56 protein-coding genes (2 of these 56 only partly in view) are annotated in these 56,030 nt (G+C 59.6%); 41 read left to right on the forward strand and 15 right to left on the reverse strand.

The window, feature by feature from the left end:
* From I5L79_RS02265 to I5L79_RS02310, 10 genes are all read left to right on the forward strand, one after another.
* Positions 1-1,142 carry the 3' portion of a phage major capsid protein gene (locus I5L79_RS02265; RefSeq protein WP_196953389.1) on the forward strand. 181 nt of this gene lie to the left of the window's left edge, so 1,142 of the gene's 1,323 nt are visible here — the last part of the coding sequence; its start codon lies beyond the left edge, outside the window; it ends in the stop codon at positions 1,140-1,142.
* 54 nt (positions 1,143-1,196) lie between these two features.
* Complete coding sequence (locus I5L79_RS02270; protein ID WP_196953390.1) at positions 1,197-1,454, forward strand: hypothetical protein; 258 nt, start codon at positions 1,197-1,199, stop codon at positions 1,452-1,454.
* A complete protein-coding gene (locus I5L79_RS02275; RefSeq protein WP_196953391.1) occupies positions 1,454-2,059 on the forward strand; it encodes a head-tail connector protein in 606 nt (201 codons plus the stop codon). Before I5L79_RS02270 ends, I5L79_RS02275 begins: the two co-directional genes overlap by 1 nt.
* Positions 2,056-2,388: a phage head closure protein gene (locus tag I5L79_RS02280; protein WP_196953392.1), complete on the forward strand. Its 333-nt coding sequence runs from the start codon at positions 2,056-2,058 to the stop codon at positions 2,386-2,388. Before I5L79_RS02275 ends, I5L79_RS02280 begins: the two co-directional genes overlap by 4 nt.
* Positions 2,378-2,989, forward strand: coding sequence for an HK97-gp10 family putative phage morphogenesis protein (locus I5L79_RS02285; protein WP_196953393.1), 612 nt, complete (start codon positions 2,378-2,380; stop codon positions 2,987-2,989). The genes I5L79_RS02280 and I5L79_RS02285 overlap by 11 nt, the downstream gene beginning before the upstream one ends.
* A complete protein-coding gene (locus I5L79_RS02290; RefSeq protein WP_196953394.1) occupies positions 2,989-3,357 on the forward strand; it encodes a DUF3168 domain-containing protein in 369 nt (122 codons plus the stop codon). Before I5L79_RS02285 ends, I5L79_RS02290 begins: the two co-directional genes overlap by 1 nt.
* Positions 3,358-3,368: 11 nt before the next feature.
* Positions 3,369-3,815, forward strand: coding sequence for a hypothetical protein (locus I5L79_RS02295; protein ID WP_196953395.1), 447 nt, complete (start codon positions 3,369-3,371; stop codon positions 3,813-3,815).
* Positions 3,816-3,817: 2 nt separating this feature from the next.
* Positions 3,818-4,201: a hypothetical protein gene (locus I5L79_RS02300; RefSeq protein WP_196953396.1), complete on the forward strand. Its 384-nt coding sequence runs from the start codon at positions 3,818-3,820 to the stop codon at positions 4,199-4,201.
* A 29-nt stretch (positions 4,202-4,230) separates the two neighbouring features.
* Entirely contained in the window at positions 4,231-4,518 is a 288-nt protein-coding gene (locus I5L79_RS02305) for a hypothetical protein (RefSeq protein ID WP_231402685.1), read from the forward strand.
* A 74-nt stretch (positions 4,519-4,592) separates the two neighbouring features.
* Positions 4,593-6,941, forward strand: a complete 2,349-nt coding sequence (locus I5L79_RS02310; RefSeq protein WP_262894839.1) for a tape measure protein — start codon at positions 4,593-4,595, stop codon at positions 6,939-6,941.
* Between the two features lie 5 nt (positions 6,942-6,946).
* Here I5L79_RS02310 and I5L79_RS02315 read toward each other — a convergent pair whose 3' ends face one another.
* Entirely contained in the window at positions 6,947-7,447 is a 501-nt protein-coding gene (locus tag I5L79_RS02315; protein ID WP_196953399.1) for a hypothetical protein, read from the reverse strand.
* Between the two features lie 87 nt (positions 7,448-7,534).
* Here I5L79_RS02315 and I5L79_RS02320 point away from each other — a divergent pair, with 87 nt between their 5' ends.
* The 14 genes from I5L79_RS02320 (at position 7,535) to I5L79_RS02385 (ending at position 18,924) form a co-directional block, all read left to right on the forward strand.
* On the forward strand, positions 7,535-10,351 hold the full coding sequence (locus tag I5L79_RS02320; protein ID WP_196953400.1) for a hypothetical protein: 2,817 nt from the start codon (positions 7,535-7,537) through the stop codon (positions 10,349-10,351).
* A complete protein-coding gene (locus I5L79_RS02325; protein WP_196953401.1) occupies positions 10,341-11,498 on the forward strand; it encodes a hypothetical protein in 1,158 nt (385 codons plus the stop codon). Before I5L79_RS02320 ends, I5L79_RS02325 begins: the two co-directional genes overlap by 11 nt.
* The gene (locus tag I5L79_RS02330) at positions 11,498-13,351 is read left to right on the forward strand and encodes a hypothetical protein (protein ID WP_196953402.1); all 1,854 of its coding nucleotides are present in this window, start codon (positions 11,498-11,500) and stop codon (positions 13,349-13,351) included. Before I5L79_RS02325 ends, I5L79_RS02330 begins: the two co-directional genes overlap by 1 nt.
* Complete coding sequence (locus I5L79_RS02335; protein ID WP_196953403.1) at positions 13,348-14,622, forward strand: hypothetical protein; 1,275 nt, start codon at positions 13,348-13,350, stop codon at positions 14,620-14,622. Before I5L79_RS02330 ends, I5L79_RS02335 begins: the two co-directional genes overlap by 4 nt.
* A 127-nt stretch (positions 14,623-14,749) precedes the next feature.
* Positions 14,750-15,124 carry a hypothetical protein gene (locus tag I5L79_RS02340; RefSeq protein WP_196953404.1) on the forward strand — a complete coding sequence of 125 codons (375 nt, stop codon included), beginning with the start codon at positions 14,750-14,752 and terminating at the stop codon, positions 15,122-15,124.
* Entirely contained in the window at positions 15,121-15,465 is a 345-nt protein-coding gene (locus I5L79_RS02345) for a hypothetical protein (RefSeq protein WP_196953405.1), read from the forward strand. Before I5L79_RS02340 ends, I5L79_RS02345 begins: the two co-directional genes overlap by 4 nt.
* Positions 15,462-15,728: a hypothetical protein gene (locus I5L79_RS02350; protein WP_196953406.1), complete on the forward strand. Its 267-nt coding sequence runs from the start codon at positions 15,462-15,464 to the stop codon at positions 15,726-15,728. The genes I5L79_RS02345 and I5L79_RS02350 overlap by 4 nt, the downstream gene beginning before the upstream one ends.
* Entirely contained in the window at positions 15,725-16,360 is a 636-nt protein-coding gene (locus I5L79_RS02355) for a hypothetical protein (RefSeq protein WP_196953407.1), read from the forward strand. The genes I5L79_RS02350 and I5L79_RS02355 overlap by 4 nt, the downstream gene beginning before the upstream one ends.
* A 4-nt stretch (positions 16,361-16,364) precedes the next feature.
* Positions 16,365-16,838 (forward strand): M15 family metallopeptidase, encoded by a 474-nt coding sequence (locus tag I5L79_RS02360; protein WP_196953408.1) that lies wholly within the window; start codon positions 16,365-16,367, stop codon positions 16,836-16,838.
* A gap of 29 nt (positions 16,839-16,867) precedes the next feature.
* The gene (locus I5L79_RS02365) at positions 16,868-17,059 is read left to right on the forward strand and encodes a hypothetical protein (RefSeq protein ID WP_196953409.1); all 192 of its coding nucleotides are present in this window, start codon (positions 16,868-16,870) and stop codon (positions 17,057-17,059) included.
* Positions 17,060-17,479, forward strand: a complete 420-nt coding sequence (locus I5L79_RS02370) for a hypothetical protein (RefSeq protein ID WP_196953410.1) — start codon at positions 17,060-17,062, stop codon at positions 17,477-17,479.
* Entirely contained in the window at positions 17,476-17,910 is a 435-nt protein-coding gene (locus tag I5L79_RS02375; protein ID WP_196953411.1) for a hypothetical protein, read from the forward strand. Before I5L79_RS02370 ends, I5L79_RS02375 begins: the two co-directional genes overlap by 4 nt.
* 46 nt (positions 17,911-17,956) lie before the next feature.
* Positions 17,957-18,109 (forward strand): hypothetical protein, encoded by a 153-nt coding sequence (locus tag I5L79_RS02380; protein ID WP_196953412.1) that lies wholly within the window; start codon positions 17,957-17,959, stop codon positions 18,107-18,109.
* Between the two features lie 155 nt (positions 18,110-18,264).
* Positions 18,265-18,924, forward strand: a complete 660-nt coding sequence (locus I5L79_RS02385) for a hypothetical protein (RefSeq protein WP_196953413.1) — start codon at positions 18,265-18,267, stop codon at positions 18,922-18,924.
* Positions 18,925-19,236: 312 nt separating this feature from the next.
* Here I5L79_RS02385 and I5L79_RS02390 read toward each other — a convergent pair whose 3' ends face one another.
* Positions 19,237-19,389 carry a response regulator gene (locus I5L79_RS02390; protein WP_196953414.1) on the reverse strand — a complete coding sequence of 51 codons (153 nt, stop codon included), beginning with the start codon at positions 19,387-19,389 and terminating at the stop codon, positions 19,237-19,239.
* Entirely contained in the window at positions 19,389-20,642 is a 1,254-nt protein-coding gene (locus I5L79_RS02395; protein WP_196953415.1) for a phage integrase SAM-like domain-containing protein, read from the reverse strand. The genes I5L79_RS02390 and I5L79_RS02395 overlap by 1 nt, the downstream gene beginning before the upstream one ends.
* A 301-nt stretch (positions 20,643-20,943) precedes the next feature.
* Between I5L79_RS02395 and I5L79_RS02400 the strand changes: the two genes are divergently transcribed.
* The 3 genes from I5L79_RS02400 (at position 20,944) to I5L79_RS02410 (ending at position 23,820) form a co-directional block, all read left to right on the forward strand.
* Complete coding sequence (locus I5L79_RS02400) at positions 20,944-21,441, forward strand: hypothetical protein (RefSeq protein ID WP_196953416.1); 498 nt, start codon at positions 20,944-20,946, stop codon at positions 21,439-21,441.
* Between the two features lie 229 nt (positions 21,442-21,670).
* Positions 21,671-22,669 carry an XdhC family protein gene (locus I5L79_RS02405; RefSeq protein WP_196953417.1) on the forward strand — a complete coding sequence of 333 codons (999 nt, stop codon included), beginning with the start codon at positions 21,671-21,673 and terminating at the stop codon, positions 22,667-22,669.
* Between the two features lie 371 nt (positions 22,670-23,040).
* Positions 23,041-23,820 carry an MBL fold metallo-hydrolase gene (locus I5L79_RS02410; RefSeq protein ID WP_196953418.1) on the forward strand — a complete coding sequence of 260 codons (780 nt, stop codon included), beginning with the start codon at positions 23,041-23,043 and terminating at the stop codon, positions 23,818-23,820.
* 159 nt (positions 23,821-23,979) lie between these two features.
* Here I5L79_RS02410 and I5L79_RS02415 read toward each other — a convergent pair whose 3' ends face one another.
* Positions 23,980-24,615, reverse strand: coding sequence for a DKNYY domain-containing protein (locus I5L79_RS02415; RefSeq protein WP_196953419.1), 636 nt, complete (start codon positions 24,613-24,615; stop codon positions 23,980-23,982).
* Positions 24,616-24,691: 76 nt separating this feature from the next.
* Complete coding sequence (locus I5L79_RS02420; RefSeq protein WP_196953420.1) at positions 24,692-26,569, reverse strand: ABC transporter ATP-binding protein; 1,878 nt, start codon at positions 26,567-26,569, stop codon at positions 24,692-24,694.
* 170 nt (positions 26,570-26,739) lie between these two features.
* Between I5L79_RS02420 and I5L79_RS02425 the strand changes: the two genes are divergently transcribed.
* The 6 genes from I5L79_RS02425 (at position 26,740) to I5L79_RS02450 (ending at position 38,407) form a co-directional block, all read left to right on the forward strand.
* A complete protein-coding gene (locus I5L79_RS02425; protein ID WP_196953421.1) occupies positions 26,740-27,324 on the forward strand; it encodes a hypothetical protein in 585 nt (194 codons plus the stop codon).
* Positions 27,325-27,576: 252 nt separating this feature from the next.
* Positions 27,577-28,773, forward strand: coding sequence for an MFS transporter (locus I5L79_RS02430; RefSeq protein ID WP_196953422.1), 1,197 nt, complete (start codon positions 27,577-27,579; stop codon positions 28,771-28,773).
* A gap of 163 nt (positions 28,774-28,936) precedes the next feature.
* Positions 28,937-30,961 carry a DUF3858 domain-containing protein gene (locus I5L79_RS23585; protein ID WP_196953423.1) on the forward strand — a complete coding sequence of 675 codons (2,025 nt, stop codon included), beginning with the start codon at positions 28,937-28,939 and terminating at the stop codon, positions 30,959-30,961.
* Between the two features lie 35 nt (positions 30,962-30,996).
* A complete protein-coding gene (locus I5L79_RS02440) occupies positions 30,997-33,009 on the forward strand; it encodes a DUF3857 domain-containing protein (RefSeq protein WP_196953424.1) in 2,013 nt (670 codons plus the stop codon).
* A 1-nt stretch (position 33,010) separates the two neighbouring features.
* Positions 33,011-34,945: a DUF3857 domain-containing protein gene (locus I5L79_RS02445; protein WP_196953425.1), complete on the forward strand. Its 1,935-nt coding sequence runs from the start codon at positions 33,011-33,013 to the stop codon at positions 34,943-34,945.
* A 177-nt stretch (positions 34,946-35,122) separates the two neighbouring features.
* A complete protein-coding gene (locus tag I5L79_RS02450; RefSeq protein ID WP_196953426.1) occupies positions 35,123-38,407 on the forward strand; it encodes a reprolysin-like metallopeptidase in 3,285 nt (1,094 codons plus the stop codon).
* A 15-nt stretch (positions 38,408-38,422) separates the two neighbouring features.
* On the opposite strand, the gene I5L79_RS02455 is transcribed toward I5L79_RS02450, so the two are convergent.
* Entirely contained in the window at positions 38,423-40,561 is a 2,139-nt protein-coding gene (locus I5L79_RS02455; protein ID WP_196953427.1) for a helix-hairpin-helix domain-containing protein, read from the reverse strand.
* A gap of 570 nt (positions 40,562-41,131) precedes the next feature.
* On the opposite strand from I5L79_RS02455, the gene I5L79_RS02460 reads away from it, so the two are divergent.
* From I5L79_RS02460 to I5L79_RS02470, 3 genes are all read left to right on the forward strand, one after another.
* Entirely contained in the window at positions 41,132-41,299 is a 168-nt protein-coding gene (locus tag I5L79_RS02460) for a hypothetical protein (RefSeq protein WP_196953428.1), read from the forward strand.
* A 179-nt stretch (positions 41,300-41,478) separates the two neighbouring features.
* The gene (locus I5L79_RS02465) at positions 41,479-42,450 is read left to right on the forward strand and encodes a peptidase associated/transthyretin-like domain-containing protein (protein WP_196953429.1); all 972 of its coding nucleotides are present in this window, start codon (positions 41,479-41,481) and stop codon (positions 42,448-42,450) included.
* Between the two features lie 17 nt (positions 42,451-42,467).
* Positions 42,468-42,989, forward strand: coding sequence for a hypothetical protein (locus tag I5L79_RS02470; protein ID WP_196953430.1), 522 nt, complete (start codon positions 42,468-42,470; stop codon positions 42,987-42,989).
* Between the two features lie 115 nt (positions 42,990-43,104).
* Here I5L79_RS02470 and I5L79_RS02475 read toward each other — a convergent pair whose 3' ends face one another.
* Entirely contained in the window at positions 43,105-43,986 is an 882-nt protein-coding gene (locus I5L79_RS02475; protein ID WP_196953431.1) for a PorV/PorQ family protein, read from the reverse strand.
* Between the two features lie 188 nt (positions 43,987-44,174).
* Here I5L79_RS02475 and yidD point away from each other — a divergent pair, with 188 nt between their 5' ends.
* From yidD to fbaA, 3 genes are all read left to right on the forward strand, one after another.
* Positions 44,175-44,396, forward strand: coding sequence for a membrane protein insertion efficiency factor YidD (gene yidD / locus I5L79_RS02480; RefSeq protein ID WP_196953432.1), 222 nt, complete (start codon positions 44,175-44,177; stop codon positions 44,394-44,396).
* Between the two features lie 179 nt (positions 44,397-44,575).
* Positions 44,576-45,475: an SdiA-regulated/phytase-like domain-containing protein gene (locus tag I5L79_RS02485; protein ID WP_196953433.1), complete on the forward strand. Its 900-nt coding sequence runs from the start codon at positions 44,576-44,578 to the stop codon at positions 45,473-45,475.
* A 171-nt stretch (positions 45,476-45,646) separates the two neighbouring features.
* Entirely contained in the window at positions 45,647-46,732 is a 1,086-nt protein-coding gene (fbaA, locus tag I5L79_RS02490; protein ID WP_196953434.1) for a class II fructose-bisphosphate aldolase, read from the forward strand.
* 183 nt (positions 46,733-46,915) lie between these two features.
* Here the strand turns inward: fbaA and lgt are convergent, their stop codons facing one another.
* The 8 genes from lgt to I5L79_RS02530 all read right to left on the reverse strand — a co-directional run bounded on the left by lgt (position 46,916) and on the right by I5L79_RS02530 (position 54,776).
* On the reverse strand, positions 46,916-47,869 hold the full coding sequence (gene lgt, locus I5L79_RS02495) for a prolipoprotein diacylglyceryl transferase (protein WP_196953435.1): 954 nt from the start codon (positions 47,867-47,869) through the stop codon (positions 46,916-46,918).
* Between the two features lie 141 nt (positions 47,870-48,010).
* Positions 48,011-48,292 carry a hypothetical protein gene (locus I5L79_RS02500; RefSeq protein WP_196953436.1) on the reverse strand — a complete coding sequence of 94 codons (282 nt, stop codon included), beginning with the start codon at positions 48,290-48,292 and terminating at the stop codon, positions 48,011-48,013.
* Positions 48,285-48,917, reverse strand: a complete 633-nt coding sequence (locus tag I5L79_RS02505; RefSeq protein ID WP_317191348.1) for an RNA polymerase sigma factor — start codon at positions 48,915-48,917, stop codon at positions 48,285-48,287. The genes I5L79_RS02500 and I5L79_RS02505 overlap by 8 nt, the downstream gene beginning before the upstream one ends.
* Before the next feature lie 207 nt (positions 48,918-49,124).
* Entirely contained in the window at positions 49,125-51,059 is a 1,935-nt protein-coding gene (gene nadE, locus I5L79_RS02510) for an NAD(+) synthase (RefSeq protein ID WP_196953437.1), read from the reverse strand.
* An 80-nt stretch (positions 51,060-51,139) separates the two neighbouring features.
* The gene (locus tag I5L79_RS02515; protein WP_196953438.1) at positions 51,140-52,309 is read right to left on the reverse strand and encodes a metallophosphoesterase; all 1,170 of its coding nucleotides are present in this window, start codon (positions 52,307-52,309) and stop codon (positions 51,140-51,142) included.
* Between the two features lie 34 nt (positions 52,310-52,343).
* Positions 52,344-53,093, reverse strand: a complete 750-nt coding sequence (rnc, locus tag I5L79_RS02520) for a ribonuclease III (protein ID WP_196953439.1) — start codon at positions 53,091-53,093, stop codon at positions 52,344-52,346.
* On the reverse strand, positions 53,093-54,343 hold the full coding sequence (gene fabF / locus I5L79_RS02525; protein WP_196953440.1) for a beta-ketoacyl-ACP synthase II: 1,251 nt from the start codon (positions 54,341-54,343) through the stop codon (positions 53,093-53,095). The genes rnc and fabF overlap by 1 nt, the downstream gene beginning before the upstream one ends.
* 196 nt (positions 54,344-54,539) lie before the next feature.
* Positions 54,540-54,776 (reverse strand): acyl carrier protein, encoded by a 237-nt coding sequence (locus I5L79_RS02530; protein ID WP_019948606.1) that lies wholly within the window; start codon positions 54,774-54,776, stop codon positions 54,540-54,542.
* 155 nt (positions 54,777-54,931) lie between these two features.
* Between I5L79_RS02530 and I5L79_RS02535 the strand changes: the two genes are divergently transcribed.
* Both I5L79_RS02535 and pyk read left to right on the forward strand, forming a co-directional pair.
* The gene (locus I5L79_RS02535) at positions 54,932-55,354 is read left to right on the forward strand and encodes an IPExxxVDY family protein (RefSeq protein ID WP_196953441.1); all 423 of its coding nucleotides are present in this window, start codon (positions 54,932-54,934) and stop codon (positions 55,352-55,354) included.
* Between the two features lie 152 nt (positions 55,355-55,506).
* Positions 55,507-56,030 carry the 5' portion of a pyruvate kinase gene (gene pyk / locus I5L79_RS02540; protein WP_196953442.1) on the forward strand. The gene runs 913 nt beyond the window's last position, so 524 of the gene's 1,437 nt are visible here — the first part of the coding sequence; the start codon lies at positions 55,507-55,509; its stop codon lies off the right edge, out of view.

Genomic DNA, 56,030 nt, shown 5'->3' on the forward strand with positions numbered 1-56,030 from the left:
AAGCCAACGACCGCGAACTGGCCGGCCGTACTGAGCCTGTTAGCCGTAACAACCACAACACCACCGAGGCCCGCGATATTGCGAAGTACTCGTTGATGAAAGCCGTTCGTGCAGCTCCTGGCTATCCTGGTGGCAAGCCACTGGAAGGCATTGAAAAGGAAATGCACCAGCAGGCAGAGGCAGACGCCCGTTCCGCTGGCTCTCCACTGAAAGGCGTAGGCGTTCCACAGATGCTTTTGGAAAGCCGCGACAATGGCGTAACAGAGGTAACGCCCTTTACGCAGCCTGAAGATGGAGCGGCCGTGGTAGATCGCACCCTGCGCCCTGTGATTGACCTGAGCCGGCCCCGCACGGTTCTGCGAGAGCTTGGTGCCCAGTTCCTCACGGGCACTGTTGGCAACGTAGGCGTCCCTTCCTTGACGCAAGGAGCTGTTTCGACCTGGAAAGCAGAAAACACCACGCTCGATAAGTCAAACCAGAAATTCAGCTCGGCTGAAATGACGCCCCACCGGCTTGGCACGTTCGCCGTGCGCACGCTGCAATTCCTCAATCAGACCAGCCGCGCTTATGAAAATATGCTGCGCACGGACATTGAAAACAGCATCATGGAAGCTTTGGAAATCGCTTCTATCAATGGCAGTGGCTCTAACAATCAGCCCTTGGGTATTCTCAATACGCCTGGTGTCCTGTCGCTGGCTATGGGAACCAACGGCGGCGCTCCTACACGCGAAATGCTGATTGCCCTGGAGGCACTGGTGGAAGACCAGAACATCCGTATGGATTCGCCCGGCTACCTGATCAACGTGCAGACGAAAGCCAAGCTGAAAAACACCAAGGTTGATGCTGGCTCGGGTATTTTCCTGATGAACAGCAATAACGAGCTAAACGGGCAAAGAGTGGCTACTACCACCCTTGTGCCCAAGAACCTCACAAAGGGCACCGCTTCGGGCGTGGCCTCTGCTGCCATCTTCGGCAACTGGCGCGACCTGTTGATCCCCCAGTGGGGTGGGCTGGATATCACGGTAGACCCCTACACCCTGGCGACTGAAGGCGAAGTGCGCATCATCATCCAGTCGTTCTTCGACGTGCTGGTGCAGCGGCCCAAGGCCTTCGCCGCCGTGAAGGACATCCTGACGACCTAGTAATTGAACCGCCCGGGTAACACCGGGCGGCTTTCACCCTCTAGCCTTACGATCATGTCTGAGAAGAAAACCAAGAAGCCCGCGCTCAAAGCCGAGAAGCCCGAAACCGCCGCCGCGCCTGTAGCTGCAGAACGCGCAACCGTTCCGGCGCCCACGGCAGACAAACCTGCGCCACCCAAGGCCAAGGAAACCAAGGTGAAGTTCCTGCGCTCCCACCCTTCTTTCGGCTATTTCGCCGGGGATGAAGCCACGATCAGCACCGAGGCTTACGAGGCTATCGAGCAACGCGACCTGTTCTTTAAGAAGCTGTAATGTTCTTCCCTCTCACCCGTCAGCTAACCCGCCCGACTGCCCTGCCCTTAACCCTGGCAGAAGCCGCCGCGCAGCTGCGCATTCCCCTGGATGAAACCAGTCAGGATGCCAGTATGATGACGGAAGTAGCCTACGTGCAAGACTTGCTCAGGGCCTGCGCGGAATGGTGGGAGGCGGGAACCGATACAGCCTTAATGAGAGCCGAGTACGTGACGGTGTACGCCGGGTTTGGTAGTGAGCTGCGGGGATTAAAAACCCCCGTGGGTGAGCTGCTGAGTTTGACCTACGCCACCGATGCCGACGTGAACACCGCAGGCCTGACAACCGACTACCAGCTGAGCGAAGGAAGGCCCGGGGTGGCGCTCTACACGCTCTCCACGGACTTTCCCGACCTACGTAGAGGGTATGCCGAGCCCGTACGGGTGCGCTACACCGCTGGGTATGCCACGCCAGAGGATGTACCAGCGCTGATAAAGCAGGCCATCCGGCTGACGCTGGCTCACTGGTATGAGAACCGGCAGAACGTGGTCGTAGGCTTGAACATTGCCGAGGTGCCGCAAACGGCGGTGTCTATTCTCAAACAGTTTCGTGACCCGGTGCTATGAACATCGGCAAGATGGACCGTTTGGTAGAAGTGCAAACCAGCACCAGTACCCCCGATTCCTTCGGGCAGTCGGTGCCCGTCTGGACCACACTAGGTAAGCGCTGGATGCAGCGGGAAGAAGCAGGCGGTGCGGAGTCGGTGCAAGCCGGCGAGTTGGTGGCTATCAACAAGGTGTACTACCTGACGCGCTGGGAGCCAGCACTAACCGCCCGCGTTCGGCTGATTGACAACGGCCAAACCTACGACATCAGCCACGTTGCCGAAATCGGCCGCCGCGCTGGCCTCAAACTCACTGCTCTCACCCGTAACGACGCCGCTGATGCCCGCTAATAACTTCCGTTTCGAGGGCTTCAAGGAGGTACAACAAATATTAGATGCCTTGCCTAAGAAGCTTGGCCCCAAAGTTATATCTGGGATAATGCGCAGCGCAGCCAAGCCATTGATTGAGAGGGGCCGGGAGTTGGCCCCTAAGGATGATGGCGACCTGCGTGCGTCTCTTGGAGTGCTGGCTGGTCGCGGTGCTGGTCGTGGGTCTTCAGTGTATGTAGGGCCACGCCGGAGTGAAAAATACAAAGGATACGCGGCCCACTTGATTGAGTATGGCACCGCCCCCCGCAAAACGGAGTCAGGCAAGAGCACGGGCTCTACACCCGCAAGGCCCTTTTGGCGCCCCGCTTTTGACCAAACAAAAGATGAAATCATTGAGCGAATCAGAAAAAATCTACGCCTAGTACTCGACTCTGACTTTCGCAATGTGGATTTCGACACAGGCAAACTCCTGCCTGAGGCATCGGATATACCTGGCGGCCCTAATGGCGGCGGGAATACCGGCAAGGGAAAGCGCCAACGCGGGCCGCTTCAGACCGGACGTAAAGGCGGAACTTATTACATCGGCCCTAGTGGCCGCAAAATCTACATAAAGCGCTCCTAATGGCCCCCGGTGAACTGCTCTACGCCGCCCTGCAAGCCAACCCGCAAACGGCGGCGTTGCTAGGTGGGCGTATCCGGCCGAACCAGTTGGAAGCCGGGGCCGCCCTGCCAGCGGTAGTCTATCAACTAGTCAACCAACAGCCCAGCGCCCGCACCCGCCGCGCCTGCACCCTCTCGGACGAGGCTCGCCTGCAGCTTACTGTCTACGCGGCTGGCTACGCTCAGATGAGTACAGTAGCCCTGGCCGTGCGCAAGGCTTTGGCAGACACCTCCTTTTCCTTCGACAGTGAAGGCGACCAGTACGATGAAGCCGGTCAGATCGGCGGGCGCCGGCAGGATTACACCATTCGCATTCCCTCACCTCTTTAAGTTCTTTCTCCATGATTGCGGAATCCACCTTTGAAAACCTCGGCGTAAGCATCGGGGGGAAACTGGTCTACTGCGCCGACAGCATCGGCCTGGACCTGAGCACCGACGAAATCGAAGCCAGCTGCAAGCGCAGCGGCAAGGATAAAAACTACCTCCCCGGCTCCCGCTCGGCCACGGCTAAAGCGGATGGGGTAATGACCACCGCTACCAACGACGCCAGCGGCGATGGGGCAACGGACGCCACCGACAACGTGACCAGCGAGAACATCATCGACTCCTGGCAGGCCGGCACCATCTTCGACTTCACCTTTGGCTCCGACAAGGAGGGTGAGGCCAAGTACGCCTGCAAAGGCTTCTTTACGTCGGTTTCGCTCTCGGCCAGCGTGGGGGATGTGGGCAAATACTCGACCAGCATCCGCCTGAACCTGCCTCTGGTGAAAACCATCAACCCTGCTTAGTCGTGACCATCCAAACGCAACCGCAAACCGGCGACGTGACGCTGGAGCTAGGGGGAAGACCCCGCACGGTAGGCTTTACAATGGGCGCCCTGCTGGAATACGTTGGCTTGTCCGGCGTAGACCTGCAGGATGCCATTGAGCGCCTGACCAGCGGCAACCCCGATGCCATTACCCCTTTAGTTTACTGTGGCCTGAAAGCCCGCCGCAAGGTCAATGCTTTGCCGGCTGACTTCGACCTGGAAACGGCGCGGGAATGGATAGCCGAAGTGCTGTTCACCCGCCCCGATCAACTAACTCCTTTGATGGAGGCCTTGACCGCCTCTTTTCAGGAGTTGGGAAACCGGATGGGGGTGGGTCAGGCGAGCCCGGCCCCCGAACCAGCGTAGCCGACCTCTACGACTTCGCCCTGGGGGAATTGCAGCTTTTGCCCAAGGAGTTCTTCCGCCTGACGTGGGGGCAATACAACTGCAGAGTACGGGGCTGGATGCGGCTGGATGAGGACAAGTGGGAACATACCCGCCTGCTCTACAGCATCCTCTACAACGTCAACGCCGACGAGAAAGACCGCAAGACTCCCGCGCAGCTACTCCCCCTGCGCAAAGACCGCCGCGCTGCCCTGCTCAGCGCGCCCGACCCGGTGGCTGCTGAGGCGGCCCGCCGTGCGCTGATTGAACGCATTAAGAAACGAGACAACCTAAACTGATTATGGCTGCTTCCGGTATTTTGGCCTCCATGAGTGTCGTATTGGGCGCTGAAATATCCCAGTTTCAGCGTGCAATGGCCACGGCTCGGAAAGAGCTGGGTGGGTTGGTGAAGTTTGGGGAGGGGTTGAAAGACGTTGGGAAAACCCTAAGCACCAGCCTGAGCGCCCCGCTGGCTGCTTTGGCTGGTGTTTCGGTGAAGTTGGCCGGCGACATGGAGAAAGCCAACGTCAACTTCGAGGTAATGCTTGGCTCGGCAGAGAAGGCCCGCGAAGTATTAGGCGGGCTCAAGCAATTTGCCGACACGACCCCGTTTGAGTTTCCCGAAGTACAGGAGGCGGCTAAGAAGCTACTGGCTTTCAACACTCCTGCCTCTGAGCTGAAGTCTACTTTGCGCTCCCTTGGCGACATTGCCGCCGGGGTGGATGCGCCCATAGGGGAGATAGCCGAAATCTATGGCAAAGCGAGGGTGCAAGGGCGGCTGTTTCAAGAAGACATCAACCAACTAACCGGCCGGGGCATTCCGATTATTCAGGAGCTGGCCAAGCAATTCAAGGTTAGTGATGGAGAGGTGAAGAAGCTGGTGGAAACCGGCAAAGTAGGCTTCCCCAACATCCAAAAGGCCTTTGCTGATCTTACGAGTGAGGGCGGGAAGTTCTCCGGGTTGATGGAGAAGCAAAGCAAAACCCTGCCTGGCCTGCTGAGCACCGCGCTCGATGCTGTAAAGGGGTTTGCTACGGACATCGGCACCGAAATCGTACAGCAATTCAACCTAAAGGAGGCGCTTGCCAGCTTTGGGGAGTTTATCGCTGGCCTGCGGCAGCAATTCTCGGCCTTGAGTCCAGCAACCAAGCAGGTTATTCTAGCTGTGGGTGCCTTCGCTATTGCCCTTGGGCCGGTATTGGTGGCCATTGGTGCCGTTCTTACAGCTTTGCCAACGCTCACCCTGGCTTTTGGTGTGTTAACCGGCCCGGTAGGTATTGCTATTGGGGTTTTGGCGGGCGCGGCGGCCCTTATCATTGCTAATTGGGATTCGCTCGTAGCCTACTTCGGCCCCTCGGGTGAAGGTGGGCGGCTATTTGGGGAGCTGGCAGCATCGGTCAGCGAGTCGGTTGCCGAAATCATGAACGCGCTGAACTCGCTGTCGGTTGGAGACACCTTTGGCGACCTCATATCAGCAGCTGACATCTTCAGAACCCTGTTTCGGGAAATAGCCGTAGGCATTCGGGCTATTTCTGATGTGATTGGGGGCGTAATTGGCGGTATTACCCGACTGCTCCAAGGTGATCTGCCAGCCGCTGCCGAGCAAGCCAAGCGGGCGCTAAGCGGACTTGTTGCGCCCCTGGCGAATCTATTGGGCTTTACAGAGGCCCCGCCGCAAGGCACAGGGCTATCCAGCTACTTTGCCGATCTGACGAACAAGGCGCTGGGTGTAGCTGGGGGAATTCGGGAGGCTGTTGGCGAACTCAACACCTTCACGCCAGCCGTTGCTGCTATCAGCGATGATATGCAGTCGGCGCTGAACAAAGTGCGTCAGAGCCTTCTGGAAAACGTGAATCTCTCCAAGGCCCTTGGGCAGATGTACGATTACATTTCCGGGCGGGGCGCTGCCTTGGAATCGGGTATCAAGTCGCTTATTTCAGCTGGCTTTGCTCCAGCTTCGGCAGTCGTACAAGGGTACGTAAAGCAGCTGCGCGACCTGGCTGTGGCTACTGACGCAATGGCCAGTCGCGCTAGTGCGGGCGTGTCAGCCCCGAAGGTAGAAGAACAGAAGGTAGCGTTTGGTGGGCTGGACTTTGGCAGCCTGCCAACCCAGCTACCAACAGTTGATATAACCCCCTTCACCGCTCCTTTGCAAGAAGCAACCTCGCAAATGGCGCAATTTCAGGCGACTGGCGAGGCTTTTACTGCTGGGCTGAATGAAGTACTGGTTACCGGACTGCAAAATATTGCCGTTGGCATTGGGGAGGCCATTGGCCAGATGGCGATTGGCGCCGGAGGGATGGAGTTGGTAGGCGCGGCTCTGCTTAGTGGGATAGGCTCTATGGCCATTGACCTGGGTAAGCTTGCCATTGCTACAGGTGTAGCCGCTCTCGGCATCAAGGAGGCGCTCAGTAGTCTTAACCCAGCCCTGGCAATAGCTGGTGGTATAGCTCTGGTTGCTCTGGGTACGGCCGTGCGTGGCGCCGCTGGCCGAATCACTGGCGGCGGTTCGGGTGGCGCGCCATCGCCTTCGTTTGCCTCTTCGCCAATGCCAAAAAGTTACACCCCACCCACTAGCCAATCAAGAAATACCGCCCCCGCGCCGCCTACTGACATTACCCATACCATCAATGTGCTGCTAACCGCAAAAGGCAGTGACCTTTCTCAGGTAATGGAGTTGCACGTAAATAGACAGGGGCGCATAGTTGGCCGCAAAGTATAGCAAGTTTACAGCTCGGCCTTTGCCTTTTCGGCTGCCTTCTTATTATCCTCCTCTTGTTGCTTTTGCATTGTGCGGCTGATAATAACTGCCTGTGCTGTATGCAAGGCTGTATCTTCTTTAAATGACATATAAACCTGCTGGCCCAGCCAAAAATACTCTGGTATATATCTGTTATTCTGAATACCAGGGCCATAAGACGCTTTCAACGCATCAAGCAGATAGCTTGCGCTATTAGTGGTGAGGACCACTGCCATTAAACGACCCTTGTAGAACCCATAAGATATATCTACTTGGGCGTTGCCTATCGACGGACTGTCGCTGGTTCGTTTGTAATACCGTATGCGGTCTTGAGAGGTGGTTAAATAAACCAAGTCTTTGATGGCGGTGGTATCTGCCCAGAACCGCGCATCTCTAAAACCATTCTTTTCGTCAAGCGCCTTTACATTCTGCGCCCGCACGGTATAACACACCAGAATCAACACCAAGGATAGCAGTAGCTTTTTCATAACGTCAAGTATACTAAACTTTTTGTTTGTCCTAGTGATACCCCGCGCCTGCCTTCCGCCCGCCCTCCCCTGGGGGTAGCTTCGTGCATGGCTCTGATTCTGGTAAAGCGCACGGTAGTTCCTGGGGAGGACCGCAAGAAAGCGGTTGTCACCGAATGGAGCTACAACACCCGCACCGGAGAGGACGAAACCAGAACCAGCACCTACAACGCCCCGTTCCCGGCGCCCTTCACTCCCTCCGCTACCAAGCTGCTGGGCTTCTACTGCGAGGATACCACGCGAGTAGACGTATACCCAGCCTACGCGCTAGACGGGACCAGCCGGCGGGAACGAACCCCCAACGCCACTGAGTGCCCGGCCCCCAACAGCCCCGCCACGGTTGACCTGTTGCCCGCTCCAGCCAATCACTTCACCGCCCCCGCTGGCGCTATCCTACTAGCCCGTAGCTACCGGGCGGTACCTCGCGAAATAGGCTTACTCTCGCAGTATGATGTGTACTACCTCCCTTCCTCGCACACAGTAGAGGTAAAGGAAGATTTAGGCTTCTACACCGTAGCCGACAACCCGCCCAGGTTCACTCGCACGGCTGCTGAGATACTTGACCGTTGGTGCCTGGCTTCGGGTCAGGCTCCTTACACCGAGCGCAGAGTCTATTACGCGGGTGTGCCCGATTACATTGCAACGATCGATTACGACAACGTAGCGACCTGCCAGCGACTCTGTGGAATCACGGTAGCAGGCACGGCCACGTTCAATACCAGTACCGGCTATGGGGCTATAACCGCTACTACTACGGGTGCTGTGGGGCCGGTGCTCTACCGGCTGGATGGAACGCCCGACGCCGGCCAAACCAGTCCTTTGTTTGAGGAACTGCCGCAAGGGCTCTACCCCCTGACCGCCACCGAAACCCGGGAAGGCGGGTGTACAGCTACTACGCTGGTGCGAGTCGTGGCGAGTTATGCTGACCGCTACCGACTTGCCTTTAAGGACTTCTGGAATCGGGATATCGTTGTTCGCTTTCCTTACCTGGGCTATACGGGCGAGGCGGAAGATATTATAGGCTCCGATGTTCCCCTGGTGCTCGACTGGCAAGCCGGGGCAATGGAAACCGCCTTTGTGCCCGGTATTCGGGGTTCGGAGTGTGCGCTAGACATTCTGCTGACCTACGACAACCAGCTGCTCGACGTGTTCAGCGGGCACGAACGACTGGTTGGGGTTGTCGTTGAACGCGACGAGCAAGAGCTTTGGAGGGGCTGGATACTGCCTGAGCAGTACACCGTTCCCCATCTGTCGGCTCCTAAACCGCTTCAACTACAGGCCACGGATGCCCTGGCTACTCTTTCGGGCAAGCCCTTTGCCCGGCCCGATGGCTCCCCCTACCGGGGTATGTGGTCGCTGCTGCAGGTCGTGCAAACCTGCCTGGGTAAAACCGATTTAATCTTACCTCTACGAGTACTCGATAACCTCTACCCGGTCGGTGGTGGGCCTGACCTTGGGAGTGTCTTAGAACAGGTCTTTGTCGATACCTACGCCAGCTACACCACCGACAAGGGGGAGGCATGGGATTGTGCAGAAGTATTAAACGCCATCCTGGAAAGTCGGGGGTGCCGACTGTATCAGTGGGCGGGTTATTGGTATTGGGAGCGGTTCGCTGATCTATCCACGGAAGAGCAGACCTATTTCGTCTTCAGTGCGGAAGGCCAGAGTCTACCAACGGCCACTGTGGAGCCTTTGGTGTCGGTGGAAATCCCCACGGAAGGGCACCCGCATTGGGTAGAAGCCTCTCAAACCGCCTCCGAAAGAGGGGCGGTGAAGCAGGTAACCGTCAAAGCCGAGCCGGGGGAGGTCGCTAACCTGCTGGCGCCTTTCCTACCAGCGGATACAGCTACCACCCTACCGGGTTGGAGCGGTGCAGCTTCCTACACCCTGCACTATGCAGGCAAGGGCAAAACCCCGGAGATTGAGCTAAAGAGCGGCATTCCGGGGGTGTTCTCCGGTCTACTGAGCTACCTGGAAACCCCGGTTACCGTTCCTATTCCCCTCTACAAAGACCAACGCCAGGCACTCATTATCTCCGGCAAGATCACCCCCGTAACGGGCGAGTACGACACCGAAGACACGACGACCCAACCGTTTATGCGGATGGTGCTGGTCGTGAATGGCAAAGAGTACGAACCGCAGTTAGCGGATGCGGATGGGTTCACCACGATTGTCCGCCTTCCCCAGCCCGGCGAAACCTACGAACTGCAAGGCTTCTTCCCGCGTCGGGACGCCCCCCTTCCGCAAGCTACTTCGGGTGCTTCGCTGCGCTTCTACCAGCCAGAAGTGCCCGGAGATGGGCTGCCGATGGATGTACGCATTACAGACCTGAAACTACACTGGCAGCTGGATAACCTCTTCGGGCAAATCTTCTCAGAGGAAGACTACGCCGATAAAGCCATTGCCAGCAACAAGCTCGATGTTACCCGGCTCGATGAAAGCCTGACGCTGTTTCATACGGATACGCCAAGGGTACGCCGGAAAGGCACCCTACTAGGAGCCGATAGCAAGCCGACCAATCTTTGGTTTGAGCCGGCCTATCCGGAGCGGCAATACCAGCTGATTGACTGGCAGGCCTCCTACCGCGCTATCTGCCAGCGCCGGCCCCAACAGGTGCTGTCGGGTGTGCTCTTAGGCGACCTCTGGCCGGGGGCGCTCTTAACCGACCCTAGCGAAGACACTCCGGGGGTGTATCCGCTTCCCGCTTGTGCTTACGACGTGCGCAATGTAGAGTGGACGATTACCGCCGTGCAGCTGCTGGGCTTGTCAGTTGGTGCGGTTGAACCGGGCCGGCTACTCTACCAAGCTGGCGACCCTCGCCCCATAGCAGGCGGCTACTTACTTCTACAAGGCAATGGATCGTAAACCAACAGACCTGACGCTTTCCCTGGCGCTGCAACTCAACGACCTGCTTGTGGTGCATCGGCCGGGCGCGCTTGCGCCGGAAGACCGGGACGTCGTAACCTCTTTGCAGGCGCTACGCTCGTTTGTTGGCGTGACCGACACCTATTTGGTGCGCACCTGGAGCCAGCTGGATAACACGCGACAGGATGCCGCCCTGAAACCGGGCACCCTGTACCGTGTCTCCAACCGCCCGGGCGGGCCGGACGTGCTAGCCTTTGGCGGTAGCACGATTTCGCTGCTGCCGGACGCCTACACGGTCAGCGGAGACGAGGAAGAGGGCGAAACCCTGACGCCGGTATCCTACGACCTGGCAACGGACAGCGTAGCGGCCAGAGGTGGAGCGGTAGAAGTCGGAACCCGCACCATCACCGCTACCAAAACCGGGCTGGGCATAACCGCCGGGCAGGAGCTTACTATCAACAACGACGCCAATGGAGCAGCCATCGAGGCCATTGTAGCGCCTGAGCTTCCACCCTTGCCCGCCCTATCAACACCGGATGCGCTCAAGCGGGAGCCGGGTGCTGATCTGGCTACTGAGCTTAACTGGACCGTCACCAAAAAAGACAATCTGATCGCTACCGTAACCGTGGCCGGCGAAAGCCAGGACGTGGGCGACGGAACAACCAACCTGAGCGGGACGGTGCATGTGTTTGCCAACCCTATAAGCGAATCAAACCCTACAGGCGTGACCACTTTCAAGAACGTGGCCACTGATGCCGAAGGACTGGTTAAAGAGGCGGAGGTGAAGGTATTGATTCAATCCAAGCGCTTCTGGGGAGCCCTCTCTTCAGACCCAGCAACCATTTCGGCCGGCGCCCTGAGCACGGCTTTGAAAGCCATGACAGGCACTGAGGCAACAGCAAAGGGCTGGGGGCAGGAGTTCGGGGAAACCCGGCAGCAGGCCCGCACCATCACCCTGGCCAGCCAATACCCGGTCTTCGCCTACAAGGCAACCGCTGGAACCCCTACGGTGAAGGTTGGCGGCCTGCTGAACTCGGCTTTCCAAACCCGGGCCTTCACTTTCATCAACTCCGAAGGGGAGCCCGAAGGCTTCCTGCTGGTCTACGGCACCCTCAATTCCGGCACCGTCTCAATCGAACTACTGTAATGGCGAACCTACTCGGAACAAACCTTAGTGACGCGGCCGTACCGTTGACCGACAACGGCAAGACGACCCACTATGCCCGCTGGGGTGACCACGACAAACCCGTAGCAGACGTAGCCGCCCGCGCTGCGCTGCAAACCAGTCCTGACGGGAAGCTCAACACCTACAACCCCTACAGCTCCGGCCAGCTTGGAGTTGGCATGACCATCACCTACCCGGACGGAACCCAGGAGCGGTTGCGGGTTGATATGGACTGGTGGGCAACAGCCACGGAAGCGCAGAAGGTAGCCGCCCTGCAAACCACGCTTACCGCCTACGACCCGGAACACCCGGAAAAGTGTTGGTGGGAAGCGGTGGCGGGTAGTCCGGTACTCGTTACCGCCCCGGATGGAACCCGCTACCAGGTACACACCCTGGCAGAAGCGCGGGGGATAACAGGCGCTGGTGGGTTTGATGGGATTATTCAGTTAAGGGCGGGGTTAAGCGTTTCGGCTAACCTTACCTTTGCGGACGTTTTTATCAACGGTGGGCGGTTCGAGGTGGAAATCTTGACCGGCGTCGTGCTTACCTGTGCGCAGGTGGACTTTTTCGAATCCAGCGGCGCGGGAATTATCGCGTTGGAGCGGACAGCGCACGCTAGCGTCTTTCGGCGGCTGCTTATCCCCGAGAGTGCTCTCGTCTACTGCACGGATTGCCAGATCAATCCGTCGCTTATTTATGGTGAACTGGAAGTCGGAGCTGGAAGCTTCTTTGTGTTTGTCGATGGGGTAGCCCCTGTTGGGACGGGAACCGTGCGCCTGCTTCCCGGATGCCGGGTAACGGATGCCGATGTACTGCTACTGGAAGATGGAGGTATTACGGTAGACGACCAGCGGGGGAGTTCTTCGGGCGGTGGGGACGGAACCGATACGCAGGCCCGCGCCGACATTGTGGACTTGCAGCAGGATGTTTCCGATCTGGAGCAGGGCAAGCAGGACGCGCTAGGCTTCACCCCAATCAACAAGGCAGGCGACACGGTAACAGGAGACCTGCTAAGCACCGGCCCCCGCATCGATAACGATAGCCGCCTGGCTACGATAGGGGAATTACGAGACCTGGTGAACGGCCTGAGTTTCAAAGATGAAGCGCGGGTACTGCTGACAGCTATTCCCGGCGGGGGTACTCTCGCAACGGCTGGACTGCCTATCGTGCAGGGTGTACAGTTATTAGAAGGCGACCGGGTAATTCTGGCATTAGCTTCGGCTGCTTCAGGCCTTTATGTAGCGAAAGCCGCTGGCTGGACGCGCACGACGGATGCTGACACTAAGGCGGAAATTATGCGCGCCACGCTCTTCGTGAGTGAGGGCGACTATGCAGTAGACGGAAATGGCAACCCCCGCCGCTGGACAGCCACGCTGGCCGCCTCCGGTACGCTGGGTAGTTCGGTTTTTACGTTCGTGGAAAGCACCGGGGCTAGTTCCTACGCCGCCGGGGCGGGGCTTGCCCAAACAGGCACTACGTTCTCAGTAGACCCCTCCACAATTCCGCAGACATCCTCCTACCGCTTGGTGTCGGATGCGCAGATAGCAGGGTGGAATGCCAAGATCAACCCGCCCGTAGTCAGTACCGGCACGGTGCTCTACTTCGATAAAGACCGCAACTACGGCACGGATGCCAGCCCGCAAACAGCGGTTGCCTACACCGCCGACACCACCACAGCAGTAGAAGACACGCTCACCAAACTTGTCCACATGGGCCCCGCCAAGCCCACCCTTCCCGGTACCCAGGCGCCGAGCAGTGAGAGCTACAAGAACAACGAAATCAACCGCATCTTCTTCTGGTGGACGGGCTCAGCCCTTAAATACTACATCCGATGAGCCCGCGCCTGCAAATGATTCTACAGGGCGGGCGGGTGTCCAGCGTGGCCGTGAAGGTGCTGCGCACGGCATCCGGCAACTACACCGGCACCGTGAACAGCAACACGCCCGTGACGGTGCTGGTTGAGTCCACCGGGCAGGAGGTTACCGTCCCCTCTGCGGGCCCCTTTACGGTGAGCTTCTCGGCCGCTGGCTTGTACAATGTGTACTTCTATACCTCCGCCTTCGACGCAGTCACCTTCATCGACCTGAACAACGCCGGGGTTGTCTGCACGATTGGCTCGGAAGATGGCGTATTCGACACCAGCAAGTTCCAGAACCTGACGTACGTCAACGTAGGTGGGAGTTACGTGCATACGGCCAAGGGCCTGTTTGCCGATGCCTTCCGCATTCCCAACACGCTCTTAACAAGTGGCACGCTGAACCTGGCGGACGTCAACGCGGCCCGCATCTACCTGGATAATGGCAAGTTCAGCGCCCTGAGCTTGCCCACCGATAGAAGCCGCCTGACCACGATAGAAGCCTCTGGCGGGCTGCTCAGCGGCACGTTTACGACGGGCTCCATGCCAGCGCTGAAGGTGCTGAACCTGGGCGCCTTCACCAACGCAGCCGGTAGGCTGACCACCATCAACATCACCGGCTGCCCCTTGCTGGAAACGCTGGGCCACGCCAACAACCGCACGCAGGTTGTCACGGCTACGGCAGCTGACCTGACCAAATTAAAGGACTGGTCAGCCCGTTTCGCGGCCTTTGGCGGGGTCAACTTCGCGGCCTTCCGGCAGAATGTGGAGTGGGCAACGGTCCTTATCACGATGGACTGGCGTGAGTGCGGCCTGAGCGGGGCGGAAATGGAAAGCCTGTTTGATACGCTCTTAGCTACCGCCGCCAGCCGGCCGGCCGGCGCGAAGACCCTGCGCCTGGATGGCTTCACGGCCGGCCAGCTGAATGAGGCCCTGGTGCAGACGCAGGAAAGAACCAAAGTCGCTCAGCTGCTGAGCACGCTGGGTATTACCACCACCTACAACAAGGTGCGCGTGAACCTGACCCGCACTAATGCCTCGACCGTCCGCCTGACCTATACGGGCTCCAGGGACATTACCATTTGGGGCGTGGGCGACACCATCACGCTCAGCGCCTCCACCAACACCACCGGCCTGGCCAATGGCGCCTACACCGTGCAGGCCAGTTCGCCGGGCGGCAAAATCTGGGACATAGCCCAGACGGGCGCCACTATTTCCGGGGGTGCTACCGGAACCTTCGACAAAGTCTGACCTGACCAAACACCATGCAGCCATGCCCTACTCATCTTCCACCGCCGTTCGTGAATGGCTTCCGCTGCCCAGCTACTGGCCGGGATGGCAGGAGACGTTAGGCGGCCTTGCTCTCCTGCCACCGCCAATGCTCGTGCTATCCGTTACGGCCCTTCCCCTGTTTACCGCCTCCGTGCTGCTCTTAGACGCCGCCCCGGCCATTCCCAACGTAGCCGTCGGCGCGGGGCTGGCGGCTGTCGTGGCAGTAGTAGGATGGTTGATTAACCGCACGATTACGGGGTTTGACACGGCCACCAAGGAAACCAAGGAGGCAGTACACGCCCTCACCCTGCTGGTGACCGAAATGCGGCTGGAGCGCAAGGATGATCGAGTGCTGACCAACTACCTGAAGGAGCGGCAGGACAAGCTGGAGCACGAAAACGAAGTACTGCGGGGGAGTGTGGCGGCCTTTGACCGGCACTTGGCTATCCAATTGGAACTGAAAAAGCAGGCTGGCAAATGAACCTAATCCCCAAATGGTGGCGGGACATTACCGAAAACCCGCCCGGCCATACCGTCGCCAAAGACCTGTTCCGGGCGCAAGCCTTTTACGCTGGGCTGCTGCTGTGCTTTGCGAAGGCCGTGGCGGAATGCATGGGCAAAGACCTGAGCGCCGAACCTGCCTTGTTCCTGCTGGCCTACGCGCTGGGAGCCTCTGGCCTGAAGGCTTACGAGAAGTTCCAGGACCGCAAGACCGCCGATAGCGCCGGCAACCCGCTGGCCGTGCCGAATCCGCCCGGCTACACGCCCCCAATTATGGATCAAGTTGCCAACCCCAACGCGCAAGGCGCACCTGTGGAATGAACATGACTATCATGGAAGGCAAGTATTTGAAAAGCATTCCAATGGAGGTGTTGCGCCCGTTTGAAAAACAAGCCTATCGCAATCATGACCAAACATTGGAACGCCTGAACCAGCGCGGCGGGCTAACCCCCAAAGAGACGCTGGCCATTATTCGCGGGTGTTCATTCTACCGCCTAAATGTAACAGAAGACCAGGCCGAGGCCGAACTATCCAAGTTCATCAAGGCCGCCCAATCAAATGTGCCAAGCACACCCGAAGCATGACCGAATCAACCAAACGCGGCCTGTGGTTCATCTTCATCGTGTTCTTCCTCGGCGGGCTGCTGGCTATGGCCGTATCCTGCCACCCCGCCCGCCAGCTCACCCAGGAAAGCCCCGAACCACAGCACCAGGTACTACACACACCCGATGTAGGCCGGCGGCCGGCAAGCTATCCTCCTTTTGCCCCGGAGCTATCCTCGTTTTCTCCGGAGCTATCCTCATTCCCAGTCCCAGCTCTCCCTGCCAACCCCACCCGCCGCGAGTCGCGCGACTACAAGCGCCAACTAGCCGCCTGGCAGAAAGCACAGATAGCCTACGCTAAGGCATCCGCCGGGCCGAAGAAGGTCGTTGCCAAGGGCACTGGAGCACAAGCAGTGGCAGCAGCTCCGCAGGCAGTAGTAACGACTGACCAAACGACGACCGACAACACCAAAGCCGGCCAACGGGGCGGGGCCGCTGCTACCGCACCCAACGCTACAGCAACCGCTACCACGATCAAGCCTCCAACACCCTGGCTGAAATACGCCCTGTGGCTGGCCGGTGCGGGCGCGGGCTACTGGCTGCTGTTTGGCGGGGGATGGGCTGTTGTAGCCGCCCGATTGCGCCGCAAGAAACCTACTCAAACTACTGCCTGAAGCCATGACTGATACCCAGCTCTGCCTTGCCACTTATGGCGACCCGACGAAGAAAGCCTTTGTCGATAAATGGATGGTGCGCCACGAACTGCCGGCTGCCGTGAAGCCCTACTTCCCGAAGTATGGCAACATCCGCCCTACGGCCGTCTACATGAACCGCTATGCAACGGAAGCCCTTGACGCGGTGCTGCTGGACTTGCTGGCCACCGGACTTATCAAGGAGCTAAAGACCTACGATGGGTGCTTTAACGTGCGCCTGAAGCGGGGCGTGAATGAATACAGCATCCACAGCTGGGGGCTGGCTCTCGACTTTAACGCCATGCTCAACCCGTTGGGCGTGAAGATGGGCAGCCGCAAGGGCATGTTCACCGATGCCTTCCTGGCTGTGTGGCGCAAGCATAAATGGGTGTGTGGGGCTGATTGGAAGTACGCCGATGGGATGCACTTCCAATTCACCAGCTCCTACCCAAAGAAGTAACTCCCTAACTGTCTAACTCCCCAACTGCCATGAAAATCCCAACCGTCCTTGCCCTAGTGATTGCCACCGTGGCTATCCTGGTCGACGCCAAAATCTACACGCCCGGCTCCTTTGGCTGGCTCTCTCACATCACGTTCTGGCCGGCGCTGGCTGTATTCGCCTACGCGGTCTATGATGCTGTGCGCAGCGAAAGCCTGAACGAGAAAGCCCGCCGCAAGTAGATGCTCTGGCTGCTGCTCTTAACCCTGGGCGTGGTAGTCGACGCCCGCGCCCAGGGTTTATTGAACCTGCTCACCCGGCGCTACGTCCCGTCGACGGAGCAAGCCCGCGTGAACGTCCCCCTGCACTACCTCTATCCCTGGTTGTATGTGTTGCTGCTGGTGTCGGTAGGACTCGAATACCGGGATGGGCTGGTGTGGCACGTCGACCGCTGGGTAATAGCGGCCCTACTCCGCATAGCCCTGTTTGACCCGGTGCTGAACTGGAGCAAAGGCGACCCGGTGTTTGCCGTGGGCTCGTCGGCTCTGGTCGACAAGCTACTTCGCCGACTAACTCCCGCCTCAGAAGGAAGGGTAGCCAGCGCCTTCCTCCGCGTAGCTGCCGCCGCTGGCGTGGTGGCCTTCCTAATCTTCCTGCTATGACCCTCGACACCTTCCTCGCTACCTACGAACCCCAGCTGCGGGAGCTGCTCCCGTTCTGGCCGGTTAAGGTCTGGAAAACAGAGCACTACGGCCCGCTTACTAAGTACACGCTAGGCCCCTTGGAAGATGGCAGATGGGCGATGCTCCATCAACTCCGACAGGCAGACGATGGAGCCCCTCACGATCATCCTTGCCGGTTCGATACCTATGTTTTGGCAGGCGGCTACCGGGAGTCTATCTACCGGCCAGGCCACCCCACCCACCCGCATGAGGACGTAGACCGGCGGCCGGGCGCGGCCTTTACCATCCTGCCCGATACCATTCACCGGATTACGGGGCTACTAGCAGAAGAAAGCTGGAGCTTGTGTTTAGCGGGGCCGGTGGTCAAGGATTGGAAGCATTACCCTGAGTTGCTGAATGTGGATAAATAATTGACTGTTAGCTAGTTAAATAGGTCGTTTCTGCGTATATTCACGTATGAACGCCGAAGACCTAGCTTACTTTGAGCTGTATGGTGAGTACCCGGTTTACAGCCGCCGGGGCCTGCTGCAGTACCGCTTTACTGAGTACTCCTACACAATGGCCCGGCTGGCATCCTTTCACCGCAAACGCCCCTACCGGGCCCTATAAATGGAAGCCCCTCGTGATTTTTGGAAACCCTTCGCCCTGGTGGGCGGCCTGCTTCTAGCTGGGGCTTTAGCAGCTGGTGTTGTTATTGGTCTTTGCTTATGAGCCCGGAACGCTTAGAAGACATCCGCGAGTACCGGGAAGGCTGCCGGTCTGGTATGGACTTGCCAGATGTGGGGTATGCCCACGAGGCCATTGACGAACTACTAGACGAAGTAATGCGGCATCAGGCCCCAACGCTGAACCTAGACGAAATCTTAATGACAGCCCCGGCTGGGCATGGCTACCGGCTAGACTTGATTGCTGAGCCTCAGTACGCCGTTGTGCCGACAGCGTACTACAACAACATGACGGGCTTCTACGGCTTCAAGGTCGGGTTCCCGATTCGCCTGTGGTGCGAGTATGTGCTGCCCCACGCTGCCGCCTTGATAGCCGGGCCGGTAACGCTGTTCGGGCACACGCTGCAAGTCACGGGCTGGTCGGCTATGATTTCCCCGGTAACGCCTATTCGCAGTACAGACCAGCTGGTGTGGGTTGCTTTTGAAGCCCCTGAACATGCCGCCTGTAGCAAGTGTGCTAATAATCTGACGTGTGCCCCAGGAGCGCGAGAAGTTCTAGCCGCGCAACCCATGACAGCTGAAGAAATTGCGGTAGTCACCACGCGTAGGGAGCAAATGGTAGCGTCACTACAAAGTGTTACGCCAGCGTTTGTAGAGCAGCGAATAAAGGACAATACAGACATGGGTGGTAGGCCCCTTGCCCCCGGCCCTTTTACTGGACTTCCTCGCAACTGCGACTTGGAGGAACACGACTACTAGCCGCCCGCGTATACACGTAGGCGGCTGGGCTGTTTTGCAGGGAGTTGCGTATATTTGAGTGCTTAGGAGTAATCATCCGCTTTACGCGGGCTCAGTCGGCAACCGGAGCCGACTAGGGAGAATCGGGTAGCCCGAATACCGTGGCCCGAAAACGAAAGAAACCCGCTGGCGCCAACCAGCGGGTTTTTCTATCTTGCTCTCCATGCACCCCGGCTACTACCAACGCGACAACCCCGACCCCTGGTGGTGGAAACCCCTGGGTATTGCTGTGCTGTGTCTGGTCCTGTATGGGGTGCTTACCTGGTTGAAGGGCTAGGCCGCAGAAGCCAGGCCACAGTCACAGTACACCGCTTCCGGGTGCTGCTGGCGAAACAGATCGTAGGCCTGCCGGGTAGAGTCAGCAAGGAGCGTTACCAGGAAGCCGGCGCCTCGTTTGTCTTCGTAGTAGATAAGGTATTCGTACATCAGTTGTAGGATATTTCGGCGCCAAGAACGTGCATCCTGCGTAGCAATTCCTGCGAGGTGGCTTCGGAATAGTGCTTGTCGGCTACCTTTTCCGTGTGCCGGGCCAGCTCTGCTGCCGTTTCCTTGCCGAGTGATTCCCGCGCCCACTGCGCAAAGGAGCTGCGGCCGTCTTTGTATTTGAGGTCTTTTAGCGACAGGTCAAGCCGCTGGGCTATTTCCTTTAGGTTGCCGTTCAGCGTGTTGGGCATTAGCGTAGGCAATGGCACCGTCAGGCTATCCAGAAAGGCGGCGGCCGGCACCAGCAAGGGCGTCCAGGTTTCAACGGTCTTGCGCTGGGTCTTCTGCCGCACCAACCGGATACCCCGGGCCATGCGACCGGTAACGGGATCGGGAGCCAGTACAAAGAACTTGTCGGGCTCCTGGGCAACGCGGCAATAATCCACGTAGGACAGCCCCGTATAGCAGCTGACCAGGAACATAATGGCGGCCGGATGCAGGCGCGGAATCAGCCCCGCCCAGCCAGCCCGTAGCCGCTCAATTTCCGCTAGGCTCAAATGACGCTTCTCGGCTTCATAGGTCGCACACAGAAAATTGTAATCCCGAATAGCGGAGGTGGTAGTCCAGCCTTCGTGCGCGGCTTCATCCAGCGCCTGTTGCAGGCAACCAATGTAAGCCCGGATGGTAGACACCTTGTATTTCTCGGCAATCATCCACCGCTCCAGCCGGCGCACCCATTCCACCGTGACAGCTGACAGCAGCAAGGCTTTGGCGTGTTTCGCTCCCAGGTACGTATCCAGCAAGGTGCGGACGCTGTGAATAACACCGAACGTGTTAACCTGCATCCCCTTGGACTGCTTCATCTGTTCCAGCAGCTCAAAGGCATGTAACAGACGGCGGGCGTTGATGGGCCGGCCCCGTAGTAAGTCCCGAATATCAGCCGGGGAAGGGTTTTCGCCCTGCGTCCGCAGTACGTCATACGCCTTGTCTGCCTGAACCAGCAGACTCGCCAGGCGCTTGTTGTAGCGATCAAGTAACTGCTGTTCCTCCTTTGATAAACCAGGTTCTACCTGCAGGCGCTTGTTTTCCTTGCACCAGGCGGACTGCGTTGCTTTTACGCCCGTCGCAAATTCCGCCCGGTCGAATCCGTCAATCTCGATACGCAGTGAGATGGGCGCAAGGCCGGATACAGGATTCTCCCGGTTTGCTCGTCGCCACAGATACAGGTCCATACGGTATTCGTAGCTGAGCAGCATAGCGATAGGTGTAACAGGTGGGGAAGGCGTAACGCTTGGATCGGGGTACCAAGTATACGCAAAAGCCTGCACATGTACTAAGTTTATTAGTACCTACTATCTAACTGCATTAGTAAACAAAAGAATATATTTGTGCTGCCGAAATGGTAACCAAATTGGTAACCAAGCCCACAGGCCCAGCCAGGGCCATATGAGGCCGCGCTACGGGCTGGAAACCTTGTTTACAGGGTTCTAGGAGGGCTGAAATACAACTCGTAAATTTGCACCCCGATTTCAAATTTACGCCCGCCCCCACCCCCGCTTGGAACTCACCCGCCCCACTCAACTCCGTAACCACCTCCGAGGATTCCTGATTTACGCCGCCGGCGACACGGCCGCGGCCCTGCTCCTGCACCAGTTTTCCTGGCTTCGTCTGCTAGGCATGGCCCTCGTGGGTGGCATCCTGTATTCGACCGAAGTACCCGCCTATTTTCGCTGGCTCGACCGGCAGCAACCGGCCGCCGAGGCTACCACCCGCGTGAAGCGCTGGCAACGGGCCGCCCTGTCGCTGCTTTACTTCAACCCGCTCTGGATTGCCCGGCATTATGCGTTCCTCGGGTTATTTGGGGGCGCGGCCGAGCCGCTTTCCCTGGCGCTATTGCCGGTGGCTGGCCGCTCGTTTCTGCTGAACGCGCCGGTGTCGTTGGCGGCCAACTACTACATTCAAAACCGCGTGACGGCCCAGCGGCGCTTTATGGTTAGCGCCCTGTTTTCGGGGGTTATGGCCGTTTCCTACGCCCTGGCCGCCGTGTGGCTGTAAAGAAGTCTAACGCAACAACTGTCATTCCGAGCGGAGCGAGGAATCTGGGGTAATCGTCGCATTTGTTCAATGGTAGATCCAGATTCCTCGCTTCGCTCGGAATGACAGCGTAAACATTGGCCCAAACGACGAGACGCAAGTAGGCGTCTCTACATCGTTCAACGACTTCCGCAACCCGATACAGCGCCTGACTTACCGTCCTTCGCCTTCCTAAAACCCAGCTCTGCCCATGCTCTCTGCCCTTCCCGACTACGGCCCTGGTGCCCAGGCTCCGGTGCCGCGTGAAGCGGCTGTTTGGGAGCACGCGGCTGAGGCGCTGAAGCAGCAGGAGCCGGTGACGCTGCTGTGCGTGCTGCACAGCCAGGGCAGCAGCCCGGGACGGCAGGGGTTTAAGATGAGCGTGACGCGCACGGGTATGGCCGGCTCGATTGGGGGCGGCATGATGGAGCACAAGCTGGTGGAGCTAGCCCGCGCCCACTTCCTGCAGCCCGGCACCGGGCCCGAAATCCGCCGCCAGGTTCACCGCCGTGACGAGCCTGCAGACCGCTCCGGCATGATCTGCTCAGGCGAACAAACTGTGCTGCTACTGCCCCTGCAGGCAACTCATGCGCCCGTGTTGGCCGAAATCCTGCTGCGCCTGCGCACCGCCCGGCGCGGGCAGCTGCAGCTTAGCCAAGCTGGCCTCCACCTAACTGATACATTAGCGCCGGCTGCGTTTCAGCTTGGCACCGAGTGGCACTACACCGAGCCGCTGGGATACCGCCAGCACGTGACCATCGTGGGGGGCGGGCACGTGAGCCTGGCCCTGACCCGCGTGCTGGCTACGCTGGACTTCGGTATCACGGTGCTGGAAGAGCGGGCCGAGCTGAACACCTTCGTAGGCAACCCCTACGCCCACCAACGCCGCGCCGTGCGCTACGAGGCGCTGGCTCCGGAAATACCGGAGGGTCCGGAGCAGTTCGTGGTGCTGATGACCTTCGGCTACCGCACCGACTACGTGGCCCTGAAGCAGTTGCTGCCCCACCAGCTGGGCTACCTGGGCGTGCTGGGCAGCCAGGCCAAAATTGCCGATATGTGGGCCTCACTCCGCGCAGAAGGTGTTGGCGAAGCCACGCTGGCCCGCATCCACGCGCCCGTTGGGGTGCCCATCCACAGCCGCACGCCCGAGGAAATTGCCATCAGCATTGCGGCGGAGTTGATTGGCGTACGGAACAAAGCCCTGGGATAAGCCAGGGTGCGTGGTGGATCAGGCTATGCGGACAGTAAGCCCACAGGCCGGCCTGCTCTATCTGGCGTCCGCGGAGCCGAAACATCTCTACCGCTTCGTTTGAACGTCATTCCGAGCGAAGCCGAGGACCCTCGCGTGCTGACGTTGTAGTGGTAATCCAACGAAGCGGTAGAGATGCTTCGTTGCGCTCTGCATGACGTTCTAACTTCGATACGCCTACTTCTGCCCAAGTTCTTGCCAGAGCCGGTACTATCCTGAACTTGTGACGCGCGAAGAGGTTATTGCTACGGTTTGCGGGTAGTGGCTCCGCTTACAGGCCCGCTGCTCGCTAAACCCGGCATCAACTTTTAACCCACAGTACCAAAAACCAGATGAAGTCCACCCTCCTGCTCACGGCCGCACTGGCGGTTTTCGCCCTTCAGACCCAAGCTCAGACTCCTGCCCCGCCGCGCGTAGCAGCCGACCAGATTACGACCAAAAAAGGCCCGCTTATCGTGCAGCCCATTACCCACGGCAGCGTGGTGCTGACCTGGAACGGCAAGACCATCTACGTGGACCCCTACGGCGGCGCCGAGGCTTTTGCCGGGCTGGCGGCCCCCGATGTTATCCTGATTACCGACATCCACGGCGACCACCTGGACCCCAAGACGCTGGCGGGCCTTTCCGTAGGCAAGGCCCTGATGGTGGTGCCCAAAGCCGTGGCCGATCAACTCCCGGCTGAGTATAAAGCCCAGGCCCGCATCCTCAGCAACGGCCAGAAGCTCGACACCCTGGGCATGAGCGTTTCGGCTATTCCGATGTACAACCTGCCCGAAGCTGCCGACGCCATGCACACCAAAGGCCGCGGCAATGGCTACGTGCTGAACCTGGGCGGCAAAAACGTATACCTCTCCGGCGACACCGAGGACATTCCCGAAATGCGCGCCCTCAAGAACATCGACGTGGCGTTTGTGTGCATGAACCTGCCCTACACCATGGACGTGAACCAGGCCGCCCAGGGCGTGCTGGCCTTCAAGCCGAGTATTGTATACCCCTACCACTACCGCGGCCAGAACGGCTTGAGCGACGTGGACGCCTTCAAGAAAACAGTAAACGCAGCCAACAAGAAAATCGACGTGCGCCTGCGCAACTGGTACCCGGCGGCCCAGTAACGCCTCGAAACCACATGAAACGTCCTGCCAGTTTAGCATCTGGCAGGACGTTTTTGTTTTAAAAGCCAAGTTCTGGAATAAGATGAATCAGTTTTATTGTCTATAGTACTTCAATAGTAGTTTGCTCTTATCTATACCTAAACAGTGACATATCAGCATTTATTCTACAATTTCAAATTCATACACTTTACTATTGAAAGTCATTTTAACAGCTCGTCCTTTACCGTCAAATTTTAATTTTGTCTTACTTGGAACAAAACCATTAATAATTTCTGAATCATCGTAGAAAAATCTTTCATCCACTGCATATTTATAATGACCAGCAAGCACTTTAAAAGTCTTTATATCGGCAGTGTCAATTTTCAAAATCTGCATACCACCGCTTAAAGGCCTATAATAATAAACATATTTTTTGTCTTTTGCATACCAACCATCAAGTGGTTCGAAACTCAGAGGATCAACTTCTTGAGAAAAATACCCATTGAAGTATTCATGATCAGCTAAGTGTCCATCAACTTCCTGTTGTCCAACAGTTCTTTCATACAAGTGTCCTGTTGCACTTTTATAGAACTGGCCTTTAATATGAACAAGCTTCAGACTATCTTTAAGTTCTAATTGAACTAAACAACCACAATTATCAGAATGCTTTGTTAAGAACTTTTCATTCGCAACAAAACTTAAATCTTTAGTTTTATCAGGAACAATGTTTTTCAATTTAGTATCATCACTTATTTGATTGCAGCTTATTGAAAACAAGAGCGCTACAAAAACAATAAGTCTGGTTTTTAATTTCATTTTCAAATTAGGTTATCTAGCAAAGCAACACGCAGCTGCTCTATGCAAGATAGCCCAAGCCTCTCGCCAAAACAACCTACCGATACCCGGCAGCCTGCAGCTGAAACAGCTCGGCGTAGCGGCCACCACGGGCCAGCAACTCCTCGTGGGAGCCGATTTCCACGAACTGCCCGTTTTCGATGACCAGGATACGGTCGGCCATGCGCACGGTGCTGAAGCGGTGGCTGATGAGCACGGCGGTTTTGCCCTGGGTCAGATCCTTGAAGCGCTGGAACACCTCGTACTCGGCGCGGGCGTCGAGGGCGGCGGTGGGCTCGTCGAGAATCAGGAGCTGGGCGTCGCGCATGTAGGCGCGGCCGAGGGCTATTTTCTGCCACTCGCCCCCGCTTAGGTCCACGCCCTTGGCAAAGCGCCGCCCGATGATCTGGTTGTAGCCCTCGGGCAGCTTGCGCACCACGGAGTCGGCTAAGCTCTGGGCGGCGGCCTGCTCGATGCGGGGCTGGTTGTCTTTCTGCTCGATGCGGCCCACGGCCAGGTTCTGGCCCGCCGACAGCTGGAAGCGCACGAAATCCTGGAAAATCACCCCGATTTCCTGGCGCAATTCGGCCGGGTCGTAGTCGCGCAGATCGTGGCCGTCGAGCAGGATGCGGCCCTCGGTGGGGTCGTAGAGGCGGGACAGGAGCTTTACCAGGGTGGTTTTGCCGGCCCCGTTTTCGCCCACCAGCGCCAGCTTTTCGCCGGCCTGCAGCGTGAACGAGAGGTTGCGCACGGCCCACTTCTCGGCGTTGCGGTACTTGAAGCCTACGTTGTCGAAAGTGAAGCCCTGGCGGATGGGCCGGGGGAAGGGAAGCACGGGCCGTGAGTCGTCGCGGCGGATGCGGGGCTGCAGGTGGAAAAAGTCGAAGAAATCCTGCAGATACAGCGCGCCTTCCGCCACCGTGCTGAACCGGCTCAGAATGCCTTCGAGCAAGCCGCGCATGCGGGCAAACGAGCCGGCCAGAAACGTGAGCTGCCCGATGCTGACGCGCCCGTATACGGCCTCCTTGACGATATAGAGGTAGGCCGCGTAGTAGCCCGCCGCGCCCACCGCCGCGAAGAACGTCCCCCACCCGGCCCGCCGGATGACCAGGCTTTTGTTTTGGCGGTAAAACTCGTCGGACAGGGTGCGGAATCGGTCGATGAGAAACCCCGACAGCCCGAAGATCTTGACTTCCTTGGCCGTTTCGTCGGAGGCGCCAGTCTGGCGCAGGTAGTCCAGCTCGCGCCGCTCAGGCGTCCAGCCGTGCACTAGGGAGTAGCTGCGCTCATTGAAGTGCGACTCGCCCAGGAAGGCTGGCACCACGGCTACCAGCAGCAGCAGCAGCAGCCAGGGGTTGAAGGCGGCCAGCCCCACGGCCAGAAACAGCATGGTGATGAGGTCCTGGGCCTGAGACAACACCTGGGCCATGAGCACCGTGCGCGAGAGGGTCTGACGGCGGGCCCGCTCCAGCTTGTCGTAAAAGGTGCTGTCTTCGAACTGGTCGAGGTCCAGCTTGGCGGCGTGCTCCATCAGCCGCACCGAGGAGCGGTTGGCAAACAGGTCGCCCAGCAAAGAATCCAGCAAAGCCACACCCCGCCCCAGCGCATCCGACAGAATGGCCAGCCCAAACTCCAGCGCCAGCAGGCTTAGCACCGGCGTGAGGGTACGCTCGGCGGCGGACAGGCGACTGAGCTGCACCACCGAATCCAGAATCAGCTGGGCCACATAGAGCATGGCCACCGGCAGGGCGGCCCGCAGCAGCCGTAGGGCGGCATTGGCCAGCGTGAGGCCGGGGCTGGTTTCCCAGATCAGGCGCAGAAAGGCCGGCAGGTTGCGCAGGGCCGACACCCGCTCCCGCACCGAAAGCGCGGGCTTGCCATCGGGCCGGGGCTTTTTGGCGGAAATAGTGTTGAGGAAGTCAGAAAACCAGGACATAGGCTGAGCCTACGGCACACTTCGCGCCGCAGTTGGCGGGCGGCCGTTTTGGCAGGAGAAGAGAGAACGTGTCGAGGAATTATAGGTACTGTTCTAACAAAACGTAACATAGAATACAGAGGTGTATATTGCCTTTGCACGCTACGTTAGGGCGAGTTGGCAACATAGTTATGCGCCTATTACTTCTAGTGACGCTGCTCATGGGCGGCTGTATTCCGTTGCGAGGCGCGTTGACGTCAAAAGCGTCTCCATCGGTGAAAGTCAGTTTACCCTTGCTAATAGAGGGAGATACGCTCAATATAGGGAAACTGCGTACAGGCGACACCCTTTTATGCCACTACCCCATGGGGTATTCGAATGCCGAGAGTATCAACTACTGCATTCAACTGGTCTGGGCCAGAGATACCCTACACACTACTCAGTTTGTGTACCAGGAGGAGGCTTTCCCCGGACAGCGAGTGAAAGAAGCAAAAGCGTTTTTTCATGCCGAGCGGGGCCGCTGGCAAGTCTTGGCCACTAGCCACCATTCCATCCAACGCCAGCCGGCGCTCTTAGACAGTGTAGTAAAACGCGTATACAGCACTAGAGCAGTTGGTATTGTAACCCCGTCCGATTTCTATTATCTACAGTGGCCGGGAGGCTTTTCTCTCATCAACGACGTTTCTAATGGATTAGCTCTGCATCGGGCGCTGCAACAAATCTTAGGGTTGCCTCTGCAGCCCAAGTATCTTACCTCAAAACCCAAGCACCCCTAGACCTGGTACTAAACAGGCTACCCTGCCCGCATGAGGCCCCACTTCAGTAGGGAAGCCGCCTGCCTCCGCCCCAGTCACGCCCGCGGCTAGGGGGCTGTTTTCTCTTGCCTTAGAACATACTTGGGAATTCATCTGAGATAATAGCGTCAGGCTTCGGCTCCGTTCAGCATGACGCCTTTATAGTGTAACGGACGATTAAAAGGCCCCGGGCCGGTGCGGGCAGTGCGGGCAGGCCGGCTTACCTTTGCCCCAATGCCCACTCCTGCTTCCGCTCCCAAGGTCTACACGGCCGGCTTCTGGCTGATGTGCCTGTCGTCGTTTTTCTTTTTCATGAGCTTTAACATGCTCCTGCCCGAGCTGCCGGACTACCTCACGCGCATGGGCGGCGGCGACTACAAGGGCTACATCATTGCCCTGTTTACCGTCACGGCGGGCCTTTCGCGGCCGTTCAGCGGGAAGCTGGCCGATACCGTGGGGCGCATTCCGGTGATGGTGTTTGGCTCTTTGGTGTGCTTTGTGTGCGGCTTTTTCTACCCCTGGGCTACTACCGTAACCGGGTTTCTGCTGCTGCGGCTGGTACACGGGTTCAGTACCGGGTTCAAACCCACGGGCACAGCCGCCTTCATTGCCGATATCATTCCGCTTTCCCGGCGCGGCGAAGCTATGGGGCTACTGGGCGTGGCCGGCTCCCTGGGCATGGCGGCCGGCCCGGCCCTGGGCCCCTACATCACGGCCACTTTCTCGCTCAACACTTTGTTTTACTGCTCCTCGGGCATGGCGCTGCTGAGTCTGGCGGTGCAGGGCACCATGACGGAAACGCTGCCCGTGGCCCAACGGCAGCCCTTCAGTTGGAGCTTGCTGCGCCTGGAGTGGCACGAGGTGCTGGAGCCCCGCGTGTTCAAGCCGGCCCTGATTACCATGCTGTGTTTGTTTCCCTTCGGCGCCATTCTCACGGTAGTGCCCGACCAGAGCGTGGCCCTGGGCCTGAAAGGCGCCGATAAGGGCTTGTTTTATACCTGCTATACGCTCACCTCCCTGCTGGTGCGGCTGGTGGCGGGCCGGGCCTCCGATACTTACGGGCGGGTGCCGGTGCTGCGTGTTTCCACAGCAGTGCTGCTGCTGGCTTTGCTGGTGCTGGCGTTTATGGGCCAGTCGGTGGTGCTGTTCCTGCTCGGGGCGGTGCTGTTCGGGCTGGGCGCGGGCCTCAACTCCCCTACCCTGTATGCCTGGACGGTGGATTTGAGCCACCCCGAGCGGCGCGGCCGGGCCGTGGCCACCATGTACATTGCTCTCGAAATAGGCATTGGCTTGGGCGCGCTGCTGGCCGGCTGGCTCTACGACAACACCACTGCCCGCCTGCCCTACGTGCACATGCTCAGCGCGGCCCTGCTGCTGCTGGCGTTGGTGTACCTGCTGGTGGCCGTGCTCAACCGCCCGGCCACAGCGTAACGGGCAGCCCTCTTCAGAAAATAATAGATAGGCTACGCGTGGCTTAATGACCGGATTATGTACATTTGGTGAAGAAGATGCGAGGTGTGTCCGGCTGCCAATAACAAGGCTGCCCTCAATTCTTTAGGAGTTTATCCTTTGTCTGATTTAAGTAATATTCCCGGTGATTATCAGAGCTTTTTCCCGCCGCTGGCAGTTCTCTCTTCTATGCCTGCTGGTGCTGGGCGCGCCCGTTGCGCTGGCCCAGGAAGCGCCCATCAAGTTCGGAAAAGTAACCGCCGCTGACTTTGTGGCCGCGCCCGCCGACTCCGCCGCGCCGGCCGTCATGCTCTGCGACTTCGGGCAGTCGAAAATCGTTGGCGGGCGCGAGGGGTTTCATCTGGAATTCGTGCGCACCGCCCGCCTGCTCATCCGGCGCAAGGCCGGCTACGAATGGGCGACCGTGGACGTGCCGCTTTACCGCAACGGCGAACAGGCAGAGCTCCTGAAAAACCTCAAGGGCCTCACCTATAACCTCGTGAACGGCAAGCTGGTGCAGGAGAAGATGGCCGACAATGCCATTTTCAAGGAAAACCAGGATAAAAACCACCTCCGCTACCGGTTCACGCTGCCCAACGTGCGGGAAGGCTCTATCATCGAGTTTACGTATACCGTGGAGTCGGACTTCCTGTTCAACCTGCAGAACTGGCAGTTTCAGCACACCATTCCCACCCACTGGAGCGAGTACCGCACCGTTATTCCGGCCTACTTCCGCTACAAGCAGATTACCCGCAGCTTCCTGCCCTTCGCCGTACAGGAAGAGAAGGCCGTGGGGTATTCGGCGACCTTTACGCAGCGCATACCGGGCACCGGCAGCACGGAGGACTACTCGATATCGACGCAGGCGCTAAGCAGCCGCTGGGCTATGCAGCATGTGCCTGCCCTGAACGAGGAGCCCTACATGACGGCCATGCGGGACTATTTCTCGTCGATAGAGTTTGAGCTGTCCTCTATTCAGTACCCCAACCAGGAGCCAAAGGATGTAGCCGCTACCTGGGAATCGATAGCGGACGACTTGCTGAAGGAAGAAAAGTTTGGGGCCGACCTCAAGCAGAAGCCGCTGCTGGCCGCCCAGCTGAGCGGCCTGAGTTTGCGCTACCCCGACCCCAGGGAAAGAGCGGCTGCGGTGGTAGCCATTGTGCAGAATTCCCTCAAGTACAACGGCGAGGAGCGGCTGTATTTCGAGAAAACGCTGGCCGACGCGGTAAAGCGGGGCTCGGGCAATGCGGCCGAAGTAAATATGCTGCTGGTGCAGAGCCTGCGCGCCGTCGGGCTGGAAGCCCACCCGCTTATTCTCAGCACCCGCTCCCACGGACATGTGCTGGAGTCGATGCCCGTGCTCAACAACTTCAACTACGTGGTAGCGCATATCAGCCTGGCCAACAACAAGGAGCTGCTGGCAGACGCTACGGAGCCGGTAGTGCCCGTGGGCATGCTTCCGCGCCGCTGCCTGAACGGGAAAGGCCGCCTGCTGAAGTCGCCCACCGAAAGCCGCTGGGTTTCGCTCACACCCCAGCACCAGCAGGTGCAGCTCTCTACCTCGGCGCTGGCCCTCCAGCCCAGCGGCGCCCTGAAAGGCACCACCCACTGGGAATGGAATGGCTACGAAGGCACCGCGGCCCGCATGACCGAGCCCAAGGAATTGGTTACCCAGTTGCAACATCAGTTGGGCGATGATACCACCCCGCCCTCCGCGGCCCAGTGGAAAAACCAGCAGGACCCTACCCTGCCGCTAAAGCTGGATCTGCCGCTGGCCCTGGATGGCGCCGACGATAAGCCCGCTACAATCTACCTTACGCCCCTGCTGCGCCTGGGCCTGAGCACCAACCCGTTCCGGTCGGAAAGCCGCTTTTTCCCGGTTGACTTTGGCGTTACCCGCGACGAAACGCACCAGCTCAGCATCACGCTCCCAGCGGGAATGGCCGTGGCGGAGAAGCCTCAGAGCCTTACCCTGGCCCTGCCCGAAAACGGCGGCAAGTTCTTCTTCAGCTGCACCCAGGAAGGCAATAAAGTGCAGTTTGTAAGCCGGCTGCAGCTAACCAAAGTGCAGTACAGCGCGGCGGAGTATACGGCTCTGCGGGAGTTCTACACCCGCATTGTGGCCAAGCATGCCGAGCCGCTGGTGCTCAGCACCGCCGCCCGTCCCTAGTCAGCAATTCTACCGTCACACCTACTTCTTCCTGTATGATACTACGTGTACTTTCTCTTACCGGCCTGGCCCTGAGCCTGGGTTTCGCGGCGGCCCAATCAGCCCACGCGCAGGCCGACCCCATTAAATTCGGCAAGCTCGAGCTGAAAGAATTTGACGCGAAAAACTTTGCGGCCGATACCGCCGCCGAAGCCGTGGTGATGGCCGATTACGGCCGGACGCACTTTGAGTATGCGCAGAACGACTTTAAAGTGGTGTTTGAACGCACCACGCGAATTAAAATTCTTAAAAAGTCGGGCTACGACTGGGCTACGGTTAAAATCCCCCTGTATAAGACCAACGGCAACGAAGAGCGGGTCGGCGGCCTGCGCGGCTTCACCTACAACCTGGTGAATGGCCAGCTGGTAAAGGAAAAGCTGGAGTCGACGGGCATATTTACGGAGCAGCAGGATGCCAACCGCTCCACCCGCAAGTTTACCCTGCCCAACGTGAAGGAAGGCTCCGTGGTGGAATACACCTACATGGTGTCGTCGGATTTCCTCTTCAACCTGCAGGACTGGCAGTTTCAGCGCTCCATTCCGGTGCGCTGGAGCGAGTACCGGGTCAGCATCCCGGAATATTTCGACTACCGCCTGTCGATGCAGGGCTACGAGCCCCTGGAAGTAAGCGAGCAGAGCTCCGGCACGGTTCAGTTTACGATACGGGACCGGAATGAAATGGAAACCGTAACCCCGTCCACCAAAATCTACCGCTGGGCCATGAAGGACGTGCCGGCTTTCCGCCAGGAGCCCTTCATTACCACGGTGCAGGATTACGTGGCCCGGGTCGATTTTGAGCTCAAAGGCACCCGCTTTCCCCAGCAGGGCTACACGCAGCAGATGGGCAGCTGGACCAAAATCAACTCGGAGCTGCTCACGGCCGACAACTTTGGCGCCCAGATCGGCCGTACCGGCTTTCTGAAAGCGGAAATGGCGGCCATCATGGCCAAGCACACCGAGCCCCTGGCCCGCGCGGCCGCCGTGCACCAGCTGGTGCGCACCAATATGCAGTACAACGACCACGACCGGATGTATAGCAACGGCGTGCGGAAGGCCTACGAGCTGCACAGCGGCACGGCCGCCGACATTAACCTGCTGCTGATTGGGCTGCTGCGCGACGCGGGCCTGACGGCCACGCCCGTTATCCTGAGCACCCGCGACAACGGCCGCCTGGACATAGCTTCGCCGATGGTGAGCCGCTGCAACTACGTGCTGGCAGCCGTGACGCTGCCCGGCCAAACCCAGCCCCTGCTGCTGGATGCCACCCAGAAGCAAGCCGACTTTGGCATGCTGCCGGAGCGCGTGCTCAACACCCAGGGCCATCTGGTAACCGAGAAAAACCTAGAAGACCACTGGCTGACTATCAGCTCGCCTCAGCGCTACGTGCACTTCCAGACGGCGCAGCTGCAGCTGGACAGCCGGGGCGGCTGGAAAGGCAAAATCCACGACGAGCGCGGCGGCTACCAGGCCCTCAACGCCCGGGCCACGCTGCAACGGCTGGGCGAGAAGAAGTACATCGAAACCACCTACATCAAAGGCAATGAAGGCTGGTCGGTGCCCAAGTACACGGTGCAGCAGGCCGATGCGCTGGCCAAGCCGCTGGCCATTGACATGGAAGTGGAGGTAGCCGGGGACAATGAGCCCGCGGGCACGATTTACCTCAGCCCCATGCAGAACTTTGGGGAAGATGAAAACCCGTTCCGCCTGGCCGACCGCCGCTTTCCGGTTGATTTTGGCGCCGGCCACGACGAGACGCTCATGCTGACCTTCACCCTGCCCGAAGGCTACGAAGTGGAAGAGCTGCCCAAAAACACGGCCGTATCCCTGCCCGACAACGGCGGCCGCTTCCAGTACCTGATAAACCCAACGGCGGGCGGCCTGCAGGTGGTGAGCCGCATTTCCTTTACCAAGGCCGCTTACTCGGCTGAGGAGTACGCCAGCCTGCGCGAGTTCTACAGCCTGATCGTGGCCAAGCACGCCGAGCGCATCGTCCTGAAAAAGAAATCCTAAGATGAAAGGCTTCTGCTTACTGCCCGCCGCGCTGCTGGCCGCTACGGCCGCCTGGGCCGGCGCTCCGCCCAAATACCCGGCCGCTACCATTCCCGAGGCCCTGCGCGAAAACGCCCACGCCGTGGTGCGCCTCTACGACCAGACGTTCACGGTGAAGTCGGCGGGGCAGGCGGTGAATACGCTGCGCTACGCCATTACCATTCTGGATGCCGACGGCGACGACTACGCCGTGGACCAGGTCGACTACGACAAGTTCAAGAGTATCAACTACCTGAAAGGCGCCGTGTACGATGCCGAGGGCAAGCTGCTGCGTACCTTGCGCTCCGCCGACGTGCGCGACGTGAGCATCACCTCCGATATCAGCATTGCCGAGGACAACCGCGCCCGCATTGCCAACCTGCAGCAGGGCCGCTACCCCTACACGGTGGAGTTCGAGGAGGAGTACACCACGTCCAACACCCTGTTTTACCCCGTCTGGATGCCCGTGCTGGCCACGCACCTGGGCGTGGAACAGTCGCAGTTTCGGGTGAAGATGCCCGCCAGCCTGCCGGCCCTCCGCTACCGCGAGGTAAACCTACCGGCGGGCAGCCAGGACAAGCAAACCACCGAAGGCAACTACACGGTGCACGCCTGGAGCATCGCCAATGTGCCGGCCTTCGAGCCTGAGTCGTACAGCCTGCCGCTGCGGGAGCTGCTGCCGGCCGTGTATACCGCCCCGGCCACCTTCGAGGTGCAGAACCACGCCGGCGACCTGACGTCCTGGGAAGGATTCGGCAAGTGGGAGTACCAGCTGAACGAAGGCCGGGGCGAGCTGCCGGCCACCCAGCTTACGCGCATGCAGGAACTGGCCCAACGCGTGCCCGACGTGCGCGAGCGGGTGCGGCAGGTGTACGAGTATCTGCAGGCCAATACCCGCTACATTTCCATTCAGCTGGGCCTGGGCGGCTGGCAGACGATTCCGGCCACCGAGGTAGCGGCCAAAGGCTACGGCGACTGCAAAGCCCTGTCGAACTACGGCATGGCTTTGCTGAAAGCGGCCGGCGTGCCCGCCTACTGCGCCCTGGCCGGGGCCGACCGCCCGGACATCCGGACGGACTTTCCCAGCAACCAGTTCAACCACATGATCTTGTGCGTGCCCCTGCAACAGGCTGCCCGCGTCGATACCGTGTGGCTGGAATGCACGTCGCAAACTACGCCCTTCAACTACCTGAGCGACTTTACGGCCGGGCGCCACGTGCTGCTGCTCACGCCGGCGGGCGGCAAGCTGGTGCGCACCCCGGTGTACAAAGCCACCGACAACACCCAGTTCCGCCGGGCCGAGCTGCGCCTCGATGAGCAGGGCAACGCCACCGCCACGGTGCGCACCCGCACGGCCGCTCTGCAGCAGGACGATCTGGCCCAGGTGTTTCACAACCTCACGCCCGATGACCAGAAAAAGCGCGCCTACCGTCAGATTTCCGTACCCAGCTTCACCATCAGCCGCTACACCCTCAAGACCGGGGCCACGCTGCCGGTACCGGTGATGGTGGAAAACCTGGAGCTGAGTTTGCCCCGCTACGCCACCGTGAGCGGCAAGCGGGTGTTTGTGGTGCCCAACGTGCTCAACCAATCGGGGGCGCCGGCGCCGCAGCTGGGCGAGCGGAAAACGGACGTGTGGCAGAGCTTTGCCTACCTCGATGCCGATACCGTGCAGCTGAAAACCCCGGCTGGCTTCCGGCCCGAAAACTTACCGGCCCCCGTGCAGGTTTCCACGGCGTTCGGCACGTACTCGGCCCAGCATCAGGCCCTGCCCGACGGTACCATTCAGTATATTCGTCGGTTGCAGATGAACCGGGGGCGCTTTCCCAAGGCCGACTACCCCGCTTACCTGGATTTTCGCCGCCGCATCAATAAAGCCGACAAAACTCCGTTGGTGTTCCTGAAAAACGACGTCTGAGGGCTTTGCCGCCAGCTTGCCACAGCGTTGTTCCAGCCCATTTCTCCTCGTGAGAAATGGGCTGGTTTATTTTTGGTCCGCTTCGTCGGCTACCCAAGCTGATTGCCGGAATACCCGGCAGGAAAATCAGGGCTAATTCCGTACTTTCAAGGCCCTCTTGCTACTGGCCTGCTGCTGATGCTTTTTTCTGCTTTCTATTCGTCTCCCCGGCGCGCTGTACGGCGGCTGGCCGGGGCCGGTGCGCTGCTGTTGCTGAGCGTATCCGCCTCCCACGCCCAGCGGGTGCTGTGGGCCGATGCACCATCGGCCGCGGCCGTTAGTCACCCGGTGGTGCAGCGTTTGGGCAGCTACCGGCCCGTGAACGTACAGCTGACGGCCCTGCGCCAGGTGCTGGCCGCCGCACCCTCGGCGGAAACCGCCGCGCGCCGCAGCTCAGCCGCTACCGTTATAGCCCTGCCATTGCCCAACGGCACGTCCGGCCGCTTCCAGCTGACGACGGTGCCGGTGCTGCCCGCCGCGCTGGCAGCCCGCTTTCCGCAGATAGTCACCTACGCCGGCCAGGGCATCGACGACCCCACGGCCACCGTGCGGCTGGATGTAACGCCCGCGGGCCTGCACGCCCAGATTCTGTCGGCCTCCGGCACGGTGTACATCGACCCGGCCGGCGCGGCCACCCACGTGGTGTACGACCGTTCGACCCTGACCGGTGCAGCCCCGGTGTGCTACGCAACGGGTAGCCGCGCTACCACCCAGCCCCGGACGGCCCGGCCCCAGGCCACCGGCGAGCAGCTCCGCACCTACCGCATTGCCGTGGCCTGCACCGGGGAATATGCGCGGGTAAAAGGCGGCACCGTAGCGGGCGCGCTGGCGGGCATTACTACCTCTATCAACCGGGTAAGCGGCATCTACGAAAGAGAACTGGCCATCCGCCTGCAGCTGGTCGACAACGAAGAAACGCTCATTTACCTCGACCCGGCCACGGACCCGTATTCCAACGAAGTGGACGACGCGGCCCTGAACACCAACCAGCGCATCATCGACGAAAAAATCGGGGCCGCCAGCTACGATATCGGCCACCTGTTCTGCACCGCCGATGGGGGGCTGGCCTCGATGGCCGTGGTCTGCGAAAACGGCTACAAAGCCCAAGGCGGAACCGGCCTGCCCAACCCCTCCGGCGACGCCTTCGATGTGGACTTCGTGGCCCACGAAATCGGCCATCAGTTTGGAGCCAGTCATACCTTCAACGGCACGGCGGGCAACTGCGCGGGCGGCAACCGCGAAAGCACTACGGCCTATGAGCCGGGCAGCGGTACCACCATTATGGCCTACGCGGGCATCTGCGCCCCCCAGAACCTGCAGGCCAACTCCGACCCCTATTTCCACGCTATCAGTCTGGACGAAATCAGCACGTTTACGGCCTCGGGCTCGGGTAGTGCCTGCCCGGCTCTTACCAGCACGGCCAACCACGCGCCCACGGCCTCGGCCGGCAGCCGCTACGTGCTGCCCATCGGCACCCCGTTTACGCTTACCGGCGCGGGCTCCGACGTGGATGGCAACATCCTGACGTACTGCTGGGAACAGTTCGACAAGGGCGCCGCCGGCGCGCCTACCGCGCCCCGCGGTAGTGCGCCTATTTTCCGGTCCTTTGCTCCAACGACCAGCCCAACCCGCACGTTTCCGAACCTCGCCGACCTGCTGAGCAATACCACGCGCGTAGGGGAAGTGCTGCCTTCCTACGCCCGGCGGATGGTTTTTCGGCTCACTACCCGCGACAACCGGGGCGGCTTCGCCGCCGACACTGTGCTGCTGCCCGTAGTCAGTACGGCCGGCCCGTTTCTGGTGACGGAGCCCGCCGCCGCGCAGACGTGGCTGGCGGGCGCTCCGCAGCGCGTTGCCTGGGACGTGGCCCGCACCAATCAGGCTCCCATTAACACGCAGCTGGTGGATATCCTGCTTTCCACCGACGGGGGCCAGACCTTCCCCATCACGCTGGCGGCCGGCACACCCAACGACGGCGCCCAGCTGGTTACCATTCCGGCCAATACGCCAGCCACTATGCAGGCCCGCATCAAAGTGGCGGCCGTGGGCAACATCTATTTCGATATTTCAAACCAGAACAGCACGATTGAGGTGCCAACTGCCGCTACGTTTGCCCTGAGCCGCGGGGGCGAAAGTGCCGAATTATCGTCCTGCCCCGGCACTACTATCACGACCAATCTGGTACTGACGGCGCTGCAGGGCTTCTCGGGTGGCATCACGCTAGCGGCCAGCGGGCTGCCGGCAGGCGCCACGGCCAGCTTTTCGCCCGCCAGCGTCGCGTCCTTCGGCCCGGTCCAGCTCACGCTCACCACGCCGGCTTCCCTCGCTACGGGCACCTATTCGGCCACCATAACCGCCACCGCTGGCAGCCAGACCCGCACCCAGACCTTCAGCTTTCGGATTCTGACGGCCGTTACCGCCGCGCCTGCCCTGAAGGCCCCGGCCACCAGCGCCACCAGCGTGTCGGATCTGCCCGTATTCAATTGGTCGGCTGTTGCCAATGCTACCAGCTACGAGCTCCAGGTAGCGACGGAAGCGACCTTCGCGCAGCCCGTTTTTACGCAGGCGGGTATCAGCGGCACCAGTTTCACGCTGCCCACGGCGCTTACGGCCGGCACCACGTATTTCTGGCGCGCGCGGGGCAACAACGCCTCGTGCAGTAATGGCCCTTTTTCGGAGGCTGCCAGCTTCAGCGTCGGTACCATTGACTGTCAGACGTTCGTCAGCACGGATGTGCCCAAGGTGCTGGGCGCGGCGGCGGTAGCCACGGTTTCCTCTACCGTGGTGGTTGAAAGCGCCGACAAAGTGGCGGATGTGAATGTGCGCAACCTGGCCATTACCTATCCCGATGTATCGGAGTTGATTGTGGCGCTTACCTCCCCCACCGGGCAGCGCGTGGTGTTGGCTACCGGAGCCTGCGCCGGTACCAGTGGCGTGCAGGTTTCCTTCGACGATCAGGCCACGGCCGCCGTGGCCTGTCCGCTCTCCAGCAATGCCAGCGCTAAGCCTGCCAACCCGCTTTCTGCCCTGCAGGGCCTCTCCGCCAACGGCACCTGGACGCTGACGGTGCAGGACCAAAGCAACACGCTGGGCGGCAGCCTGCAGGCCTGGACGCTGGAGCTATGCACCATCCGCAACACGGCCACAGCCACCACCACGGCCAGCGCGCTGGCGGGCGTATCGGTTTTCCCGAACCCCGGCCCCGGCGAGTTCCAGCTTTTGCTCGATAACGCCCGGCGTGGCACGGTGCAGGTACAGGTGCTTGATGCCGTAGGGCGCGAAATCAGCCGCGAAACTTTTGCTAAGCCTGGCACCCGCGTGCAGCGCCCTCTGCTGCTCCTGGCCCAGCCAGCCGGCCTCTACCTGGTGCGCGTACAGATTGACAAGGCCGCCCCAGTCACGCTTCGACTGACGAAGCTGTAAGCAACGGTACCGTAGCTAGAAGCGGTAGCGCAGCTGGGCTTTCACCTCGGAGCGCTCCGGCCCCTGAATTTCCTCCAACCCTGAGCCCACGGTGGCTACGTCGCGGAAGCGGGTGGTGGCGTAGCGCACCCAGAGCGTGAGGTGACGGCTCAGGCGGCCCTCGGCCAGCAAGTACATGCGCGTGCCCCGCCCGTAGAGGCCCGGCACCGAAAACGCGTACAGCACGTCCTGCTCAAACACATACTGGCGGGTGTCGTAGTCGTCGGTATCGAAGAGAGCGTAGCGGGCCGTGAGGCGCAGCGGGCGGCCGATGGCCACGGAAGCGTCCTGCGCCAGCAGAAAGCCGGTGCGCCAAGGCCCCTCGGCCTCGCGGTAGCGGGTGCCCTGCACGCGGGTACGCAGGCTGAAGATGGGCGTCACATCGGCGTTGTAGTAGCCTAGGATGCTGCGGCGCACGGTGGGCTCGGGTAGCGGCAGCAGGCGCGAGGGGTCGGTGTCGAAGTCGTAGGGCTTTACGCGGGTGCGCACCTGCACGTAGAGGGTGCTGGTCTTGGTGGGCGCAAACGTGAGCCGCGCCAGCCAGTCGTGGCCCTGGGAAGGAGCCCCGACCCGGTATTTCAGCCACGGAAACCGAAACTGGTCGTAGTACGCCGACAGCTCCCAGCGCGCCACGGGCCGCACTTTCAGCCCCATGTACAGGCCGGTTTCGTTGATGTTGCGGGTGTTTTCGCTGAGGGCATTGCCGTAGAACGTGTGAAAGTCCCGGTCGTAGTGGCGGTAGAGCACCGAGGCATCCACGTTCGAGGCCAGACTCACGAGCAGGCCGTTGATGGTGCCGAGGCCGCCGCTGGCCGAGCGGGCCGTTTCGCCGAAGAAGTTCACGTTACCGCGCCCGTAGCTGTAATTTACGCTCACGGCCGTATTAGTACGTCCCCGAAACTCGTAGGCATTGTACAGTTCCGGCTGGCGCTGCAACGCTTTATCATAAACCGTATGCACGGCCGTTAGGCCCGCCGTGAAGCTACCGTCACGGTTGGCGTAGTTTAGGTTGCCGCCCCCGATGGTTTCGCGCAGCTGCTTGCGGTTGGCCAGTTCCGAGGCCGTGCGGTGAAAGCCCGTGAGCAGCACGCCTGAGGAAAACTCATCGAACTCGGCCAGGGTATCGGTAGCGGCCTGCACGTTGGCATCCACCCGCTTGCGGGAGCCGAACACCGTGGCCTGCAGGCCCCGCGCCATCGTTACGGTAGCCGCCGCGCCCCGGAAAAACGTGCTTTCCAGCACTGAGGAATACGGCCGCACGCCCAGGGAGCTGCGCCGCAGGGAAGTAATGGTTTCGGCCCCCTTACCCACCTGCAGCCCCGAGGACAGCAGCAAGCCCTGCCCAAACTGCAACTGGTAGTCGCCCAGAGCCAGGGTTTTCAGCCGGCCCCGCTCCTGCACCACGAAATGCGCCGAAAGGTAGTCGGCGCCGTAGCGACGGGCGGCGGGGTTCCACACGAACTGCTCGCCGGCATCCTTCTCAGCTACGAACCCCAGGCTGAAGTCGCGGGTGTGGCTGGTGCGGTAGCGGATCAGGAGCTTATCGGGGGAGCCCAGGTAGCGGCTGCTGAGGCCGCCGCTGCTGGTTGTATCGGGGGCGGTGTAGCCCTGGCGCTGCTGCAGCACCCGCTCGTAGCGAATGAACAGAGCATTGTTGTCTTCCTGCAGAATGCGCTGCCAGAGCGGACCGCGGGTGCCGTTGGGGTTCACGTTCACCACCGTCACGAAGGGGGCCACGCGGTAGATGGCGCGCAGATCCAGTCCCGGAATCGTCTGGAGCTCATAAATGCTAAGCAGCGGCCCGAACTCCTGGCGGTGCTGTAGCAGGGCGGCAATCTGGGACTCGGAAAGCAGCAGCAGGGACCGAAGCTCCTCGGCCGTGGCCGTGTTCAGGTTGAGGGGCGTCTGGTAGAGCTGTACCAGGGTTTCGTAGAGGTCTTCGTAGGGTACCTGGTCGCTCTGGGGCTCGGCAAACAGCTCCTGCATCAGCTTGTCGAGGTCGGGCTGAGGCCGCATGTATTCCTGGGCCTGGGTTTGCGTGGCCCCGCTCAGTAGCAGCAACGTTCCCAGGCAAAAAAGGTAGTGGCTAAAGCCCAGCGTAACGTTCAGTATCATAGCGAGCCAGCTATTACATGAGTAGCGGCACCGGCACCCTGTCCGTTGCCTAAGCCTGCAACCGATAAGAAGAGTTGCCCACGAGTTTGAGGGGCTGCCAAAGCCGCTGCCACATTCAAGTACATGGGTATTGTAGTGTATAGTTTAGCCACAGCAGGAAGGTAACAGACTCTTCTTCCTGGCACAAGCTACACCCAGCAATATTTTGCTACAACGCCGCTGATTTAGAATAGGTAAGGTACTAAAGTGGCCGACACTCCCCTCTCAACTCTTCTGACAATATAATATGTGAATATAACATGATTATTTATAAAATACTTCACAAATTTTATCTTCCATGTCTATTGATATCAGACACAAGCAACACCCTAAGATAGCCACTAATATTGTTCTTTTCGTATAATTTATAATTAGTATTATCCTATCAAAGAACAACTATTCATCTTTGTCGCCGGGACGTTGCCCAATTAGGCTGGCCAGCTACAAACAACTGCGGTTGCCGAAAAGCATATAGAGTAGGCATATTTGTTAATCCCGTGTTAAGTGAAAAAACTCTCCAAATTTCTTCTCGTGACTACGCTTGCCTTAGCTGGCATTCTTGGGTCGGCTGCCGGCGACAAAGCGGTTGCTAACATCTTCCCGCACTCCGTAACGAGTGACTGCATCAACGGCGAAATCTGGCATTATGATGTTGGTTGGTTTGGTCAGATTCGCAATGAAATCATCATCAAGTGCTAACTAAATAGGTGCTGAGCGTTGGCACGGCTGCTCTCCGTTGATACAGGGACGCCCACGACAAGCTACTTTTACCTGTCGTCATCAGCCAACGCTATACAGCCTTTTCGCACTGGCCTCCTCTGCTCCAGAGGGGGCCAGTGTACCAGCTGACTTTCCGGGTGTTTCTTACTTTGTTGTATATGCTCTTTTATATTCACTTGCTCTGGTTAGCAACCTTCATCGGGGGCCAGCCTACTGGCCATGCGTACCATGCCGTTGTGGTAGACGCCCTTTCGGGACAGCCTTTGCGGGGCGTGCGGGTAGAAAATACCCAAGCACCTACGCCCTTCGGAGCGCTTACTACAGATGCTGATGGCCATTTTGCTATAACCCTGGCACCCGTGCATTTGCGCTTGCAACTACTTGGCTATGCACCTCTCGAGGTACATCGGGCCGCTTACTCCGCCGAGCGCCCCGACACCCTGCGCCTGACGCAACAGGCCTTTATGCTCGAAGCCGTTACGGTACACCCCGAAAAGGTGGTCACGCTTTCAACGGTGCTGGCAAGAGGCCCTCGAATGACACGCAGCCTGAACCCCGGACAAGCTGTGGCTATGCTGTTGCTGCCTCCCACCTCTGCTGCCCCAACCGCGCAGCCCTACTACCTGGACCAAGTGCGGTTGTTTGTGGCCAACCAGCCCACGGAAGGTCGCCTGCGTATCCGGCTGCTGCAAGCCCGCCCGGACTCGAGTGGCCGGCCCACTCCGCTTGGCCCTGACCTGCTGCCCCAACCGTTGGAATATGGTCCCGGCCAGTTGGCAGAGCTTCGGCGCGGTCAGTTAGTGCTGGATATAAGCAAATACGGGCGTCAGTTGCCACCGGCAGGCTTATTTGTGGTAGTGGAATGCCTGCCCACCAATCCCGCCGACCAAGTGGTTTCTTACGCTCTTCCGAAGGGCGGGAAAGGCAATATCAAAATATTGCTTTCGCCCTCTCCGGCCGATGCAAGTGCAACCCACGAAGTGGAAGCTAATGCGTATCCCACGCTGCAAGGCCAACGCCTGAAGGGCAGCAATGCTACCTGGTCGCGGCTGGATGCTACTCGGCCCTGGAAGCAATATGCGGGCATCACCACCAATATCCGGGCCGAGCTGACGGTTTTTACGCAGTAACCTGATTTGTCTTTGTTATGAAAACACTCTACGAAACCATCCTGCTTTACGCCGCCCTGCTTGGTATATTGCTGCTAGGCATTTTTGTGGGCTGTAGCGCCACGGGCAACTCGCTATACCAGGAGCCACTAACGTACATTTTTGCCCTGATGGCCGGCGTAGTGCTCGTTTTACTGCTGTTTTACCGTGCCCTGAGCCCAGTGTTGAGGGAAGGCGAAGGCACCGCCGTTTGGTACCTGAAACGGGGCCTCGTAGTGGGCCTGGTTGGCTTGCTGCTCGCCACGCTCTGTGTAAATGTGTACGCCTACCAGTTCGACGACTACTTTCCGCGACGTATGCGCTGGCAGGAACGGCAGCTTGACCACTGGAATCCGCCGCCCCAGATCAGACAGGAACTGTTGCAGGATGCCCAGGACTACGAAACCTATCATTATGAGGAAGTGGCCCTGCTGCTATGCGGCGGAGTAGCGGTGTTACTCGGTGCTGGTGGCTTGCTGCCCTTCTTCATGAATTACGATAAACGGGCCGCTCGGGCATAGCCAGTAATTACTAGAGAAGCGTGCTTGAAAATTGCCACCCTTCAGCCAGCATCCGCTTCTTGAAACAGGACGAGAACCAAGGCTAACAAATTCTCCCCTTTAACCTCCAAACCGGCTAAGGCTGCGCCGGAACGGCGGGGGCCGCAGGAGAATCCAGCCGGAACACCGCCGTGAGAAACTGACTTAGCCCCAGCGACGAGTGCCAGGCAGCGGCGTAGTCGAAGCGGAAGCGGCCGGCCCGCAGCCCGGCACCGCCCGTTACCTGCTCCGACAAACCCAGCACCCCCGCCCGCAAGGCCAGGGCCGGCAGGGCCTGGTATTCCAGCCCGCCCCGAAACTCGGCACCGCGGTCCAGGTCCTTTTCCACTTCTGCGTTCAGCATTACTTTATCGGTGGGGCGGTACGAGAGGCCGGCGCGCAGTACTGTGGGCACGCGCTCATCTTCGTAGGAAGCCAGCCTGGCTTGGTTGAGGTTGTAGAGGAAGGCCCCGAAAACCAGCCGCCGGGGCAGCAGCTCGGCCTGGGCACCCACCGAAGCAGCCACAGCCCGCTGGCTGCCCAGTCCCTCCAGACTCACCTGCAGCATATCTACCCGGGCACCCACGCTCATTACGCCGGTGCGGTAGGCATAGCCGGCGGCCACGCGCTGCTCGTTGTAGAGCTTGTCGCCGAAGCGCTGAAGGGTGACGCCCACCACGCCGTAGCGACCGGCCGCATTATCAGTAGTGGCACGCCCCAAGGGTGCAGCGGCGGCCAGCGTTGCGGTAGATAGGGCCCGCGTCAGAAACCGGTTTTCGGCGGCCACGCCAATTTCCAGGCGGTTCAGGGAGCCCAGGCCAGCCACGTTGTTGCTTAGCGCCCATACATCGGCGAGCGTGGCGGCGGCCTGGCCCATGCCCGCCGCCCGAGCCCCGACTACCCCGGGTCCGCTGCCCTGGGCGTGGGCCCAGCCTGCCATCAACATACAATAACTCACTGATAAGTATATTTTTCGCATAGCTGGAAGGTAGCAGGCGGCCGGGCTTTGCGCAAGGGCCATAGCGCAATAATTTTCTATAGTCTATGTATTTACTTGACCGTTGGTGAGCGCAAGAATTCAACCTTAGGCAACTTGTTCCTTTGCTGATTGAGGGCGCTTACTTCTCGCGAAAACCACGCCCCTCCTTTCCGGTTCTGCTTCTGATTATGGCTTTTCTGTTTCGCCACCTGCTGCTGGCTCTTATCTGGGTTTACCGCCGCCTGATTTCACCGCTTACGCCGGCCAGCTGCCGCTTTACGCCCACCTGCTCGGCCTATGCGGCCGAGGCCGTGCAGAAGTACGGCCCCTGGCGCGGCGGCCGGCTGGCGTTGCGCCGCATCGGGCGCTGCCACCCCTGGGGGGGGCACGGCTACGACCCGGTTCCCTGAGGTGAGATAGTGAGCTGGTGAAATGGTAAGTGCTGCTCTAAGGCAATAGCAGCGCCGCTGGAACGTCAAATCCACCAGCTCACTATTTTACTATTTCACCGCTTCCCCGTATAAGAAGTTGACTTGCTGTGGTGGCCCGTGGCTGCCGCAGCTTTTTTTCAGCATTTACTGCACTTATTATGCGTCTGACAGTTCTTACCTCGGCCCTGGCAGGGCTGTTGCTTACCAGTAGCTGCTCCGAAGCTCAAACACCGGGCGAAACAGAGAAAAAATCAGCCGAAAAAGGCAAAAAAAGCGGCAAGAAGGGCAAAAAAGACAAAACCAATGCGCCCGTGGCCGACTTGCAGCGCCTGGGCCAGCTCAGCGGCGGCGTACCCGAAAGCTCGGGGCTGGCCCGCGGCCCCCGGCCCGGCACGTTCTACACCCACGCCGATGCGGGCAATGCCCCGGTGCTGTTTGAAATCGACGCTCAGGGCAAGCTGCTCAACAGCCTCAAGCTTTCTTCGGCAGAAAACACCGACTGGGAAAGCCTAGCCCAGGACAACAGCGGCAACCTCTTCGTGACGGATGCCGGCAACAACAACAACAGCCGCCGCGACCTGGTCATCTACCGCCTCAACCCCTCCCGGCCGCAACAGGTGGAACGCATCAGCTTTGCCTACGCTGACCAGAGCGAGTTTCCGCCTACCAAAGCCGACCGCAACTTCGACTGCGAGGCTTCTTTGTGGCACAACGGGCAGCTTTATCTGTTCACCAAAGACCGCGCCCAGCACAGCACCAGCAAAGTGTACACCCTCCCCGATCAGCCCGGTAAGCATACGGCTAAGCTGCTGAGCAGGATCGCCATCAGCGGAGAGGTAACCGGCGCCGACCTTAGCCCCGATGGGCGCCTGCTGGCACTGCTGGGCCGGGAGCAGCTGTTCCTGCTGGAAGGCAACAGCCTGGAAGATGCCCTCAAATCCACCCCCAAAGTAATTTCGCTGAACGGCGCGGGCCAGACGGAAGGCGTTGTTTTCACCGACAATTCTACACTCATTATCAGCACCGAGCAGGGTACCCTGTATCAGTATAAGCTGTAAAAAACCTGGCTTGGAGTTTACTTTTTCGGCCCGCAGCGGTTTACTAGCCGGTAGAAACTCCATCTATCTGGGTAGAAAGCTGCTGCGGGCCGCGCTTTTTTCCTATCATTGACCCCTGATTCATCACCCTGGCGCGGGCCTCACCGGAGGCAGCGCCGCATTGCCTTCCCTATGGCTGACCAAACCCTTACCGGCCTGCGCGCCGGCGTGCTGCACGGCGACGAAGTGCAGCAGCTTTTCGAACACGCAAAAGCCAATGGCTACGCGCTGCCTGCCGTGAACGTGACCGGCACCGATACGGTAAACGCCGTGCTGGAAGCCGCCCGCGACCTGAACTCGCCCGTTATCATTCAGTTCTCGAATGGCGGTGCGCAGTTTTTTGCCGGCAAAGGCCTGCCCAACGACAAGCAGCAAGCCAGCATTGCGGGCGGCATCTCGGGTGCCCACCACGTACACCTGATGGCCGAGGCTTACGGGGTACCCGTGATTCTGCACACCGACCACGCCGCCAAAAAGCTGCTGCCCTGGATTGACGGCCTGCTCGATGCCGGCGAGAAATACTACGCCGAGCACGGCCAGCCTCTGTTCAGCTCCCACATGCTCGACCTTTCGGAGGAGCCGATTGAGGAGAACATCGAAGTCTGCAAGAAGTACCTGGAGCGCATGGCCAAAATCGGCATGACGCTGGAAATTGAGCTGGGCGTAACCGGCGGCGAGGAAGACGGCGTGGACAACTCCGACGTGGACTCCTCCAAGCTCTACACCCAGCCTTCGGAAGTGGCGTATGCCTACGAGGAGCTGAGCAAGGTAAGCCCACGCTTTACCATTGCCGCCGCTTTCGGCAACGTGCACGGCGTATACAAGCCCGGCAACGTGAAACTGCAGCCCGTTATCCTGAAGAACTCCCAGGACTTCGTGAAGGAGAAATATGGCCTGGAAGCTGAGCGGCCCATCAATTTCGTGTTCCACGGCGGCTCGGGCTCCTCGCAGGAGGAAATCCGCGAGGCCATCAGCTACGGGGCCATCAAAATGAACATCGACACGGACCTGCAGTGGGCGTTCTGGGACGGTATTCGCGGGTACTACCAGAAAAACGAAGGCTTCCTGCAAAGCCAGATCGGCAACCCTACCGGCGAAGACTCGCCCAACAAAAAGTACTACGACCCACGCGTGTGGCTGCGTGCCGGTGAGCAGACCTTCGTTACCCGCCTCAAGTCGGCCTTCGAAGACCTCAACGCCAAAAACCGCCGCTTCTAACAACGACGAGAACCACGGATTCGCGCGGATTTTTCGGATTTCACGGATTTTGTGGACGGCGCAATCAATGCTTTTCAACGACTGAGCAACAAAAAAGCCTCGCAGATTGCGGGGCTTTTTTGTTGCTGGACTTACGACTACAAAATCCGTGAAATCCGAAAAATCCGCGCGAATCCGTGGTTCCTACTCCCGCACGGCGTATCCATAGCGGTTGTTGGGGTCTTTGCCGGCGCGCAGCAGTACCCACAGGCCCACCACAATCAGCGGCAGGCTCAGCAGCTGGCCCATATTCAGGGACATGCCTTTCTCGAAGCTGACCTGCTCTTCTTTCAGGAACTCCACCAGGAACCGGAAGGAGAACAGCAGCACCACAAACAGCCCGAATAGCAGCCCGCGCGGGGTACGGTCCTTGTACTTGTTCCAGAGCCCGTAGAGCAGCACGTACAGGAATACGCAGAACAACGACTCGTAAATCTGCGTGGGGTGGCGCGGCACCGCTACTTCCGAAGCGGCGGCCACGGCAGCCCCGGCGGGCGACGTTTCGATGCTCGTCGTGTTGTCGCGGTTTTGGATGCGGCGTACCAGCACCGAGCCAGCCGGCACCGTCTGGCCGGGGTTGGCCTGCTGCAGGTGCTCCGTGTCGCGGGGGAATACAAAGGCCCAGGGCACATCCGTAGGCCGGCCCACGATTTCAGAGTTCATCAGGTTACCCAGACGGATGCAGGCCCCGCCCACGGCCACTACAATTACAATCCGGTCGAGCACCCAGAGGTAATCGAACTTGTTGCGGCGGCTGAACAGCCACACGGCTAGCAAAATGCCCAGCGTAGCGCCGTGGCTGGCTAGGCCGCCTTCCCAGATCTTGAAGATTTCCAGGAAGTGCTCCGAGGTGAGGTAATACTCCGGGGAGTAAAAGAGCACGTGGCCCAGACGCGCGCCCAGCACCGTGCCCGCAATCATGTAGATGGTAATGACATCAACCCACCGCTCACTTACCCGCTCGGCTTTGTAGATATGCGTGAGAATAAACGAGCCAAACACGAAGCCCAACGCAAACAGCACGCCGTACCAGCGCAAGGTTAGCGGCCCCAGATGGGCAATGATGGGCGACACGTCCCAGGTAACGAAAGCAAGCATAGAGGGCATGGTTACGAAAAAGAAGAAGGGTTCAAAGGTAGTCAGACATTCGGCTTAGCGCTTTTCCAACGGCGTATTAGCGCACAAGCCGTTTAGGCCGAAGCGTAGCCAATCAGCCAACTAGCGAGTTGGCATCAAGTGCTACCGGCCATGAAGCGGCGCTTCTGGCGTTGCGTTGCGCTCGGCCGACGGCAAGGCTGCTCCGTCTCCGCTCAGCAGCAGCACAATGCCCAGCATCACGGCGTAAGCAGGCCAGCGTACCCAGGTGCGTTGCGGCCGGTGTTCTGACGTTTTGCTGATGAGGCGGGCACGCACCCGGCTGTAAAAGTACGGGCGGGGTTGCGGTGCGGGCTGCTCGCGCCATTGGCGCAGCAGGTCTTCCCATTCCTCATCGGCAGGTAGGCGTGGAGCTGAATCAGACATGGCGCAGGGAAGGTTGAAGGTGAGTGCGAAGCGTTTTCCGGGCACGAAACAGCAATGACTCGACGGCCGGCACGGTAGTATTGAGTACGGCGGCTATTTCCTCGTAGCTGAGCTCTTGCTCGTGGCGCAACGTGAAAGCCACCTGTTGCTGGTCGGAGAGGCGGGCAATGTGCGCCAGCAGTAGCTCTACTTGCTGCTGGCCTTCCATTTGTGCTTGCGGGTGTGCACTGTCTGCCGGCTCGGATATCAACTGGTTGTCGAAACCCAATAGACTTGTGAAATAGGCAAAGCGTTTCCGTGCCTGGGCCCGCCGCCGGTGCTTCAGGGCGCGCGAAGTGGCCAGCCGGTAAAGCCAGGTGCTGAGTGCGGCTTCGCCCCGAAACCGGCCAATGGTTTGATACACTTCCACGAAGACCTCCTGAGCGACATCTTCGGCCTCTTCCGGCGACCGTAGCAACGCCAGCACCGTGCGGTAGATGCGGTTCTGGTACCGCTCTACTAAGGTCCGAAATGCCGCTTCGCTACCCGCCTGCAACTGCGCTACCAACTCCGCATCAGCTGAAATAATGGCCGGCTGCTCAAAAAGCGTAGGCTGATGCGTAGCGGGCAGCGGAAGAGTGTACACTAGTGAAGCGGAAACGGAAAAATAGTAAAAGGTACCCGGTCAGTCTTCGGCGGCTGCCGCAAGTCCTAGGGTCACGCAAGCTTAGGCCCGATTAGCCCAAAAAACTTGCGCCAACCGGGCCAATTATTCCGCAATGTATTGGCAATGAGCTGTGTTATTTCAGCAAAGTACCGCACCTACAACGGCTGGCAATAACCTCCCAAACTGCTACAGTGCGTTCAGCTCCTGGGTGTAGCCCCCGCTCAAGATGGGGAAGCGCAGCCAGGAGCGCGGGTCCACGTTGTAGTCGTCGAGGTGGAAGCTGGGGGCGTACCGCTCGCGCTTCCACTGGTTGCGGCTCCAGAGCGAGTAGAAGCGCTTCACGTAGGTTTTGAGTTGCTCGGCATCGGCGGCGGGGTCTTCCTGCACCAGCGTAGCCAGTACCTGGCGCGGGCTGAGCCGGTCGTAGAAGGCCAACCGCTCGATGCGGTTGAGCAGCACGTAGGGCATCAGGTCCCGCTCGTCGGTTTGCTTTTCTTCGAGGGGGCGCAGCTCGGCGGTGGGCTGCAGGCTGTTCACATGGCGCAGGGCGGGGTAATTCAACTCGGTTTCGGCCCAGCGCAGCCATTTCTTCACGAAGTCCTTATCCACGCCCGCAATGGGCGAGATGGAGCCGGCCGTGTCGCCATCCATGGTGCAGTAGCCCACGCTGGCCTCCGAGCGGTTGGAGGTGGTGATGAGCAGGCAGTTCTGCACGTTGGCCAGCAGCCAGATGGCCGGGGCGCGCACCCGGGCCTGGATGTTTTGCAAAGCCAGGTCGTCGGTCTTCCACGTCAGGGGCCGACCAATGGCCTGCTCGATCTTGCCCGTGTAGCCGGTCACCTCCGCGTCGATTTCCCAGTTGTAGAACACGGCGCCCAGCGAGTCAGCCAGTTCTTTGGCGGAGTTGAAGGTGTCGTCGGACGAGTTGACGGTGCCTTGGTAGGCGCAGGTGAGCAGCCGCGCCATTAGCTGTTGGTTGATGGTCTTTTGGTGCTGGCTGGGGTCCGTCAGGGATGCGTCCTTCGGGCCGGGCGCGTTCTGGTCGGGCACGGGAGCAACGGGGCCGGCCAACTGCTGGATTTCCTCGGCCGTGAAGCAGCCCGAGCGGCGCATAAACTCCGCCGTGCCCAGCTCCGTCGTGCCCAGCCGCACCATTTCGGCTACGGCTACGGCACACAGGCAGGAGTCGGCGCCGCCGCTGAGGCTCAGCACGAAGCCCCGGCTGCGGGCCTTGCGCAGGTAGTCAAACAGGGCCAGGCTGAGCGCCTGATTCAGTTCCCGGTATTCATCGGGGGCGGGTAATAGGGCAATGGTTTCGGCCGGCGCCAGTTCCTGGGTGAAGTCCACGTCCACGCACTCCATGTCCACTTCCTTGAAGCTCATGAGCTGGTTGCGCAGCAGCAGGTGGCCGTGGCGGGCCACCAAAATTTCGCCGTCGTAGGTGATGCGGCCGGCTTCGTTGCCCAGCAGGTTGGCGTAGAGGTACGTGCAGCGGAAGTTGCGGGAAGCCTCCGTCACGAGGTGGTAGCGCACGTCGGTTTTGCTCATGGCAAAGTGCGAGGCCGAGGGATTTACGATCAGCTGCACCCGGTCGACGAGACGGCAGGCGGGCCGCACGTCGTCGGGCCGCCAAGCATCCTCACAGATTTCGAAGCCGAATTTCACGCCCTGGTGCTCGAAAATCATATCCCCGAGCGTCCACTCCTCCCCTTTCCACGGCACGGTGGTGGTTTCGCCGGCGGGCCAGGCATGGAAAAAGCGCGGCTCATAGTGCACGCCGTCGTTGGCCAGAAACTGCTTGGCCGCGAAACCCAGAATCTGCCCGTCGCGCAGCACCGCAGCCGTATTGTAGGTGCGGTGATTCAGCCGCACCGGCAGGCCCACTACCACGCAGATGCCCTGCGTCCAGGGCCGGATCAGCTGCAGGTGCTCCAACGCAGCCTCGGGCAGCCAGTCGCTCAAAAACAAGTCTTCGCAGCCGTAGCCCGTCAGACACAGCTCGGGCAGGCAGAGCAGCTCCACGCCGGCGGCCTGGGCCTGCTCAATGGCTTCGCGGATATTCCGCAGGTTGTGGGTCCAGTCGAAGGGGATTTGGTTGAGGGCGGCGCCGGCTATTCGCATGGTGGGAAGCAAAGGTTGGTCCCACAAAGCAACTGCATTTCGGCGGATTGGGTTGCGCGGCCCCGAAGAACAGTCCGGCTTTACTTCAACGGGCTTTTCTGTCCCTGGCTGTCTATGATGGTCAGCTGGCCTTTTTCCAGCCATAGGGCTTGTACCGGGCGGCCGGCAGCCGTGTGCTCCTGGTGCGGTAGGTCAATAGCTACTACTTTGCCATCATACAGCGTACTGATGTGTTCGACCGGCGTGTGCCCGATGACGACTCGCGAAGCTGTGTAGAGTTGCATCAGCTGCGCTACGTGCGCCGCCGAAGCTTCCTGTTGCGCCAGCCCGCGGTACCAGTCGGGGCTGCTCGGGGGCTGCGTCACCTGCTTCTCCAGCGCCGTGAGGGCCGCAACGGGTTTGTCGAGGCTGATCCGGGCCAGGTCATTGAGCTTTGTCAGGGGTAGTTTTTGCATCACTACCTCCGGGCCGATGCCGCCGTGAACAAACAGCGTAGTCCCAATTTTTTCGACGACGTTCTTTGTGCGCAGCCACCGCCCCAGCACGGTTGAGCGCGTGTACCATTGGTTGTACGGTACGCCCAGCGTATCGGCATTCACGCGGTATTTTCGGCGCACGTACTTGAAGTGCTCCGTCATGTTCATCCGTTCGTGGTTGCCCAGAATGAAATGGACCTTGCCCCCGGCCTGCTCGGCTTCCTGCTCCAGCTTGTAGATAAGCCACAAGCATTCCGTTACGTTGAGGCCGCGGTCAAAAAAGTCCCCAACCAGCACCAAGTGGCCCCGGCCGAACTGCCAGTTGAGTTTGTCGTTTACTACCCCGGCGCCACGCAACAGGGCCTGAAAGCCTTTGAAGTTGCCTTCGATGTCGGAAACAGCCAGCAGCTTTTCCGGCTCGGCGTACGTATCGGCCGGCACCTGATTTTCCGACCGCAGCGGTACCTGAAACTCCTGGCTGGTTTCGTCGGCAAAGCACGTCACCAAGGTGGCAGCGCCGGGGCGGAGCGTATCGGTCAGCAGCACCAGGGAGCCACCACGGGGGGCAATGCGGCTGCTGATCAGCAGGCTATCCTGGTAAAACACCAAAGGGCCGTCAGCCGCAAAGCCCGACTTGTCGCTCTTAGGGCCCTTAACCGACCAGCCGGGTAGAAAATACAGCTTATCAATAGCGCCCGTAGCAATCAGGCCAATGCCGCCAAGCACATAAACCACATAAAGCAAAAGCGTGCCCAGCAGTATTTTTTTGAGCATAAGGGTTATTTCATGCTGAGCCCAGTGGCATTTTCTACACGCCCAGCGCCACTAAAGCCCGCTCGGCGGCCAGCTGCTCGGCTTGCTTCTTGGAAAGGCCCATGCCGGTGGCAATTACCTCATCCTCCAGTACCACAGAGGCTGTAAACTCCATCACGCCGCCGGGGCGCGCCTCGCCCTGCAGATCGTAGCGAATGGCTTTGCCGTGGCGTTGCGCCCACTCAATGAGCTTGCTCTTGAAGTTGGTGGTCGTTTGCGTCATGGCCTTTACATCCACGAAGGGCTTGATGAGGCGGCTGAGCACAAACTTTCGGGCGGCTTTGTAGCCTTGGTCGAGGTACACGGCGCCCACTAGCGCCTCCAGGGCATTGCCGTTCACGGAGCGCGAGCGGGTCGACCGTCCCTGGGTAGCGTCGAGCTGGACCAATTTGTCGAGGCCCAGCTTTAGCGCCAGCCCGTTGAGGCTTTCCCGGTTTACGATCCGGCTGCGCATCTCGGTCAGAAAGCCTTCCTGCTCGTAGGGATATTTGCGGAACAGGTACTCCGCCACTACTGTACCCAGCACGGCGTCGCCGAGAAACTCCAGCCGCTCGTTGCTTTGGTGGCGGGCCTGCTCGCCCTGCTGGCGCACCACCGAAGAGTGCGTGAAAGCCAGCTGGTACAGCCGAATATTGTCGGGCGTGCGCCCGATGAGCGTGGCAATGGCCTGCCGAAAAGCCCGGTCCTGCCCCAGCAACCGGCGGAAAAAGCCGAAAAGCGGCAAGGGCTGACCGGGCTTGGGCATTAGTCGCGGAATTTGCGGAACACTACCGACGTATTGTGGCCGCCAAACCCGAAGGTGTTGCTGACCGCAATGTTGATTTCCCGCTCCTGGGCCTTGTTGAACGTGAAGTTCAGGCGGGCGTCCAGTTCGGGGTCGTCGGTGAAGTGGTTGATGGTCGGCGGCACGATGCCGTGCTGCATGGCCATGATGCTGGCTACCGCCTCAATACCGCCAGCGCCGCCCAGCAGGTGGCCCGTCATGCTCTTGGTGGAGCTGATGTTGAGGTTGTAAGCGGCTTCCCCGAATACTTTCTGAATGGCGGTAATTTCGGCCCCATCGCCCAGCGGGGTGCTGGTGCCGTGGGTGTTGATGTAGTCTACCTCGTCGGGCCGGATACCGGCGTCGCGCAGGGCGTTCTGCATCACCAGCACCACGCCTTCACCCGTAGGGTCAGGAGCTGTAATGTGGTAGGCATCGGACGACAAGCCGCCGCCGATGATTTCGGCGTAGATCTTGGCGCCGCGGGCTTTGGCGTGCTCGTACTCTTCAAGTACCAGCGCGCCAGCGCCTTCACCCAGCACAAATCCGTCCCGGTCCTTGTCGTAGGGGCGGGAACCGGTTTCGGGGTCGTCGTTCCGCTCGCTCATGGCTTTTAGGGCGTTGAACCCGCCCACCCCGGCTTCGGTAATGGCCGCCTCCGAGCCACCCGTCACAATCACGTCGGCCATGCCGAGGCGCAGAAAGTTGTAGGCAGCCACAATGGAGTCCGACGACGAAGCGCAGGCCGAGGTGGTCACGAAGTTGGGACCCCGAAAACCGTTCTTGATGGAGATGTTACCCGATGAGGAGTCGGCAATCATCTTCGGAATAAAGAACGGGTTGTAGCGCGGCGTACCGTCGCCCTTGGCGAAGTTGAAGCACTCGTCTTGGAAGGTTTTCAGCCCGCCAATGCCTGAGCCCCAGATGACGCCTACGCGGTCCTTGTTTACCCCTTCAAGCAGGCCGGCATCCTTGATAGCTTCATCGGAGGCTATGACGGCAAACTGCGTGAACAGGTCCATTTTGCGGCCTTCCTTGGTGGGGAAGTAATTATCCGGCGAATAGCCCTTCACTTCGCAGGCAAAGCGGGTTTTGAACTTGCTGGCGTCGAAACGGGTGATGGGGGCGGCCCCACTTTTTCCGGCCCGCAGGCCTTCCCAATAAGCGGGCACCGTGCTGCCCAGGGGCGTAATGGCACCCAGGCCGGTCACAACAACTCTCCGGAGAGACATAGGCTGGCGCAGAGAAGCGAAACTAAAAAGGTAAAAAAGCAAAACGGCCGGCGGCGAGCCGGCCGGTAAGCAGTATGGCAGTCAGTAGTGAGTAGTAAGTAGTTGGTATTGAGTACTGAGAGGCTATGCCATTGGCGCAAGGGCCGGAATAAGCGCAACATCTCAGTACTCAATACCAACTACTCACTACCAGAAACTACTTGGCGTGTTCTTCGAGGTAGCTGATAGCCTGGCCCACGGTACCGATGTTTTCGGCCTGGTCGTCCGGGATAGACACGTTGAATTCTTTCTCGAACTCCATGATCAGCTCAACGGTATCCAGCGAGTCGGCACCCAGGTCGTTGGTGAACGAAGCCTCCGGGGTTACTTCCGAAGCTTCTACGCCGAGTTTGTCGATGATGATGGCCTTTACTTTTTCTGCGATTTCAGACATTTCCGTGGGGGTTTAAAGAAAACTCGCCACAAATAACACTATCTTCCCTAACATTGTCAAACAAAGACGCAATCTTGTCTGGGCACCCGACGTTGCGTGCAGCCGCCCCGGCCGGCTTGTATCTTTGCCCCTGACTTCCTTATTCTCTTCTTGCCATGCTCACTCTCGACGTCGAGTACGACTGTGACTTCGACCTGTTCGGCATCGTGTCTTCCAGCCGGGAACACACCCTGGCCTGGACGCTGAACACGGCCCTGCGCCTGCGCCTCGTGAAACAGCAGGACCTCATCTACGACCTGCTCAGCCGCGGCCGCCTGGTGATTAGCAACTACTTGCACGCCACCGAAACGCTGAGCCTGCGCCTGCTGCGCAACCGCTCCGTGGATCCTTCGGCGCTGAAAAAACCATTTCTGGCGCCCGACATCAAGGAGTACGATTACCTGCTCCAAGTCAGCAACGGCACGGGTAGCCTGGCCGGCGACGAGCTGCTGGCCCGCCTCACAGAGCTGCCAGCCGTGCAGTACGCCTGCCAGTTCGACCCAAATTCTTTAAAATTTAAAGAAAATCTGCTCTTTTGAGATTGTAGCGCGAAGCTCCCGCGGCGCGCATCGTGGCCCGGTATTCCTTACATTGGCCCCCACGATGCGCGCCGCGGGAGCTTCGCGCGCCTGCTTGCTTTCATTGAGCCGCTTTTTTGTCACCTGTTACCCGTCACCAGTTACCGTCCTGCATGGAATCATTTCCCAAGTACAACAAGACCAAAATCGTGGCCACCGTGGGGCCCGCTTCCAATACCTATGAAAAGCTGGCCACGCTTATCCGCGAAGGCGTGGACGTGTTCCGGCTGAACTTTTCGCACGGTGCCCATGAAGAGCATCTGAAGGTAATCAACCTCGTGCGCCGCCTCAACAAAGACCTGCGCACCAACGTGGGCTTGCTGCAGGATTTGCAGGGTCCGAAGATCCGGTTGGGTGATGTGGAAGCCGGCGGTGTCGAAATCAAGGCCGGCGACAAGATCAAGCTGGTGTGCGGCGAAAAGGAAATCACTACGGCCACGCGCCTGAGCACGATTTACCTGGGCCTGGCCCGCGACGTGAAGCCCGGCGACATGATTCTGATCGACGACGGCAAGATTGAGCTGCGCGTGCTAGCCACTGACCGCGACAAAGAAGTGGACGTGGAAGTAATCTACGGCGGTTTGGTGAAGCCCCGCAAGGGTATCAACCTGCCCGACTCCGACGTGTCGGCCCCGTC

This window comes from Hymenobacter guriensis, assembly GCF_015773195.1.
Classification (GTDB): domain Bacteria; phylum Bacteroidota; class Bacteroidia; order Cytophagales; family Hymenobacteraceae; genus Hymenobacter; species Hymenobacter guriensis.

Excerpts from the sequence above, each read along its gene's own strand:
- I5L79_RS02270 (WP_196953390.1), top strand. The coding sequence starts at position 1,197 with ATGTCTGAGAAGAAAACCAAGAAGCCCGCGCTCAAAGCCGAGAAGCCC.
- I5L79_RS02275 (WP_196953391.1), top strand. The coding sequence starts at position 1,454 with ATGTTCTTCCCTCTCACCCGTCAGCTAACCCGCCCGACTGCCCTGCCC.
- I5L79_RS02280 (WP_196953392.1), top strand. The coding sequence starts at position 2,056 with ATGAACATCGGCAAGATGGACCGTTTGGTAGAAGTGCAAACCAGCACC.
- I5L79_RS02285 (WP_196953393.1), top strand. The coding sequence starts at position 2,378 with ATGCCCGCTAATAACTTCCGTTTCGAGGGCTTCAAGGAGGTACAACAA.
- I5L79_RS02290 (WP_196953394.1), top strand. The coding sequence starts at position 2,989 with ATGGCCCCCGGTGAACTGCTCTACGCCGCCCTGCAAGCCAACCCGCAA.
- I5L79_RS02295 (WP_196953395.1), top strand. The coding sequence starts at position 3,369 with ATGATTGCGGAATCCACCTTTGAAAACCTCGGCGTAAGCATCGGGGGG.
- I5L79_RS02310 (WP_262894839.1), top strand. The coding sequence starts at position 4,593 with ATGGCCACGGCTCGGAAAGAGCTGGGTGGGTTGGTGAAGTTTGGGGAG.
- I5L79_RS02315 (WP_196953399.1), bottom strand. The coding sequence starts at position 7,447 with ATGAAAAAGCTACTGCTATCCTTGGTGTTGATTCTGGTGTGTTATACC.
- I5L79_RS02320 (WP_196953400.1), top strand. The coding sequence starts at position 7,535 with ATGGCTCTGATTCTGGTAAAGCGCACGGTAGTTCCTGGGGAGGACCGC.
- I5L79_RS02325 (WP_196953401.1), top strand. The coding sequence starts at position 10,341 with ATGGATCGTAAACCAACAGACCTGACGCTTTCCCTGGCGCTGCAACTC.
- I5L79_RS02330 (WP_196953402.1), top strand. The coding sequence starts at position 11,498 with ATGGCGAACCTACTCGGAACAAACCTTAGTGACGCGGCCGTACCGTTG.
- I5L79_RS02335 (WP_196953403.1), top strand. The coding sequence starts at position 13,348 with ATGAGCCCGCGCCTGCAAATGATTCTACAGGGCGGGCGGGTGTCCAGC.
- I5L79_RS02340 (WP_196953404.1), top strand. The coding sequence starts at position 14,750 with ATGCTCGTGCTATCCGTTACGGCCCTTCCCCTGTTTACCGCCTCCGTG.
- I5L79_RS02345 (WP_196953405.1), top strand. The coding sequence starts at position 15,121 with ATGAACCTAATCCCCAAATGGTGGCGGGACATTACCGAAAACCCGCCC.
- I5L79_RS02350 (WP_196953406.1), top strand. The coding sequence starts at position 15,462 with ATGAACATGACTATCATGGAAGGCAAGTATTTGAAAAGCATTCCAATG.
- I5L79_RS02355 (WP_196953407.1), top strand. The coding sequence starts at position 15,725 with ATGACCGAATCAACCAAACGCGGCCTGTGGTTCATCTTCATCGTGTTC.
- I5L79_RS02360 (WP_196953408.1), top strand. The coding sequence starts at position 16,365 with ATGACTGATACCCAGCTCTGCCTTGCCACTTATGGCGACCCGACGAAG.
- I5L79_RS02365 (WP_196953409.1), top strand. The coding sequence starts at position 16,868 with ATGAAAATCCCAACCGTCCTTGCCCTAGTGATTGCCACCGTGGCTATC.
- I5L79_RS02370 (WP_196953410.1), top strand. The coding sequence starts at position 17,060 with ATGCTCTGGCTGCTGCTCTTAACCCTGGGCGTGGTAGTCGACGCCCGC.
- I5L79_RS02375 (WP_196953411.1), top strand. The coding sequence starts at position 17,476 with ATGACCCTCGACACCTTCCTCGCTACCTACGAACCCCAGCTGCGGGAG.
- I5L79_RS02380 (WP_196953412.1), top strand. The coding sequence starts at position 17,957 with ATGAACGCCGAAGACCTAGCTTACTTTGAGCTGTATGGTGAGTACCCG.
- I5L79_RS02385 (WP_196953413.1), top strand. The coding sequence starts at position 18,265 with ATGGACTTGCCAGATGTGGGGTATGCCCACGAGGCCATTGACGAACTA.
- I5L79_RS02390 (WP_196953414.1), bottom strand. The coding sequence starts at position 19,389 with ATGTACGAATACCTTATCTACTACGAAGACAAACGAGGCGCCGGCTTC.
- I5L79_RS02395 (WP_196953415.1), bottom strand. The coding sequence starts at position 20,642 with ATGCTGCTCAGCTACGAATACCGTATGGACCTGTATCTGTGGCGACGA.
- I5L79_RS02405 (WP_196953417.1), top strand. The coding sequence starts at position 21,671 with ATGCTCTCTGCCCTTCCCGACTACGGCCCTGGTGCCCAGGCTCCGGTG.
- I5L79_RS02410 (WP_196953418.1), top strand. The coding sequence starts at position 23,041 with ATGAAGTCCACCCTCCTGCTCACGGCCGCACTGGCGGTTTTCGCCCTT.
- I5L79_RS02415 (WP_196953419.1), bottom strand. The coding sequence starts at position 24,615 with ATGAAATTAAAAACCAGACTTATTGTTTTTGTAGCGCTCTTGTTTTCA.
- I5L79_RS02420 (WP_196953420.1), bottom strand. The coding sequence starts at position 26,569 with ATGTCCTGGTTTTCTGACTTCCTCAACACTATTTCCGCCAAAAAGCCC.
- I5L79_RS02425 (WP_196953421.1), top strand. The coding sequence starts at position 26,740 with ATGCGCCTATTACTTCTAGTGACGCTGCTCATGGGCGGCTGTATTCCG.
- I5L79_RS02430 (WP_196953422.1), top strand. The coding sequence starts at position 27,577 with ATGCCCACTCCTGCTTCCGCTCCCAAGGTCTACACGGCCGGCTTCTGG.
- I5L79_RS02440 (WP_196953424.1), top strand. The coding sequence starts at position 30,997 with ATGATACTACGTGTACTTTCTCTTACCGGCCTGGCCCTGAGCCTGGGT.
- I5L79_RS02445 (WP_196953425.1), top strand. The coding sequence starts at position 33,011 with ATGAAAGGCTTCTGCTTACTGCCCGCCGCGCTGCTGGCCGCTACGGCC.
- I5L79_RS02450 (WP_196953426.1), top strand. The coding sequence starts at position 35,123 with ATGCTTTTTTCTGCTTTCTATTCGTCTCCCCGGCGCGCTGTACGGCGG.
- I5L79_RS02455 (WP_196953427.1), bottom strand. The coding sequence starts at position 40,561 with ATGATACTGAACGTTACGCTGGGCTTTAGCCACTACCTTTTTTGCCTG.
- I5L79_RS02465 (WP_196953429.1), top strand. The coding sequence starts at position 41,479 with ATGCTCTTTTATATTCACTTGCTCTGGTTAGCAACCTTCATCGGGGGC.
- I5L79_RS02470 (WP_196953430.1), top strand. The coding sequence starts at position 42,468 with ATGAAAACACTCTACGAAACCATCCTGCTTTACGCCGCCCTGCTTGGT.
- I5L79_RS02475 (WP_196953431.1), bottom strand. The coding sequence starts at position 43,986 with ATGCGAAAAATATACTTATCAGTGAGTTATTGTATGTTGATGGCAGGC.
- yidD (WP_196953432.1), top strand. The coding sequence starts at position 44,175 with ATGGCTTTTCTGTTTCGCCACCTGCTGCTGGCTCTTATCTGGGTTTAC.
- I5L79_RS02485 (WP_196953433.1), top strand. The coding sequence starts at position 44,576 with ATGCGTCTGACAGTTCTTACCTCGGCCCTGGCAGGGCTGTTGCTTACC.
- fbaA (WP_196953434.1), top strand. The coding sequence starts at position 45,647 with ATGGCTGACCAAACCCTTACCGGCCTGCGCGCCGGCGTGCTGCACGGC.
- lgt (WP_196953435.1), bottom strand. The coding sequence starts at position 47,869 with ATGCTTGCTTTCGTTACCTGGGACGTGTCGCCCATCATTGCCCATCTG.
- I5L79_RS02500 (WP_196953436.1), bottom strand. The coding sequence starts at position 48,292 with ATGTCTGATTCAGCTCCACGCCTACCTGCCGATGAGGAATGGGAAGAC.
- nadE (WP_196953437.1), bottom strand. The coding sequence starts at position 51,059 with ATGCGAATAGCCGGCGCCGCCCTCAACCAAATCCCCTTCGACTGGACC.
- I5L79_RS02515 (WP_196953438.1), bottom strand. The coding sequence starts at position 52,309 with ATGCTCAAAAAAATACTGCTGGGCACGCTTTTGCTTTATGTGGTTTAT.
- rnc (WP_196953439.1), bottom strand. The coding sequence starts at position 53,093 with ATGCCCAAGCCCGGTCAGCCCTTGCCGCTTTTCGGCTTTTTCCGCCGG.
- fabF (WP_196953440.1), bottom strand. The coding sequence starts at position 54,343 with ATGTCTCTCCGGAGAGTTGTTGTGACCGGCCTGGGTGCCATTACGCCC.
- I5L79_RS02530 (WP_019948606.1), bottom strand. The coding sequence starts at position 54,776 with ATGTCTGAAATCGCAGAAAAAGTAAAGGCCATCATCATCGACAAACTC.
- I5L79_RS02535 (WP_196953441.1), top strand. The coding sequence starts at position 54,932 with ATGCTCACTCTCGACGTCGAGTACGACTGTGACTTCGACCTGTTCGGC.